The sequence below is a fragment of the Acinetobacter sp. 789_lipA genome (assembly GCF_058242845.1).
The window spans coordinates 1-57457 of sequence record NZ_JBZAYS010000001.1 but is presented as its reverse complement, the minus strand read 5'-3'; the positions used below and the strand labels follow the sequence as shown (position 1 = coordinate 57457).

The window sequence follows — 57457 nt, the reverse complement described above, 5'->3', positions numbered from 1 at the left end:
ATTTAGTCAAGCTCACCTCTCAAAGGATTAAGATGAAGCGCATTTTAATTGTTACAGGACAGTCTGGTTCGGGTAAATCCTCTGCATTACAAGTATTGGAAGACCTCGGTTATTACTGTATTGATAATTTGCCTTTGGCCTTACTCCCAGAGATTGTGGCTAAACTGGATCGGGAAAATAACCTTGAGCAATTGGCGCTTGGTGTGGATGTACGCAGTACACGTGCAGATTTGCAAGAATTCGATTTGGTGTTTGAACAATTGCAAAGGCATGGTACGGTCGATATTATTTATTTGACCACACGTGACCAAGAGCTGATTGCGCGCTTTAGTGCTTCACGTCGTCCACATCCGTTGGCGACACGCTTTCAAAGTTTGAATCAGTGCATTCAAGAAGAGAAAACCCTTTTATTGCCGATTAATTTGCGCTCAACTGTGCATATTGATACCACCGATAAAAGTGTGCATGATTTAAAGCATACCTTGCTGTCAAAATTGGGGCAGTCAGATAACCTGATTTTGATTTTGCAGTCTTTTGGCTTTAAACACGGTATTCCGTTGGATGCTGACTATGTGTTTGATGTTCGACATTTACCCAATCCCCATTGGGATTTAGAACTGAGGAAGTATTCAGGACTAGATGCTCCTGTGCAAAAATTTTTGGAACAAAGTGAGCAAACGCACGAAATGTTCCAAGATATTTATAAGTTTTTAGATAAATGGTTACCAGCTTTTGCTGAAGGGCATCGTCACTATATGACCGTGTCAATTGGTTGTACGGGTGGGCAGCATCGCTCTGTATATATTGTGGATAGACTAAAAAAAGCCCTTGAGGCAAAATGGTCTATTCAGGTCCTCCATCGAGAAATGAAGCACTGGGCATGATTGACACAACTGTTGACGTAATTAATAAACTAGGGTTACATGCGCGTGCATCTGGCAAGCTCATTGAAGTGACCACCAAATTCCGTTCTTCAATTCAAATTGGAAAAGGAGACAAATTGGTGGATGCCAAAAATATTATGTCCCTCCTGATGCTAGGCGCAGGAAAGGGCACCACTTTACGCTTGGTGCTTGAAGGCGCAGATGAAGAACAAGCTTTATCTGAGATTCAGGCACTATTTGCAGCAAAATTTTACGAGGCAGATTAATCGTGGCACGTCGACCGCATAGTTTTACTGAAGAAGACTTTGAATCTTTAGAAGGACGTGCAAGTAAAACTGAACAGAAAAAAGCCGTACAACGTATGGCATCTTTGGGTTCTCAACTTGCAGAGTTGAACACTAAACAAATTCAAAACTTACCTGTTGAAGAGCGTTTGATTGAAGCCCTTTTGGATGTGAAACTAATTACATCAAATGAAGCTCGTCGTCGCCAATTTTTACGCATTGGGAAGTTGTTGCGTAATGAAGATGAAACGGTGATTTTGTCTTATTTGACACCGCAACAAGGCGCGAAAAAAACTGCTCAATTACAGCGTTGGGTTGATCGTATGATCAAAGATGGTGATGTGGTCATTAATGAGTTTTCCAAAACTTATAATGCCGCGGAACGTCATACCATTCGTCAGCATGTATTGCGTATTCACCGTGATATCAAACAGCAGGCTGATGAAGAACAACTTAAAGCTTCACGTTTGAAGTTGTTTAACTACATCCAGCAAGTGGCTTTAATTTCAGATAATTAAGTCATTTAGACATAAAAAAAGCGACCTTAACGGTCGCTTTTTTTTGAGAATATTTGCTTGTATAGACTGCTGAATGTTTAGCTAAACTCGCCCGTTGCACGCTCTTTGGCCCAATCGCGTAGAACAAATTTCTGTAACTTGCCTGTCGACGTTTTTGGAATTTCTGTAATCACTACATCTTTCGGTACTTTAAAACGTGCCAGATGTTGCTTACAGAATTCAATGATTTCCTCAGGTGTGATTTCTTTACCTGCTTTGAGCTCAATAAATGCACAGGGCACTTCTTGCCAGCGAGGATCGGGTTTCGCGACCACCGCAGCCGTTAAAATAGCAGGATGTTGATAGAGGATTTCTTCAACTTCTAGTGATGAGATATTTTCACCTCCAGAAATAATGACATCTTTAGAGCGGTCAGTAATTTTGGCATAGCCATCGGGTTGGCAGACTGCAAGATCGCCTGTATGAAACCAACCACCTGCAAAGGCTTCTGCGGTCGCTTCAGGGTTTTTGAGATAACCTTTCATCACAATGTTGCCACGGAACATAATTTCGCCCATGGTCTGACCGTCATGCGGTACAGGTTGCATGGTATCTGGATCAAGGACTTTCATGCCATCTTGCAGTGGGTACGGTACACCTTGGCGTGAGTGCAGTTGCGCTTGTTCTTGAATCGATAAGTCTGACCAACCTGCTTGAGAGGCACAAAGCGCAGAAGGACCATAGGTTTCAGTGAGACCGTAGACATGGGTGACATTGATGCCAATATGACGCATGCCCTCAATAATTGCAGCAGGCGGTGCAGCACCTGCCACCATCACTTCAACGCGATGCTCAAAGTGAACCCGTTGCTCTTCAGGGGTATTGATCAGCATTGATAACACAATCGGCGCACCGCAGAAATAATCGACTTTGTGTTCAGCGATGAGTTTAAAAATGAGTTCAGGGTCAATTTTACGTAAACAAATGTTGGTGCCACCATTGGCTGCCATAGTCCATGCAAAGCACCAACCGTTGCAGTGAAACAGGGGGAGGGTCCACAAGTAGGTCGCACGTGGTGTCATGCCGCAAGCAATGATGTTACTGGCTGCATTGATATAAGCGCCACGGTGGTGATAAACCACGCCTTTTGGGTTGCCTGTGGTGCCAGAGGTGTAGTTAAGGCTAATGGCATCCCATTCATCTTGAGGTAAATGCCATTCAAAGTTGTCATCGCCTTCGGTTAACCAGTCTTCATACTCGATTTGCCCAATCGGGGCTGCAAAACAGTTTTCGTACTCAGCATCATCTACATCAATCACGAAAATATCGCGTCCGACCAAAGCCAAGGCTTCTTGTGCAACCGATGCAAACTCTGGATCCACCAATAAGACTTTGGTTTCTGCATGATCAAGCATAAATGCGATGGTTTTGGCATCTAAGCGCGTGTTCAATGTGTTGAGGACAGCACCTGCCATTGGGACTGCAAAATGTGCTTCGATCATTGCAGGGACATTGGGCAGCAAAACAGAGACAGTATCGTTTTTTGTGATTCCCAGTTTTTGTAATTGTGAGGCAAATTGGCAGCAGCGAAGGTAAGTTTCACGCCATGAAATATGGCGGTGCCCATGAATGATGGCATCTTGATGAGGGTAAATATAAGCAGCTCGTTCTAAATAACGCAGCGGTGACAAAGCCACAAAGTTTGCGGGGGTTCTTGGTAACTCATCATAAGCACTCACCATGTTGATCACTCCAGATTCAGTATTATTTTTCCATTGATTAAAAGATATGCATTTTTCAGCCATCTTGCATTTATGCTTTAGTCGAGTTGCTCTTTTTAGATGAATTTATTGAATTTTTTTTGTTTAGTTTATCTAAACTGAATCTATGGATTCTGTGCGATATAAACCCTTTTAGTTAGATTTTAGCCTGCTTTTTAAGCAAAATGTGTATGCTTGTGTTGCTGTATTGTTCAATAAAAAGTGACCGATAGAGTCATTATAAAATGTAGCGATAAGGATTGCGGCACATCAATTCCCTCATTTTAGTGATGCTGTGGGACTGGCAAATAAATTCAAAATGCGCTGAAACGTGAATTTTATAGGGGAAAAGGTTTAATCCTGTGGATAACACGTGTAAAATTCGACTGATTTTATTTATCCACCGTTTTTATCTTTTGAGGTTTTACCTCGATCATAATCTCGCGGTGATATGCTCCATGGTACGGGGCATCACTCCTTAAGGATTTTTTATGCCAATTATCACTTTGCCAAATGGCGATCAAAAACAATTTGATCAAGCTGTATCTGTGATGGACGTTGCACTGAGCATCGGTCCGGGTCTTGCGAAAAATACAGTTGCAGGAAAAGTCGATGGTCGTTTAGTCGATGCATCTGACTTGATTACCACGGATGCCAGCCTTCAAATTATTACGCCTAAAGACGAAGAAGGTGTCGAAATCATTCGTCACTCTTGCGCTCACTTGGTGGGACATGCGGTTAAGCAATTGTTCCCTGAAGCGAAAATGGTGATTGGTCCTGTCATTGAAGATGGCTTCTATTACGATATTTTTAGCGCAAAGCCATTTACGCCAGAAGACATGGTAGCCATTGAAGAGCGCATGAAAAAGCTCATCGATCAAGACTATGATGTCATCAAAAAAATGACACCACGTGATGAGGTGATTGCAGAATTCACAGCGCGTGGTGAAGATTATAAATTACGCTTGATTGCAGACATGCCTGAAGAAACAGAAATGGGCTTGTACTACCATCAAGATTATTTGGATATGTGCCGTGGTCCACACGTGCCAAATACTAAATTTTTAAAAGCATTCAAGTTGACTAAAATGTCAGGCGCTTACTGGCGTGGCGATGCGAAGAATGAACAGTTACAACGTATTTATGGTACAGCGTGGGCAGACAAAAAACAGCTTGCAGCGTATATCAAACGTATTGAAGAAGCTGAAAAGCGTGACCACCGTAAAATTGGTAAAGCTTTAGACCTGTTCCATATGCAAGAAGAAGCACCAGGTATGGTGTTCTGGCATCCAAACGGTTGGACCATTTATCAAGTGCTTGAACAATACATGCGCAAAGTACAACAAGATAATGGTTACCTTGAAATTCGTACCCCGCAAGTGGTTGATTTCACGCTTTGGGAAAAATCAGGCCATGCTGCAAACTATGCAGATGGTATGTTTACGACGCATTCAGAAAGCCGTAACTATGCAATTAAACCGATGAACTGTCCTTGTCATGTACAAGTGTTCAACCAAGGTTTAAAATCATACCGTGATTTGCCAATTCGTTTGGCTGAGTTCGGTTCGTGTCACCGTAACGAACCATCAGGTTCACTGCACGGCATTATGCGCGTGCGTGGCTTTACCCAAGATGATGCACACATTTTCTGTACCAAAGAACAAATTGGTCAAGAAGTGGCTGACTTCATTCAACTGACTTTAGATGTATATAAAGACTTTGGTTTCGAAGAAGTACAAATGAAGTTGTCTACACGTCCAGAAAAACGTGTGGGTGATGATGCACTTTGGGATATGGCTGAAAAATCTTTGGCAGATGCTTTGGATGCTGCAGGCTTGGAATGGGAGTTGCAACCGGGCGAAGGCGCGTTCTACGGCCCGAAAATTGAATTCTCACTGAAAGACTGCTTAGGTCGTGTGTGGCAATGTGGTACAATCCAGTGTGACTTTAATTTGCCTGAACGTTTAGAGGCATCTTATGTCACTGAAGACAATGATCGTGATCAGCCTGTAATGTTGCACCGAGCAATTCTTGGTAGCTTTGAACGATTTATTGGTATACTTATTGAGCACTATGCAGGCTTTATGCCACCATGGTTAGCGCCAGTGCAAGCTTGTGTCATGAATATTACTGACTCACAAGCTGCTGCAAGTGAACAGGTCGTCGCAAAACTTAAAGAAAACGGTCTCCGTGCGATTTCAGACTTGAGAAATGAGAAAATCGGCTTTAAGATTCGTGAACGTACATTAGAGCGTATTCCTTACTTACTGGTACTTGGGGATCGTGAGGTAGAGGAAGGTACAGTGAACGTGCGTACCCGCTCAGGAACAAATTTGGGTACTATGTCAATCGACGCTTTCGTTGACCTAGTAAAAGCAGCCGTTGCCGAACGCGGCCGGTACATTGTGGAGTAACAGCGATTAAACAGCCTGACCGTAATCAACAGGGCGGTAACAAATCAAACCGTCCTGCTTTGAATGATGAAATTCGTGCGAAAGAAGTCCGTCTTGTAGACGAAAATGGTGAGCAAAAAGGTATTGTTAGCTTGGCAGAAGCATTACGCGCTGCTGAAAGTGTTGAGCTTGATCTTGTTGAGATCGTAGCAAACGCTGAACCGCCTGTTTGTAAAATCATGGACTTCAACAAGCATTTGTTTGATCTAAAGCAAAAGCAGAAAGAAGCGAAGAAAAAACAGCATCAAGTACAGGTGAAAGAAATCAAACTCCGCCCGGGTACTGATGTTGGTGATTACAACGTAAAACTACGTGCAATTACTAAGTTCCTTGAAGAAGGCAACAAAGTAAAAATTACTCTTCGTTTCCGTGGTCGTGAAATGGCGCACCAACAGCTTGGTTTGGCTCAACTTCAAAAAGTTGAAGCAGATGTGGCTGACTTGGGCGTAGTTGAACAAGCACCGAAAATGGAAGGTCGTCAAATGGGTATGTTGCTTGGTCCTAAAAAGAAAAAGTAATGATCCATTGATCTTAAAAAAAGCACTGCCTATGCAGTGCTTTTTTTATTTTGTTGATTACTATGCCGAAGTGTTTTCAGTTGTTAATTTCTTTTGTCCGATTGGAATTCGGCATGGCGCTTTTTCTTCTGGAACAATCCGTCGTAGCTGGATGGTGAGTAAACCATTTTCATAATTGGCCTCTTGTACTTCAATGTGTTCATCTAAACGTAAAGATAATTTAAATGAGCGCTGTGTGATGCCTTTATGCAAGAACTCAGCATGATTGTCTTTGGTCTGATCAGCATGTTTACCTGAAATATTAAGTACCTGATTTTCTAAGTCAATCGCGAGCTCATCTTGGTTAAAACCAGTCGCAGCTACGACAATGCGGTAGTGATCATCACCGACTTTTTCAATATTGTACGCAGGATAATGTGGTGCTTCACTGAGCATTGCATGATCAAACAAATCGTTTAAACGGTCAAAACCGATACTACGACGGAATAATGGCATTAAGCTTAAATTACTCATTGATAAAACCTCCACTATTAGGAAAAGTGATATAAATAAGCAACCTATGCGACTCGATTAGCATGGTTGTCACAGCAATAATCGGTGTGGATGTTTGCTGTACTTTTAATATTTGGATGCTCTATGAAATTTCAAGATTAAAAAATAAGATTTTTTTTAAAATTCTCTTTGGTTGATAATTATTCTATTTATATGAAGCTAGTCTTGCATATTTTAAGATTTCAATTTCAGTTTAACCTAATGTTTCTAGGCTGGAATCATGTTATAAACAGTATCAAACCTCGACAATATGAACTAAAACGAGAAAAGTAACAGGATAACCACATGATCGATTTGTACTATTGGGGAACACCCAACGGACATAAAATTAGCATCGCATTAGAAGAGATGGGTTTGGAGTATCAAGTCTTTCCCATCAATATTTTAGAAAATGATCAGTTCCAACCCGACTTTCTACGCATTTCACCCAACAATAAAATCCCTGCGATTGTGGATCAAGATGGTCCCAAAGGTGAAGCCATTTCTGTGTTTGAGTCAGGGGCGATTTTGCAGTATTTAGGGCGTAAAACAGGGCAGTTTTATCCAAGCGATGAACAGTCTCGTGTTGAGGTTGAGCAGTGGTTAATGTGGCAAATGGGTGGCTTCGGTCCAATGCTTGGACAGAACCATCACTTTAGTAAATTTGCTCCCGAACGTATTGCGTATGCAACTGAACGCTATGTCAATGAAACTAAGCGCTTGTATGCTGTACTAGACAAGCAGCTTTTTGGTCAAAACTATGTGGCTGGTGAGTATTCGATAGCGGATATGGCAATTTTCCCATGGATTTTGCGTTATGAATGGCAACAAGTTGACATAAATGACTATCCAAATGTGAAGGCTTATATGGAGCGTATTCAAGCGCGTCCTGCAGTTCAGCGTGCGTTGGCGCTTCAAGTGAATTAGTTACAGAAGCGCTGACTTGAACTGTGTTAAGCTTAGCACCTTCAAGGTATAAGCCATTCTTTAAAGCCACCGATGGGTGGCTTTTTTGTTGAAAGGTTGTTTGGACATCAGTGTAATGAAAAAAGAGTTTTTTCTCAATTTAACCCGTATTATTGAAGCGAATCCTAAAATCTATCTCAGTATTATTGTGGGGGTTGCGGGATGTTTGGTGCTATTTGTAGCTGAAGCGGTACACATTCAAAAAATCATTGAACTGCTGAATACCAAAGATCAGGCGGTACTTCGAGCCGCAATTGAACCGATTGCTGATAAGTATTCATGGTCGCGTTGGTCTTTGTTGATTCTGGCATTGATCTGGTCAGGTTTTGCCTATAGCTCAACCAAGAAAAAGCTGGGTTTAAAATCATAAAATGATGTGGGCCTTAGGACTACTTTTCCTTTCTGCTTTTGGAGCAGCGACACTGCTGCCGTTACAGTCAGAAGCAGTCTTGGTGGGATTGTTGGCTCAGATGCAGTACCCAGTGTGGTTATTGGTAGCTGTCGCCAGTCTAGGCAATATTCTAGGTAGCTGTGTGAATTGGTGGCTCGGCTTGAAAGTTGAACAATACAAAAATAAAAAATGGTTTCCCGTCTCAGAGCAAAAGATGTTGCAGGCGCAGGGTATTTATCAAAAATATGGTTTTTGGTCTTTATTGCTCAGTTGGATTCCCATCATTGGTGATCCGATTACCCTCATTGCAGGATTACTCAAAGAAAACTTTGTTCGTTTTGTCGTGATGGTGAGTATTGCGAAAATCGGACGCTATCTTTTTGTGTATTGGATGTTTAGTCAGTTCTAATTATTTTCAGAGACCAACTAGCCACATGCTTATATGTGCTGAATGGGTTTAAAGTTTATCTAGAGAGATGACACGAGTGAGTAAAAACTCGTGTCATGCTAAATTCTTAACGACAAGCATTTAGATCGAATTCAATCGCATCTTTAAATTTAGACTTTTTATAGAGCCACAGTGTACTTGCCGTGCGTTTAACACTGACTTTGCTGTTTGCAACGGCTTGTAAAACTTGTTGATCAAGCTCGTAAATACCTGAACCTTTGATAATTTTAGGCTTCTTGATGTTGCCGTGTTTATCGGCTTTAAAGCTAAATTTAATTTGACGGTCATGACCATTCAACTGCGTTGAATCTAGCGCAAGCGTAGGTTGAGCCTGATATTGAAAAGGCACTTTTTGCTGCTGTTGTTGCGCACGCCAGTTCTTTGAGTCAAAGCTATAGTTACATGCTTCGACATCATCTGGAGTTAAGTTTAAATTAAAAACTTGATAACCAATGACAGCTAAAGCGGTGTCGTCTTCTATAAACGGTTTTACTTTGGCTTGAAGCACAGCATTCACCAATTTTTCATCCAAAGCTTTGAGCCCAGTACTTTCCTGTACGGTGGCTTTGGTTACATCACCTGTTTCATCTGCATACACACGAATAATTGCTGCACGGTTTTGTTGATTTAAATCACTATTTTTATATTGGGGTTTGGGAAAATCTACCCATTGAATACGCGTGGTCAAATGCGCCGATTGAGCTGAACTTTTTTGAATGGTGAGTTCTAATGGTGGCTGAGCTGCATGACTGAGATGAAAAGGCAGTGTCGATAATGCGAGCAAGAAGAGTGGTTTCATATGATCGATTTCTTTTATAACGCATCCAGTGCGCATGACTTAAATAATTGTTGCGAGTATTTCCTGAATTAGAAAGACTCGCAAGTTATATTGTTAAATTAAAACTATTTTTGCTCGACTTGGGTGATGTCTACACCAAATAAGTCTTTGGTTTTAGCCCAACTGAGTGCGACCACCAAGAGCGTCATGCTGCTGCCAAAAACCGTTGCAATCACAGGGCCTAAATATTTTGCTGCAAGACCTGACTCAAATGCCCCCAGTTCATTGCTACTCGACACAAACATGCCATTTACCGCTGCAACACGGCCTCGCATATTCTCAGGAGGGTAAATTTGTAAAATAGTCTGACGAATTACCACTGAAATACTGTCACATGCGCCCGTCATAGCAAGAGCAAATAAAGATAGCCAGAGATAGTTTGAGTATGCGAACAATAAGGTGAATAGGCCAAAACCTGCAACAGCAAGCAGCATATTGCGCCATGCATGTCGGGTGGGTGGAAAACGTGTCAGCGCAATCATGGTGATGAGTGCACCAATCGAAGGTGCTGCCCGTAAATAGCCCAATCCTTCAGGCCCAATTTTCAAAATATCTTCAGCAAAGATCGGGAGCAAAGCAATCACACCACCAAACAGTACCGAGACTAAGTCGAGTGAGATGGCCCAGAGGACAATTTTAGTTTTAGCAATAAAGCGAAAACCTTCACCTAAACTTTGTAGTACACGTTCCGTTTCTATTTTAGGAAAAGTGCGTTTGCTTAAAAGATTGACGAGTAAGAAACATAGGCTGAGCAGTACCGCTACACTGATTAAACTGGTTTCACGGCCTAAAAATGCCAGCATAAATCCACCGAGCATCGGGCCAATAATCACACCGCTTTGCCAACCGATGGTGGTCCATGTAGCACCATTGGCATAAATTTCCCGAGGAATTAAAAAAGGTTTGAGTGATGTTGCAGATGGGTTATAGAACCCCCGAATTGTTCCTAGGCCAAAGATCACGGCATAAACACCCCATGACAGGGTGGAGAGTTCAATTTGCTTTAAGCCATAAGCATGAAATAAACCCCATAAAACCAAGGGCAGTGGAATGGCAAAGAATAAGCAGATTTTCATGATGGTTTGCTTATTAAAGCGATCTGCAAAATAACCGCCCCATAAGGAGAGCGCAATAAAGGGGATTGCTTCTGCCAGACCAATCAAGCCTAGAGTGAGTGGGTCTTTGGTGATTTTATACAAAGAATACGCCACAATAATTTCCTGAATTAAAATGGCAAGCGTCAGGCAAAATTGATTGAGTGTAACAAGAGAAAAGTCTCGGTATCGGAGTGCGGCAAAAGCATCCTGTGTAGCGTTCATAAGGGAACCGTATGGAATGGATGAGGCATTATACGACTTGGACTAAACCACGGTTATAAATTCATCGCTTAAAGCTTATCGGGAAATAAACTAAGCTTGCTTTTATTGTTGATTATTTGCTTTTGTTTTAGACAAAGTTCGATTAGAATATTCGCTCCCTTACCTGCAGGTCGTTTTGCAATGGTGCAAACGTTCCGAACAGGTGTTCAAAAGAGGTTGTTATGCCTAAGATGAAAACTCGCCGTGGTGCAGCTAAGCGTTTTAAAGCTACTGCTAACGGTTTCAAGCGTAAACAAGCGTTCAAACGCCACATTTTGACCAAAAAATCTGCTAAGCGTATTCGTCAATTACGCGGCTGTGTAATGGTTCACGTGAGTGACGTTGCTTCAGTTCGTCGTATGTGCCCATACATCTAAGGAGATTATAAATGGCTCGTGTAAAACGTGGTGTACAGGCTCATCGCCGTCATAAAAAAATTCTTGCTCGTGCTAAAGGTTACTACGGCGCTCGTTCACGCGTATATCGCGTAGCGTTCCAAGCAGTAATCAAAGCGGGTCAATACGCTTACCGTGACCGTCGTCAGAAAAAACGTCAATTCCGTGCTCTATGGATTGCGCGTATTAATGCTGGTGCTCGTCTAAATGGTTTATCGTACAGCCGTATGATCGCTGGCTTGAAAAAAGCTCAAGTGATTATCGACCGTCGCGTACTTGCTGACATCGCTATGCATGACGCAGTCGCATTTGCTGCTTTAGCTTCTAAAGCTAAAGATGCATTAGCTGCATAAGTCTTTAAGACTTAAAGAAAGACCGCTTTTTAGCGGTCTTTTTTATGGCCGATTATTTTTTGAATCAAATTTTTTATGGGTCAAAGGTGAGACTGTGATACAACCATAATTACATATGATAAGAAAGACCGCATCAGCGTTAGGCCAGTACAATGAAAAGAATCAATGTCGTAGGAACTTCTGCTACAGGAAAATCTACATTTTCCAGAGCTTTGGCCGAAAAGTTAGATTTGCATTATATTGAGTTGGATAATTTGTTTTGGTTAGACGACTGGCAAGAATGTCCCGATGAGGTGTTCTTTGCCAAGATTGAGTCGGAAGTACAAAAGGCGACACAGGGCTATGTGATCGATGGTAACTATACCCGCGCCATTCCTGTGAAATGGGCGGAAATTGATACTGTCATTTGGTTGGACTTACCGTTTCCAGTCAATCTTTACCGTTCTGTGAAGCGTGCGGTTCAGCGGGCATGGGCGCAACAGGATTTATGGGAAAACTCGAATAATCGGGAAAGCTTGCTACGGATGTTTGGTCGGGACTCGATTATTTGGTGGATGATCAAAACACATGCTAAAAACCGACAGAAATACTTAAAAATGATGCAGATGCCTGAATATCAACATATACAGTGGATTCATTTAAAGACACCAAAACAGGTGAGTCGTTTTTTAGACCAGTTGGCTGTTGAAAAGCATAACGTTTAAATAAAAAAATATCAGTGCATACTCAGCGATCAAGATGAATTGTTAAGCTTTAGTTACATAAATCTGCTTTAATCTCAAAGGTGGTCGATGCCTAATAAATAAAAAGATTAAAAAGAAAAGGAGCAGGATATGCTTGCAGAAATTACTGGGATGGGACAGGGAAGTATTACGGTGGAATTAGAAATGATTCCCAGAAAAGGCGAGTCAGTTAAAATTATGTATGGACCTGATGCGGAGCTAGAAGGCGAGGTGGTTTCAGTTAATCATTATATTAATCAACATGCCAATCAGCATAAGGTACAAATCAAGATTCGGCCCTTCAATCTTCTAATTACTGCCTAAAGAAATTGAATCCATAAAAAAGCGCTCATTGAGAGGAGCGCTTAGATATCTCGGTAATAACTTATAAGCCAAAATAATAGCCAACTAGGCAGATCAAAATCGTAATCACGATTAAAGCAAACACCCCAGTTTTCCCCGATTTATGGTGTATTTCATGAGGCTTGCTCTCTATCGCACTTAATTTAGGTGTTGGATGATTACGTGCATCCAGTGGTGTAGTTGTGTCTTTGGGTGTGAGCTGCGCGGTTTGATAGTGATTGGCCACTTTTACGATAAATTTGGTACTTAAATCATCAATCTTTTGCTCAAAATGACGTAAGTTCAATTGCTCATCTGGCGTGAGTACTTGGCCTTCTGCATTATAAGGATGTTGAATCTTAGTCTGGATCAATGCTGATAGTGTATCTAAACGATACAGCGTTTGGTGTGCATAATCAGCAGCGTAATCTGTTGGTAAAAGAGCGAGACGGTGGACTGCATCTGTGGCATCTTGTTGCCCATAGTAAGGTAAGTTTGCCGTCTCTGGCTCTACTAAATCTTGTGCAAATGGCGCACTAAATAGTTCTTGTTCGGTAAAGTTCTCGATTTCATCCCATTTCGGCGTTTGTAAATCCGCTTCAATGCGTTTGCTGAGTTTGTGATTCAGTTCAAAACGCCATAAATTTTCGCTACGGATTGAGCTTTGTTGTGCCTTTGGAACTATAAAATCATGTTCAGCGCTGTACCACTCAGCCAGTTCTTTACCAAAAATCCAAGCAGTTTTTTGCTGTGCTTGATGGCTCACAATAATATGTGGTGTAGCGAGGAGTTCAATATTTGAGTTGGGGTTCTTTTCATCTGCTAGCAATGTTGAGCTATGCAGACTGAGCTGTTTGACCCCTTGTTTTTTTAAGGCTTCAAGCCATACCTGAAAATGCTGAGCCAGTAAATGTTGGCTATTTAGGTCACGGAACTGAAAGCAATGTCGGTCAAAAATGGCATGTTCTAACCAACGTTGGAAACTTAGGTTGTGGCGTAAATATTCATTGCCATAAGTCACTAAAGTAAGTTGTTGTTGCCAAATAGGATCAAGCGACATCGTTTGTTGTTCTCTTCTGTGATGGCCCTATCTTAACCTGATTATAAAACCATGTACTAAACAAATTTTCCTGATCGTAGAGCTTCATCAACGTGCTTAAAAACTGATAGAATATGGGGTTTTATTAATTTTATAAATTGTTGCTTTGAGAGTTACTATGTCACTGGAAGCCCTGACCACTGAAGCGCTTGCTGCGATTGCAGCAGCAGAGGACCTTGCTACACTCGATCAAGTACGAGTGCAGTTTACGGGTAAGAAAAGCCAGCTCGCTGAGCAATCAAAAGCTTTAGGTAAAATGGACCCTGAAGAGCGTAAAAATTTTGGTGCGCAAATTCATGCAGTCCGCGAAGCGATTACCGGTGCTTTAACTGAACGCCAAACACAATTACAACAAGCGGCGTTGGCGCAAAAACTTGCAAGTGAAACGGTGGATATTACTTTACCGGGTCGTGGTCAAACGATTGGTAGTATTCACCCCGTTACTCAAGTACAAGAGCGTATTTGTCAGTTCTTTACCAAAGCGGGCTTTGTGATTGAAACTGGGCCAGAAGTTGAAGATGACTACCACAATTTTGAAGCTTTAAATATTCCAGGGCATCACCCTGCGCGTGCAATGCACGATACATTCTATTTCGATGCGACACATTTGTTACGTACCCATACTTCTGGTGTGCAGATTCGTACCATGGAAACCCAGCAACCCCCGATTCGTATTGTATGTCCAGGTCGTGTATACCGCTGTGACTCTGACCAAACGCATTCGCCAATGTTTCATCAAATTGAAGGTCTGTATGTCGCTGAAAATACCAGCTTTGCAGAACTGAAAGGTTTGTTGGTTAATCTGTTAAACGAATTCTTTGAAAAGGATTTAAAAGTGCGTTTCCGTCCATCTTATTTCCCATTCACAGAGCCAAGTGCTGAAGTGGATATTATGGATGAGCGTGGTAAATGGTTAGAAGTGCTTGGTTGTGGCATGGTACATCCAAATGTCTTGCAGGCAGCAGGGATTGATCCTGAAAAATACAAAGGCTTTGCTTTCGGTCTGGGTGTGGAACGTTTTGCGATGCTTCGTTATGGCATCAATGACTTACGTATGTTCTACCAAAACGATGTGCGTTTCTTACGCCAATTTGCTTAATAGTTTAAACAGTTATTTTAGAATTATTGAAATCCCCCTAAATCCCCCTTTATAAAGGGGGACTGGTCTACCTAAAACGGTGGTGTGTTTTCCTCTCTTTAAAAGAGGGGTTAGGGGAGATTAAGGACATTGAATTTATGAAAATTAGCGAAAATTGGTTGCGTACATGGGTTAACCCAGCCGTTGATAGCAATACTTTATCTGATCAACTGACCATGTTGGGTTTAGAGGTTGATGATTTATCACCTGCGGCAAAACCGTTCACTGGCGTGGTTGTTGGTGAAGTGTTGACGGTAGAACAACATCCTGATGCAGACCGTTTACGTGTGACCACGGTGAATATTGGTTCAGGGGAACCTTTACAAATTGTTTGTGGTGCACCGAATGTTCGGGTTGGTATGAAAGCCCCTGTGGCAACCATTGGTGCTGTGCTTCCAGGCGATTTCAAAATCAAGAAAGGCAAACTTCGTGGCATTGAATCACAAGGTATGCTATGTGGTGCGTCTGAAATTGATCTAGAAGATAAAATTGATGGTCTTTTAGAGTTAGCCGTTGATGCACCCGTAGGTGCGGATATTCGTGAATATTTAAATTTAGATGATCATGTGATTGATATCAGCATCACGCCAAACCGTGGTGACTGTTTCAGTATTCGTGGTATTGCCCGTGAAATTGGGGTGATTAACCAACTGACTGTGACTGCACCTGAAATTAATGCCGTTGCTGCGAGCATTGCTGATGAGAAAAAAGTTGTGGTGAGCACTGAAGGCTGCCCACGCTATTTAGGTCGTGTAATTAAAAATGTGAATACCAAAGCAGCAACCCCAGAGTGGATGGAACGCGCTTTGGTTCGCTCAGGGATTCGTCAGCACAGTATTTTGGTTGATATTACTAACTATGTACTGATGGAGTTGGGTCAACCGCTACATGCTTTTGATGCGGCAAAAATTCAAGGTTCAGTTCAAGTTCGTCAAGCGAATATGGCGGAGAAATTGGTTTTACTGAATGAACAAGAAGTTGAGCTCAATGAAAAAGTCATGGTGATTGCGGATGATGGAAAAGCATTAGCGATTGCAGGCATCATGGGTGGCTTGTCTTCATCTGTTACCGATGAAACCCAAGACATTTTCTTAGAGTCTGCATTCTTTGCTCCATTAGCCATTGCAGGCCGTGCCCGTAGCTTTGGCTTACATACTGATGCATCACAGCGTTATGAGCGTGGCGTGGATTTTGAACTCCCAATGCTCGCGATGCACCGCGCATCACAATTGATTGCAGAATTGGCGGGTGGTGAGTTCGGTCCGATTACGACTGCGGAACAAGCGGCTGTTTTACCGAAGCGTGAAGCGATTGAGCTAGAACAAGTACAAGTGGATCAATTGCTCGGTTATCGCGTAGATGCTGCATTTATTGCGGATGCTTTAACCCGTTTAGGTTGTGCTGTGACGGTTAAAGCAGAAGGTCAGTGGTCTGTGGTGCCGCCTTCACACCGTTATGATATGGCAATCTACCAAGACCTGATTGAAGAAGTTGCGCGTATTCATGGTTATGACAATATTCAAATCAGTTTGCCAAAAATTGAAGCGCAATTGGCGCAATATCAAGACCAATTTGAAATGGCTCAGCTTCGTCAAACCCTCGTGACTTTGGGTTATCAAGAAGCGATTAGCTTTAGCTTTGCAGACTTAAAGCTTGAGAAGCAACTCAATGCGGCTGTGAATCCTTTGGCTTTGGCTAACCCAATTTCAAGCGATTTAGCGGTGATGCGTTCAACACTGCTCTCTAGTTTGATTCCTTGTGTGCAATACAACGTAAACCGCCAACAAAGTCGTGTACGTTTCTTTGAACTAGGCTTACGCTTTGACTATCAAGACGCTGAATCTATTCATGATTTGAAACAAATTCCTACCCTTGCAGTGATTGCAACAGGTGCAAAAACTTCAGAAACTTGGCATGCTAAACCTCAAGCTATGGATTTCTTTGATTTCAAAGGTGAAATTGAAGAAGTATTGGCAGCAGGTCGTGTGCAAGTAGACTATGTTCGTTCTGAGCGTAGCTGGTTGCATCCAGGACAGTCTGCTGAGGTTTTAGTCGATGGTCAATCTATTGGTTACTTTGGTCGATTACATCCATCTTTAGAAGATGCATTGGATTTGAGCACAACTTGGGTGGCTGAACTTGATCAATCGGCTGTTTTGCAAACTTATGTATCTAATTTTACAGAATTATCACGTTTTCCGTCGGTTAGACGTGATATTGCGCTTTTAATTAGTGATAAGATAAATGTAAGTGAAATTCAGCAACTTATCGAAAAAACAGGTGGTGAGCTTTTAGACTCGACTTGGTTATTCGATGTGTACACTGGGCAAGGTGTTGAAGACGGTAAGCGCTCATTGGCATTTGCACTTCTTTGGCAACATCCATCACGTACGCTCGAAGATGCTGAAATTAAATCCGGTATGGATCATATTTTACAAGTGTTGGAAAACACTTATCAGGCGACATTGAGGGCTTCATGACAGCATTAACAAAAGCGGAAATGGCTGACCATTTAAGTGAGCTCACGAGTTTAAACCGTCGTGAAGCTAAGCAAATGGTCGAGTTGTTCTTTGACGAGATTAGCCAAGCGCTAATCTCTGGTGAGCAAGTTAAACTTTCTGGTTTCGGTAACTTTGAGTTGCGTGATAAACGTCAACGTCCAGGTCGTAACCCGAAAACGGGTGAAGAAATTCCGATTTCTGCACGCCGTGTAGTGACCTTCCGCGCAGGGCAGAAATTCCGCCAGCGTGTGGGAAATGAGCAGATCGATTGATCTGCTTTTTTTTGCTTAAAATTTTGGGTGATCGTTTGGCTGATTCAATTTTTGCAAAATAATAGAATGTCGTTTTTTGATAAAATTTGAGCATAAAAAAAGAGAGCCACAGGCTCTCTTTTTGACTAATCTCTAAGAGATTAGTGAGCTTTAGCTTCAGAAGCAGCAGCAACAGTAGCTTCAGAAGCAGCAGCAGTAGCTTCAGAAGCAGCAACAGTAGCTTCAGAAGCAGCAGCAGCAGCATCTACAGCAACTTCAGATGCAGCTTCAACAGCTTCAGATGCAGCAGCAACTTCAGATGCAGCTTCAGCAGCAGGAGCTTCTTCTTTCTTAGCACAGCCAACGAAAGCTAAAGTAGTAGCAACTGCAGCAGCAATAGCGATTTTTTTGAATAACATGGCATCACTCTCTAAAATATGAGATTAAAAAAAACCGACGTTAGTCTGTTGTATGCTTTTATTGTTCCTAATTTTGCTAGGGACTAACAATGCAGGAGCAGCCTAACTGGTCTGCAAATATGCTATCACTGCGCATTTTGAATTGCTACTAGCTGGGATGAAAAAAGTGATAAAAAAGGTCTAAAAACAGGGCTTTTTTAACAGAAAATAACAATCAATGATGAGGTTTGTATTGGAGAAGTACTAAATAAACATTTAAAAAGATGAAGGTTTTTTATTTCAAATTTTTATTTATCAAAAACTTGCAAATAAGTTTACAGAGAATGAGATGAAATGTTGCTTTGTGTAAGCTAAGTCAACCAAATAAAAAGGCTGTCGTTAAGACAGCCTTTTTAGGTGAAGCAGGTCGGATCAACTGGTTGCTTTACGCTTCATTTGATCAAAGAAATCATCGTTGGTTTTAGTTTCTTTCATACGATCAAGTAAGAACTCCATTGCTGCAAGTTCATCTTGGGTATGAAGTAGTTTACGTAAAATCCAAACCTTACGTAGATTGTCTTCAGACATTAGACGCTCTTCGCGACGGGTGCCAGACTTTTTGATATTCATCGCAGGGAAGACACGTTTTTCTGCAATACGGCGATCCAGTGTAATTTCTTGGTTACCTGTACCTTTAAATTCTTCGTAGATTACTTCATCCATTTTACTGCCAGTTTCAATCAGGGCTGTAGAAATGATAGTTAGTGAGCCACCTTCTTCAATATTACGTGCCGCACCGAAGAAACGCTTAGGGCGTTCCAGCGCATGTGCATCCACACCACCAGTTAAAACCTTACCAGATGAAGGCACAACCGTGTTGTAAGCACGTGCTAAACGGGTAATGGAGTCAAGCAGAATCACAACATCTTTCTTGTGCTCAACCAAACGTTTTGCTTTTTCAATCACCATTTCAGCCACTTGAACGTGACGAGCAGGAGATTCATCAAACGTTGACGCAATGACTTCACCACGAACAGTACGTTCCATTTCGGTCACTTCTTCAGGGCGTTCATCAATGAGAAGAACGATCAGGAAGCACTCAGGGTTGTTACGCACGATCGACTGAGCGATGTTTTGTAACAACATGGTTTTCCCCGCTTTTGGTGGCGCTACGATAATTGAACGTTGGCCTTTACCGATAGGTGCAACCAAGTCAACTACACGTGCAGTTAAATCTTCTGTCGTCCCGTTACCAAGTTCCATCACCAATTGTTCGGTTGGGAAAAGTGGTGTTAAGTTTTCAAACAAGATTTTGTTACGTGAGTTTTCTGGCGTGTCGTAGTTAATTTGGTTCACTTTTAACAGTGCAAAATAACGTTCGCCTTCTTTGGGAGGGCGAATGGTTCCCGTAATGGTGTCACCAGTACGTAGATTGAAACGACGAATTTGAGATGGGCTAACATAAATGTCATCTGGGCCTGCAAGGTAAGAACCCGCTGCAGAGCGTAAGAAGCCGAAGCCATCTGACAGAATTTCCAAAACGCCATCCCCAAAGATCTCTTCGCCATTCATCGCATGGCGCTTTAAGATGGCAAAAATAATGTCTTGCTTACGGTTACGAGCCATTCCTTCGAGGCCCATAAATTCAGCAATTTTGATGAGTTCGCCAATCGGTTTTTTCTTGAGTTCGGTTAAATTCATAGGAGGTCAGATAAGAATCAAAAATTCTAAATTACAGGATGAAAAGGAAGCAACATTTAGCCGCAGACATGCAATGAAGTAACGCAATTGTATTTGAACTATAACAATTCAGAGTACTGATTCATTGTTTGAAGAGAAACGTGTCAAAACAATTTGTATTGCCGAGCGGCGATCTTATGTGTTGTGTCTTTTAAGAAAATGACAGGATTGAATAATCCTTTATCTCTTGATCATGCAATATAAGAGAGAAAGACAGACTTGTCAATTTATAGCCGAAAAAAATACGCTGTTGTTTAGGCAGCGTATTTCATTTTCAATCTAAACGGATGCTTAAATGTTTTCTTCAATGAAAGCAGTCAATTTCGATTTTGGTGCAGCGCCCACTTGTTGAGCAACAACTTCACCATTTTTGAACATAAGTAATGCAGGAATGTTGCGGATGTTATAGTTCACAGCCGTTGCTTCGCAAGAAGTTACGTCAACTTTAACAATCTTCACTTTACCTTCGTATTCGTTCGCCAATACTTCTAATACAGGTGCAATTGCTTTACATGGCGCACACCAGCCTGCCCAGAAGTCAACAAGCACAGGAACGTCTGATTGAAGTACATCAGCGTCGAAGTTTGTATCAGTTGTATTTACGATATTGCCAGACATGGATAGCTCCAGTTTCAATTTTTGGATAGTTTTATGGCTAATAGTATGTCATAGCCAGCTATCACTGAGTAGATGGATTACTAAATTTTCAACCTTTAGTTTGAATTTGTCTAATTGAAGCTCACGATGTTACTGATCGTGTAACACAATTGTCATATATGCCGAAATTTTAAAGGCTCGTCAATTTCTGACCACAAATGGCTTTTAAATTGCATGGAGGTGAATTAATCTAAGCACAATTCTGTATAGGTTTATATTAAATCATGTCTGATTTTTTGATTGATGAAGAGTTACTTGCTGCCATCGATATGGGGTCGAACAGCTTCCACTTAGCGATTGCGCGAGTGGACCATGGCGAAGTGAAAAAAGTTGCGTCAATGTCAGAAAAAGTACAGTTAGCAGCGGGTTTAGATGAAAACAAAAACTTAACAGAAGCCGCACAGCAGCGTGGTTTGGCCTGTTTATCTCGCTTTGTCGGACGCTTAGGTTCGGTTCAGCCGAATCGTTTAAGAATTGTGGCGACCAATGCGCTACGCCAAGCCAAAAATGGCCATGAATTTATTCAAAAAGCGGCAGAAATTTTGCCGAAGCACATCGAAATTATTGCAGGTCGTGAAGAGGCTCGTCTGATTTATTTAGGTGTATCTCATACCATGGTAAACAGTGGACGCCGTCTTGTGATTGATATTGGTGGGGGGTCGACAGAGCTGATTATTGGTGAAGAATTTGAGCCCATTCATACCGAATCTTTACAAATGGGCTGTGTAGCATTTACAAAAGCCTTCTTTGTCGACGGTGAAATTAACCAAAAAAGTTTTGATAAAGCTGTGGTAGCAGCGCGTAAGGAGCTGTCTGGTATTGCCAATACCTATAAAGAAGCGGGTTGGGATACGGTGGTCGGTTCGAGTGGAACCATCAAAGCGTGTCGTCAAATTACCGTGAATATGGGTTGGAGTAATGAAAAAGAAGAACTCACCCGTGACGGTTTAGATAAGCTTAAAGAAAAATTGCTCAAATACAAACATGTCGCTGAGATGGAATTTGATGGTCTAAAAGAAGACCGTCGAGCAGTTTTGCCAGCCGGAATCGCTATACTTTATGCCATTTTCGATGTACTCGAACTGGATAAACTGGTGTATTCAGATGGTGCCTTACGCGAAGGGGTGATGTATGACTTGCTGGGACGTTTTCAACATGAAGATATTCGAGATCGTTCTGTACAAGCGTTAATGGGCCGTTATAACGCCGATCCAAAACAAGCTGAACGGGTCGTGAACATGGCTCAGCATTTGTTTGATGGTGTGGCGGATTCACTAAAATTAACCACAGAAGACAGTGATTTACTGCGTCGTGCAGCTTATCTGCATGAAATTGGTTTAGCGATTAGTCATGCGGGCTACCATCGTCATGGTGCATATTTATTGCAACATTCAGACATTGCGGGCTTCTCGCAAATCGATCAAAACCATCTATCGCATTTGGTAGCACATCATCGTCGTAAGCTGCGCAGTGATGCGCGTGTCGATGTGATGAAGGTTGGCGGCAACAAATTAGTCTATCTGTGTTTGTTACTTCGCCTCGCAGTTTTACTGAATCATAGTCGTAGCGATCAGATGCTTCCTGCCATTGAATTAACAGTAGGCAATGCGCAACAATGGCAGCTGAGTGTTTCTGGTAATGCCGCGCAATGGCCTTTGCTGGTTGCAGACTTGCATGATGAGCAAGCGCAATTTAAGCATTGGGATGTTGAGCTGGATATCCAATCAGAACAATTTGTCGATGAATAAATTGGTCAATTAGGGATTTATGGTTGAGCTATGAAGAATAAAGCTGCGCAATCCAAAGCATGGACGACGGTTCAAATTGCACGTCATCCTGAGCGTCCGCAATTTTTAGATTATGTGAGTGAAATTTTTACCGAATTTGATGCTTTGCATGGTGATCGCTTATTTGGTGATGATGGTGCAATGATCGGTGGATTAGCTCGCTTTGATGGTCAGCCAGTCATGATTGTGGGTCAACACCGTGGTCGTAGTACGCGTGAAAAGTTACAACATAACTTTGGTATGAGTAACCCAGAAGGTTACCGTAAATCACAACGTTTACTCGATATGGCTGAACGTTTTAATCTACCCGTCTTTACATTTATTGACACCATGGGTGCATATCCAGGTGTTGGTGCAGAAGAACGTGGTCAGGCTGAAGCAATTGCAACATCTTTGGCACAACTTTCAAGCTTGAAAGTGCCAGTAATTGCAACCGTACTTGGTGAAGGCGGTTCAGGTGGTGCACTGGGTATTGGTGTGGCTGACCGTGTGGTGATGTTATCCCATAGTATTTATTCAGTCATTTCACCTGAAGGCTGTGCATCTATTTTATGGAAAACAGCTGAAAAAGCAGAACAAGCCAGCGAAGCTTTGGCATTGACTGCTGAAAAACTACAGAAAATTGGTATTGTTGAATATGTGGTCGATGAAGGTGAGGGCGCTCATCTCAACCCAGAACAAGTCATGCATGCTTTAAAAAACGTTTTAAAAGATGCATTGGCTGAGTTGCAACCAATGGATGCGAATGAACGATGCGAAGCACGTTACCAACGTTTAATGAAGTTTGGCAGCGACAATTTAGGGCTAGTGTCTTAACTGAGTTTCAGGATACGCCTGAACAGCCTCATTTTTTAATCGGATGTAGTGGTGGCATGGATTCCATGTTGCTACTCCATTTGATGTCTCATTTATTTCCCAAGCGCATTCGCGCCATCTATATTGATCATCAATTGCAGGATGTTAGTCCGCAGTGGGGTAGCTTTGTTCAAGAACAATGTTATGTCTTGGATGTCCCATGTGTGATTCAAGCGGTGGATGTTGATCTAGGCAATGTAGAAAGCCAAGCGCGTAGTGCACGTTATGCAGCCTTTCAGAAGCATCTTCTTGCCAATGAAATTTTAGTTCTCGCCCATCATCAACAAGATCAAGCCGAAACCGTTTTACTCCGATTACTCTCTGGTGCGGGGATTCATGGACTTGCCGCCATGCAGAGCATCGACATACGAGAGCAATTTACAATTTGGCGCCCGCTATTGGCTTTGTCCAGACAGCAAATTGAGCTGTGGGCTGCTGAGATGCAGTTGAGAAATATTCAAGACCAAACCAATTTTGATACCAGTTATGATCGGGCATGGTGCCGAGCTGAATTGTGGCCAATTTTAGAAAAACGCTTTCCGAAAATGCAGCAAGCTTTGGCACGCACCAGTTATTTGATGCAAGATGCTGAAACGATTTTAGCCGATGTGTTGGCACAAGATTGGGCCAGTTGCGGCAATGCTTCGGTTTTAAATTTAACCTCATTGCGTCAGTTGTCTGCCCCGAGACAGCGACAGTTGCTCTCTGCTTGGATGAAAGGTGAGGATTTATATCGTCCTGCTTTTGATATGGTGCAACGCTTGTTTGATGAAGTGATTGAATCCAAAGTGGATGCTCAAGCCGCATTGCATTGGAACCAATATTATTATGTACGCTATCAACAACAGCTCTTTCGTGTCAGTAAAGCCGAGTATTTGGCGGAACAATTTCAGACGATTGAGTCAATTGAGCAACGGTTTAGTTTAGATCAAGCTTATGGATTGGCTTCAGGGCAATATCGCATAGAAACACAAAAATATGGACTGTCTTCTGCATTATTAGAGCAGCCTTTACAGATAAAACCGCGCTTAGGTGGGGAAAAACTGCATTTGTATGGACGTGTTGGGGCTTGGCCGTTGAAAAAAGCCATTCAGAGTGCACAAATTTTTCCGTGGCAACGTCATACAATACAAATATTAAGCATAGATAATGTTATGCTTGGTGTTTTTACGCCTAAAGGATTTTGGTTGGTCGAGTCGGCTTATTGTGAAGCGGGTGGATGGCAACCAAATTTAATCGCTTAGTTAAAAAATTCAGGATAGAGAAATAATCATGAGCGCAGTGTTGAATCGTAATATTTGTTTTATCGGCGGTGGTAACATGGCTCAAGCCCTCATTGGTGGCTTGATTTCACGTGGTTTACCTTCAACTCGCATTACGGTTTCTGATCCTGTTGAACAAGTTCGTCATTTATTGGCTGAAAAAGACTTGGTGGTGACTGAGGACAACGCATCTGCTATTCGTGAAGCTGATGTCGTGGTCTTAGCGGTTAAACCTCAAGTTTTAGCCAATGTTTTAAAGCCATTAAGTGGTTTGTTTGACGGTAAGTTGATTATTTCGATTGTTGCGGGTGCTGAAATTGCAACGATTGCTGCATTAGCTGGCAGTAATCGTATTGTTCGTGTGATGCCAAATACACCTGCTTTAGTACAAACAGGTGCGCATGGTTTATATGCCACTGATGCTGTAGATAAAGAAGACCGTGATTTGGCGAGCCAAGTACTTGCTGCGACAGGTTTGACTTTATGGGTAGGCGAGGAAGCGCAAATTGATGCTGTGACTGCGGTGTCTGGTTCAGGTCCTGCGTATTTTTTCTATATGATGGAAAGCATGATCCGTGCAGGTAAAAACCTCGGTCTAGATGAAAAAGTAGCAACGGCGTTGACGTTGCAAACTGCATTGGGTGCGGCACAAATGGCAATCACGAGCTCAAATACACCAGCTGAATTGCGTAAAAATGTCACTTCACCGAATGGTACAACCCAAGCGGCACTTGAAGTGTTTGATCGTGCACAAATTTCACAAAATATCCAAGCTGCATTGGCTGCTGCTCAAAAGCGCAGTCAGGAACTTGCTCAAGAGCTGAGTGAAAGTAGCAAATAATCGTTTTATTTAGGAAAGTTCAAGTATGGGTGCAAACTCTGCGCTAATTTTTGGCATCATTATTAACGTTGCAATTTTACTGGTGTTCTTCCGCTTTCTCATGCAGTTGGCAGCGGTTAACTTTTATAACCCAGTGGTGATGTCGACCGTAAAAGCCACAAAAATTGTGGATATGTTTGGTCGTATTTTTCCAAATGTAGCGAAAGGCCGCGTTAACTTAGCGGCTTTAGTGCTTTTGGTTTTATTGTACTTACTGAAAATTTTTGGCGTCATGTATCTCTCTGGAGCGATGCCGAATAGTCCTGTGCATTTGGTCATTTTAACTTTTGTGACCATGATTCAGGACTTGATTCGTTTCTGTCGTTACCTGATTTTTGCAACGATTATTTTAAGTTGGGTGGTGATGTTTACGCAGTCACGCTCACCTTATATCGAAGTGATTCAAGAGCTTGCCGAACCATTATTGGCCCCGTTTCGCCGTTTATTGCCCAATATGGGCATGATTGATCTTTCTCCAATCGTAGCGTTCTTGGCGTTGTATATTGCTGAAATGATTATGAATGAAGTGGCGATTGTCCTGCTCACTGGTTTATAAGATTGTAGCGAATAAAAAAAGGACTCGATTGCGAGTCCTTTTTTGTGGTTGAAATTTTTAGGTGAAGACGTTGATATTTCTTCTAGGAGGCAAATGGCCTCCATACCAGCCTTCCTCCTAGGAGGGGGACGGTGCAAATGTTTTAGTGGGCTTCATCCCAGTTTCGACCTTTGCCGACTTCAACCAACAATGGCACAGAAATTTGCAAGACGGATTGCATCACGTCTGCCAGTTTCGAAGCTAGTTCATCTGCAATACTTTCATCGACTTCAAAAACCAATTCATCGTGTACTTGTAGTAGCATTTTGGCTTGATCTTTAGGCAGCATTTGATCAACAGCAATCATCGCCATTTTAATAATGTCCGCAGCAGAACCTTGCAGCGGTGCATTAATTGCGGCACGTTCAGCCGCTTGTTTGATCATTTTATTGCTTGCCATAATATCGGGCGTATACAAGCGACGGCCTAAAATGGTTTCGACAAAACCTTGTTCACGTGCAATTTGACGGGTACGTTCCATATAGTCGAGCACGCCCGGATAACGTTGGAAGTATTTCGCAATATAGCCACGCGATTCTTCACGGCTAAAACCGAGTTGACGGGTTAAGCCAAACTCAGACATACCGTAGAGTAAACCGAAGTTGACTGCTTTGGCCTGGCGACGTTGGTCTGAAGTAACATCTTCAAGTGCGACACCTAAGACTTCAGCCGCTGTACGACGGTGTACATCTTGTCCATGCTTAAAAGCATCGACCAAGGCTTCATCTTGGGAGAAATGCGCCATTAAACGCAGTTCAATTTGTGAATAATCGGCTGCCAAGAGCACGCGACCTTGTGGTGCAATAAAGGCTTTACGAATTTGACGTCCAATTTCCTCACGCACAGGAATGTTCTGTAAGTTTGGGTCGGTCGAAGACAGGCGGCCTGTTGCAGTCAGTGCTTGGTGGTAACTAGTATGCACACGATGGGTATCACTGTTGGCTTGTTTTAATAAGCCATCGGTATAGGTGCTTTTTAGTTTGGATAACCCACGATAGTCCAAAATTAGCTCGGTAATTGGGTGGTCAATCTTTTCTAAAACACTTTCAGAGGTACTGTACTGACCCGTTGCGGTTTTTTTGCCGCCCTTAAGTCCGAGTTTATCAAACAGAATTTCACCGACTTGCTTCGGCGAGCTGACATTGAAACTTTGTCCTGCCAGTTCGGTAATCTGACTTTCAAGATTGGCCATGGTATTGGCAAACTCAATACCGAGTTGATCAAGGAAACCTAAGTCGAGCTCAATGCCATTTTCTTCCATGATGGTCAGGACACGGGCAACTGGCATTTCGACATTGTGCAAAATATTGACCAGTTCGGGATGCTTTTGTAGTTTGGCATCGAGCACTTCAAACAGGCGATAGGTCACATGTGCATCTTCAGCTGCATAGTGCGCGGCGGTTTCGATCTCAATTTGGTTAAAGGTTTTCTGTTTTGCACCTTTACCTGCCACTTGCTCAAAGGTCGTGGTTAAGTGGCTGAGGTAGAGGCGTGAAACATCATCCATCCCGTGACGAGTTGCCACAGCATTGAGTACATAAGATGCCAACATGGTATCGAAATACCAACCTTTTAGCTCAATGCCATGATTTTCTAAGACATGGGCATCGTATTTCAAATGATGACCAATTTTCTGAACCGACTCATCTTCTAAAATAGGTTTAATTTGCGCCAAAATCTGTTCACGATCTAACTGCGCAGGTGCATTTTCATAATCATGCGCAAGTGGAACGTAATATGCATCTTGCGCATCGAACGCGACCGAGAAACCAACAATTTGTGCTACGCGATAGTCTAAACTGGTGGTTTCGGTATCAAAGGCAAAACGTTTTTCTGTACTTAAACGTTTGAATAATTGAGTCCACTGTTCTGCACTGAGCACAGTATGGTAATTCGCTTGCCCCAGTTGGTCATCGACGCTGCTTTGAACGGCCTGATCTTCTGTATTGATGACGGTTTCAGATTGTGCTGATTTGGCAATGTGTTGCGTCGCTTGTTTGTAGGTTGCACTATTGGGATTGTTTGGATGATCGAGCGATTGTAACTGCTGGCGGAATTCCAGTTCGGTATACAGTGAACGTAAGGCTTCAGTATTTGGATCTTGGAGTTTAAGATCGTCAAAGGTCAGTCCTGTCTCTAAGTCACAGACAATACTTGCCAGTTGATGATCAAGCGCAATGCCATCAGCATGTTCTTTGATGTTTTGACCGACTTTGCCTTTAATTTTATCGACATTTTCTAAGATGCCACCAATCGAGCCATATTCTGTTAACAGTTTTGCTGCGGTTTTAGCCCCGACACCCGGAACGCCCATAATGCCGTCAGAGGCATCGCCCATTAAGGTCAGATAATCAATAATTTGGTTTGGCCACACCCCAAACTTTTCAAACACGCCATTCACATCCATCGGCTTGTCTTTAAAGCTGTCTTCTAAGGTGACTTTATCGGTCACCAACTGTGCCATGTCTTTATCGCCTGTGGAAATCAGCACTTGCTGTCCCGCGGCTTCCGCACGTTTGGCTAAAGTCCCGATGATGTCATCTGCTTCGGCACCTGGGAGCATGTATAAGGGGATACCCAAAGCACGAATTAAGGCATGCAAGTATGGAATTTGTTCTGATAACTCCTCAGGCATACTTGGGCGGTCACCTTTATAAATTGGTGATAGCACATGACGAAAAGTTGGTTCTGGCGTATCAAAAATGACCGCCATATGTGTTGGCTGGGTACGACGCATCAGTTTTTGGATGGCAGAAATTGCCCCACGAATTGCATTGGTATGTAAGCCAGTTGACGTGGTGAGCGGTGGCAAAGCATGAAAAGCACGAAATAAAAAGTATGAGCCATCGACCAAGACAAATGGTGGCATTGCAAGATTCCTTATCCAAATAACCCGTTTATTGTACGTGATTTTGACGCAGAACAAAGTGTATTGATGTACCGATTGGCATAGATGGTTACGGTTATGCGCTTAAAGATGCACTACAAGCTGATGTATTATTTGAAGATGAGAAAAAGAGATCGAGAACGGATGCAAACTGGACAGCGTGAAATTCGCATGATGTGGTTAATGGGGCTCACGATTGTTGCTATTGCAGCATGGTTTCTGGCTGTACCGCTGTTGAGTGCATTGTGTGGAATTGCTTTGATCATGAGTGTTATGCACTATGTTGATAGTATTGAACACCCCAGTACGACCTTGGCGGAACAACGGGACATTACTTTCCAGCCAACGTCAAAAGTGCCGCTTTACCTTGCTGCTTTCGTCATTTTAGTCGGCATGGTGGGGCAATGGGGTGGGCTCATTGGATTGGGGATCAGTGGTTGGTTGTTCTTTTTCTTTCGATGGTTGCGTCGTTTAGAATATCTATTGTTATCCGTGCAAGCACAGCCACATCAGGTGATATCTGACCGATTCCCAGAATCTGAAAACGCTCCCTCTTTACCCACTACTCTAAACAATACAGATGATTTAAGTCTCAGTGAGCAAGTGAAACGCTGGCTTTGGCAGGGCAATCCTGTCTTAAAAGTTGCGATTGTGATATTGCTGATTGGGCTTATTTTATTATTACGCTTTGCCACCGAACATTGGCAGTTGAGTCTCGCTGTTAAGCTGAGCCTCGTTGCTGCGGTAAGTGTGGGCGTTGTGATCTTTGGTTATGTGCTTCGGCACAAAAACCGCAGTTTTGCTTTGGCTTTGGAAGCGCTTGGACTGTCAGGCTTATTTTTGACTTTGTTTTTTGCTTACTACAACGGTGTGATTGCAAGTTTAGCGATTGCGAGCCTGTGCTTTGTGGTGGTGATGGCGGTTACACTCTGGCTCAGTTTAAAACAGCAGTCGATTGAGCTGGCGTTGATGGCGCTGATCATTGCTTATTTAGCACCTTTTACTTTGCCTGTACGAAATGCCACTGCGATAGAGCTAGTGGCCTATTATTTGGTTATCAATATTGCGGTCGCGGTTTTAAGCACGTTCAGGCCGTGGAAAGTCCTCAATCAAATTGCTTTTTTAATGACGGTGGTCGTAGGCGGCGCTTATGCCTTTTATCAGGGTAAAGCGCCTGAGCGAGGCATGCTGGCCTTGTTGGTTTTGGCACATAGTACGGTCTTTATTTGGTTGAGTTTTCGTTATAGCCAACTTTTGGCGCGTGAGGATTTAACTCAGTTTAAGTTGAAACCGATCTTGGATGTGGCTTTGATTTTTGCTGCACCCATTGTTGCTTTTGCTTTTTTGTATGTGATGTATTTTGAAGAAACGACTTGGCAGGCAGGCTTTAGTCTGGGCTTTGCAGCGCTCTATGCCGTGCTTTATCAACTGCTAAAAAGATCCCACAGTGTTGAGTTGATTGCACAAAGTTATCTCAGTTTGACCTTGGTTTTCTTGGCGCTGATTCCCCCTATTTTGCTGCCTGATCAGTGGGGTGTGGTGGGGTGGAGTGTTGAGGGTGCACTAATTTTTATGTATGCCTTATATCGAAATTCTGCACTGAGTCGTTATTTGGCGATGGGCTTACTGGCCGTGGCAGGGCTCTCAAGTCTGTACTATGTGGTGGAGCTCAATCGTTTTCCAACGGAAGTCTATTGGGCGCTGTGTCTGAGTTATTTTGCTGTGGTTGCCGTTGCCAACAGTGTAGAGCGCTTTAGACAACAGTTGTCTTTTGCCACCATTGCCTTTTTTTGCTTACAACTGCTTTCAGCAACCAGCATGTTGTTTATTTTACTTTTGGATGAAATCCACAGTAAAAGTCAGGTGACGATGGCGCTGCTGATCATCGTACTTTTATATACAGTGCTGAATGAATGGTTGCTCTACCGTAAAGCCAGTTGGTCATGGCTATTACCCAAATGGATTGGCCTGATTCCGTTGTATGCAGTTGCCTTTATTTTCTTGGTGGGCTTGAGCCATGATGGCATCATTATGTGGTCGACTGGTTTAGATCGCCTATTGTTTGCTTTAACGAGTGGATTACTCACGTTGCTGTGGCTTCGCCCGTTACAGGGCGTAGAGGATGAGCAGGAGTGGGTGAGTTTGGGTGCTTTACTGAGTTTAGCGCTGACCAGCTTAACCCTCATTCCAAGTATGCCGTATTTAAGCATGGTCATTTTGCCGCTGGCCTTTGCTGCATGGTGCTACACACAATCGACTCAAACGCGATGGAGACAGTTTTGGCAAGCACGCAATACCTTAGTGCTCATGTTGTTTTGGATCGTGTGTTCTCAGATCTTTAGCCAACAAGCTTTTGCAGGGTACTGGCTACCCATTTTCAACCCATTTGACTTGGTCAGTATTGCGATGCTGATCGGTTTCATTTGGATGCTGAATTTACAAATGAAAGCGGGTTTGGAAAAAAGTCTGGGTGCCATTTTGATGATGTCGAGTCTACTTTGGCTCAGTAGTTATGTGGTGCTACGTGCGCTGCATGTCTATTTTGCAACACCCTATAATGACTGGAAAATGTGGGAAAACGCCTTGGTGCAACTGAGCTTTACTTTGCTTTGGGTCAGTTTGGCTTTCATTTGCATGCTGACGGCGACCAAACGGAACTTGCGTTCATTGTGGATTTTTGGTGGGTGTATTTTAGTTCTTGTGACGCTGAAATTGGTCTTGTTTGACTTATCTCACATTGGGACACTCACCCGCGTGATTTCATTTTTAGGTGCAGGTTTGGTGATGTTGGTGATTGCGTATATTGCACCGATGCCTGAACTTGAGGAAAAGACCAATTAAACAAATTCAGCTCCTTATGTCTGCAGGGATCATAAGGAGCTGAGGCTATTTATTTGATATTCGGTTCTCGTTTCAAGGCTTGCGCATTGGCATATTGATCAATTTCTTCATTGGATAATGGACGCGAAAGCGGATGATCGACAAAACCCATTTTCGGCACAGGAATTTCGATTTGGTTATCTAAGAAACCATTACGAATACGTTCCTGCATTTCATCACGCACTTGCAAAAAGTGTTCTTGCTGACACCACACGGCAAACAGTAACTCAATCGAAGACTCACGAAAGGCGGTGACGGTGACGGCAGGTTTAGGGTCTGCAAGCACCAAAGGATATTTATTAGCCACATCAATCAGCACTTCACGTACTTTAATGATGTTCTCATGAAAGTTAATCGCTAGGGTGATGGGAATACGCCGTATTGGAAACTTAGAGAGGTTGTGAACAGGCGCTCGAATCAGTTGTTCATTCGGCAGTCGTACATAAATGTTGTCCTGAGTGAGTAGCTTAACCGAGAGGAGGTCAATTGAAATGACTTCACCTTCAATGGTATTGCCACGAATAAGGGTGATTGAAATGGTGTCACCAATTTCAAAAGAACCTTCACCAATCAGGAACAACCCACTGATTAAGTTGGATGCTGAGGTTTGTGAGGCAAAACCCAAAGCAACCGTCAAAATACCTGCGGCGCCTAAGAACACACTGAGTTTAAAACCAGCTTCTTTGAGGCTGGCCATCACAAAAATTAGAAAAATAAAGTAAAAAATACCACGACGCCAGACCAGTCGTTGGTGGGCGTTAAACTTGGTGCCAATGGTTCGGATAAAGGTATTTGAAACCAGACGTGCCAAGAGAAACCCAACAAAACACAGCACTAAGGCAATTAAGATTTCCGTTAGTCGTTCTGTATTGATGTTGGTAAAAATGCCTTTTAGGCTACTGGTAATTTCTTGGGGAATATTTGAGTTTGGCATCTGTCCCCCTTAGAAGAATGAATCAAACATATTAAATAATGCGCTCGCCGAAGAGCGCGGTGGATGCACATAAATCACTTTGCCTGCATGCGGAGGCGTACGGTTCTCGATACGGATTCGCGGTGGCCGATCGGCGCCTTCATGTAAGACTTTAATTTGCGATGTCCAAAGTCGTCCCGTACTTTCACTATAAAATAAAGGCAGGGCTGAAACAGGTACGTTCATGCGGTCAAAACGCAGTTGTAAATGGCTGGTGTTGTGGAACTCAATGGGCGTCACTGCACGAAATGCACGTGGTTTGAGTTGATGCAATTCAGTTCGACCATCGACAGCCGTAGCGTAGGCAATTTCACCTGTACGGTGGTTTGGCCCAAACCAAGTTTCTTTGGGTAAAATCACAGGAATATCAAATAGGGGATCGCGCTGACCTTCAATAAAACCCGAAATCCATAACGGAGTGCTGATATACAACGTCCCGCGCTGACCTGCTGGAATATAAATCGGATCGACAGGTTTAATCACCACTGAACGATCGGCCAAACGTGGCATCAGTTGGATCGTATGGTGAGTGTTTTTAAACATGTAGCGTTTAATTTCAACGGGTTGTGGAAAGGCGAAATGTGGGTCCTCTATCGCATGCCATTTTTGCTCATAGTCATACTGAACTTGAGGACGATGGAACTCTAAACGCCATTCTTGTAGACCGCGGGTGAGGCGAAAAAGTAATGAGCCGAACTGCCACGCACGAGCTTGATTCAACTCAAAGTTGTATTCCCCCCACCATTTTAAATTGGGGCTATCCGATTCAAACAGTTCATTCATATTAGGCAACAGCACATTTCCTTATATTGCAAATCAGTGAAAAACAGACTTCACGCTGTCATATGCTTAGAGTACACTCAAAATAATATTTTTCATCATTATTATAATTTTAAGATGCAAGTGCTTAAACAATTACAAATTCCCTATAGTTTTGCGAAGCGTCATGGCGTGCTGTTGCGTTACGAAGGCGATCAAGCCTTTATTGTGCGCCGTGAAAGTACGCCGTTGTTGGCTTTGCAAGAGGCACGTCGTTTTTTAGGTGTGGCAGCACAACATCAACTGTGTAGTGATGAAGAATTTCACCAGCTTTTAAGCAGTAGCTATGCAGGGGACAGTGGTGAATCACAACAAGTGGCCGCAGGTTTAGAAGATCATCCCGATTTACTTAGTTTAGCCGACCAAGTGCCTGAAGCTGAAGATCTGATGGATCAAGAAGATGATGCTCCAATTGTTCGTTTGATTAATGCGTTATTGTCTGAAGCCATTCGTGTTGGCGCATCTGATATTCATATTGAAGCCTTTGAAAAGAAACTATCGGTGCGTTTACGTGTCGATGGGCAATTACGTGAAATTGTGCAACCACGCCGTGAACTAGCACCGCTGTTGGTGTCTCGTATTAAAGTCATGGCAAAACTGGATATTGCGGAAAAACGGATTCCGCAAGATGGGCGTATTTCACTGCGTTTAGCTGGGCGTGAAGTCGATGTGCGTGTTTCGACTTTACCCTCATCACATGGCGAACGTGTGGTGATGCGTTTATTAGATAAACAAGCCGGTCGTTTGAACATGACTCATTTGGGCTTATTGAAACCTGACTATGAACGCTTGACTCAATTGGTGCATCGTCCACACGGGATTATTTTGGTCACAGGGCCGACAGGTTCGGGTAAAACTACAACGCTTTATGCGGCACTTTCGGACCTCAATGATGGTTCGAAAAATATTTTGACCGCAGAAGACCCGATTGAATATCAATTGGAAGGGATTGGACAGACGCAAGTCAACACCAAAGTCGATATGACTTTTGCGAGAGCCTTAAAAGCCATGCTGCGTCAAGACCCAGATGTAGTCATGGTGGGTGAAATCCGTGACTTGGAAACGGCTGAAATTGCGGTACAAGCATCGCTCACAGGGCATTTGGTTTTATCTACACTGCATACCAATACGGCCATTGGTGCGGTGACCCGCTTAAAAGATATGGGCATTGAGCCATTTTTGCTGTCGAGTTCTTTGATTGGTGTCATTGCACAGCGTTTAGTGCGAACCTTATGTAGTCACTGTGTGACATGGCATGAAGCCGATACTTTTGAAACACAACTGTTTCAGCATTTGAATCCAAAAGCAGAACTTCAGTTACCTCAACCGAATGGCTGTGAACGTTGTTCACATACGGGTTTTATGGGGCGGACGGCGATTTATGAAATTGTCGCTGTGGACGATCAGATGCGCCGTTTAGTTCATGGCAATGCCGCTGAATATGACTTAGAAAGTTATGCACGACAAAACTCTGGCTCTATTCGTGATGATGGTTTACGTAAAGTGTTGGCAGGGAAAACCACACTGGAAGAAGTATTGCGTGTGACCAATGAAGCGGCAGAGTAATGAATATCGACTAGTAGATACGGGTTATGCGTGTAGTTGTATTATCCTGAAATTACCTGATGTGTTTGTATGGCAGCGTCCGTTTTACTTTTAGAATGAAAATAAAGAACTTTATAATGATGAATAAATCCTTAGCCTTGTTTGGTGTGTTGAGTGGTATGGTATTTTTTACTCCTCTCAGTTTTGCAAAAGATAAAACTTTTAATGTTTATAAAAAATGCCATGATGAAATGGAGTGGTCATGTGATGTCATTAGAAATACCAATGGCAAGAAGGAAAAAGTTTATGGCGGTATGAAATCACCAAACATTGAGCGTTTAAATCAAAGTTATTATCATGTTCAAATGTCATGTGGTAGCCCATGTCAGGCTCATAGTTTTCTATCGAGAAATAAACAAGAAGATGATGCGACTCAAGAATTTATCGCTATTGATACGAAGAGTAATTGTTTAATTGAAACTGATTCTAAACACAATAAAATCACAGCTCGCCAATTAAATTCGAAAAAAAGACATACTTTGATCAGTACTCAGCACCCTATTTTTCAAAATGTCCCTATTTTTGATATTGCCCAATACACTGTGTTCCAAGGCACTTCTTATTTTGATCAAAAAGGAAATTTGATTTTGCTGGCAGATGAAATCGATGATCAAAAGAAATTTAAAAAGATATTTCCAAATCCTTGTAAGTTATGAAATCTCTATCCCAAAGCTATGACTTTAGGATAGAAGAGATGACTTAAACAATTACATTCAACGTCACATCAATATTGCCACGCGTTGCATTTGAATAAGGGCAAACAATATGTGCTGCATCCACTAATTTTTGCGCTTCTGCTTGCTCTAAACCTTCTAAATGAATGTTCAAGGTGACTTGAATACCAAAACCTGTTGGAATAGGGCCAATACCTACATCACCTTCGATATAAACATCCGGTGTAATTTTTAATTGGTCACGGTTAGCAACAAACTTCATTGCACCTAGAAAACATGCAGAATAACCTGCGGCAAAAAGCTGTTCAGGGTTCGTTCCACCACCTGCGCCGCCCATTTCTTTAGGAACGGTGAGTTTTACATCTAAAATTCCATCAGAAGAGGTTGCGCGACCATCACGGCCACCTGTCGCTTTAGCATGTGCTGTATAAACTACTTTTTCTAAAGACATTGTGATTCCCTGAATATTGTATTTGAGTTCTTATCCTGTCCTAAATTGCAGAAAGAATAAGCAGTGTTTTTGTAAATTTATACAGAGTATGCTTGCGTTTAAATTGAGGGTTTAGTTAATTAAAAATCAATGGTATAGAATCCTATTATTGTTTTTTAACATTCGCAATCGGGGCTTATCGATGTGAATGAAAACAGAGAGTGATTCGAGCTATAGTCAAACCGCTTAATTACCCATACACTCGTTAAAGAAACGACTAAAAAGCTTATCTATTGAGTTAACCAACCATTTTTTCCTTTTTGCTTTCACCCATGCCCACATTTTTTCAATAGGATTAAGGTCAGGACTATAAGGTGGTAACCAAAGTATTTGATGCCCATGTTGGCTTAATAGATCTTGTATATCTGGTCGTTTATGGAAGGCTGCATTGTCCATGACAATTACACTATTCGAGGGTAGTTCTGGTAATAAAAACTGATCTACCCAAAAATAAAATACATCCGAATTTACTTTGCTATCAAATAAACCCACTGCAAATAACTTACCCTCATGGATTGCTCCTATTGCATTGGTTTGATTTTTTAATTGCCAATTATATGTTCCATAACAAGGAGTTCCCTGTTTTGAATAACCATGAGGTCTATGTTCATGAGATTTAAATCCACTTTCATCAAGATAGATGATCGGGTGTTGATACCTTAATCGGTTTAAATCTTTTAAATACTGCTCTCTGAGTTCTGTTTTTGCTTTCGGGTGCCGTAAGGTCTTTTTTTAACTGTAATATTTAGACGCTTGAGCGCATCTCCAATTGTAGAAGTAGCACAACCAAAACGAGCAGCGCGTTCATATTGATAATCATCAGGATATTGCTCAACATCTGCACGTAAGGCATCATCATCAACTTTAGATGGTTTTCTTGGTCGAGTTCTTTTTATTTCGATTCGCTTTTTCCATTCGACAATTGTATTTTTATTAATTTCGAAGTGCTGAGCAACCGCTCGGATAGATTGACCTTCTTCAAGCTTGGCTAATATTTTTTTTCTAAAATGTATTGGATAACTCATATCAGTATTGTATTGGTTTTTTGACGTGTTGACTATACTATTAATTTTAAAGATAAATAGAGTCATGTATTTTATGAGAGCTAGAGCTACTCCATGAAAGAGCAGTAGTGAATCAATATGAAGTTTTTGTGCGAAGAATAACCTTGTCTTAAACGATCGCAGCGTGATTAAAATTGCACTAATTTTCGGTGTTGCATTAACGGCATGCTTTCACGGATTTGAGCTTGTTCTGCCAAGTCAAAAGGTACAGTAATCAACTGTGCACCCGGGTTAAGAATTAAATCCAAAACTTGACCACGGCTATTGGTTGCTGCTGCATGTCCCCAAGTTTGTCTCTTTTCACCATGCCAACCTTGTTGCGCTGCGCCTAACACGATGCTTTGGCTATCCATCGCACGGGCTTGTAATAATAACTGCCAGTGCATTTGCCCCGTAGTGTAGGTAAATGCAGCAGGAGCAGTCAAAATATTTGCACCACGCGCGCGTAAAGTTAAAGCCAGTTCAGGAAAGCGTAAGTCATAGCAAACCATCAAGCCAATATTACCAAAAGGCGTTTTTGCCACAACGACATCTGTACCAGGTTCAAAAAACTTCGATTCTTGGTAGCCACCCACAGCATCGCCAACTTGTACGTCAAACAAATGAATTTTGTCATAACGTGCTTCAGTACGTTCAGGGCTAATGCAAAGACTGACTGTACGAACACGACCATCCTCAATAACAGAACCATCTGGACGGAACGGGCATGGGAGAGTACCCGCGACGATCCAGATCTGATATTGATGAGCAAGATTTTCTAAACGCTTTTGAATGTCTTCAAACTGTGCTGCGATCTCACGTTGTTTGCCTGCGGCAAAACAAACGAAGTTTTCGGGGAACACAATAAGTTCAGCACCATTTGCTTTACTTTGTTGAATGAGAGACTCAATGACAAGGAAGTTTGCTTGGATGTCATTTTGAGAGTTCATCTGTACAACAGAAAGTAAAGTCATAAATGGGCCTACAAAATTTGTTGTTATGCGTTTTGTTGCTGTGACACTTGATCGAGGTTGTCTTGTTCTTTTTGCAACTGTTTGACCAAAGGTTCAAACATATTTTGATTATTTTGATTCAGTTCCATCAAAGTTTTATGTGCATCTAGTACGGTGTTTAGCATATTACGATGTGTAATGTGCTCTTCCATCAGTTCGAGGGTACAAACATTTGGATCGCCACAGTAGTTTAAAATCACAAAAACCTGCCCTAGCCCCATACTGTTGGCTAAGGTAGTGATATCAGAGTTGGTGGACAACATGACAGCTTGGATATTATGGATCTGTTTAAGCTTTAAGCCTAACTTTGCCAAAATGCCTAACACAGTGCTGTCGATGAATGTAGTTTGGGTTAAATCTACGATTGCACCAACAACATTTGACTGTTGTTCAATACGGTTTAAAAGTTTGTCTAGACTGATACAAGATTGGGCACGCACTTCGCCAATAAGCTTAAAAATATGCGTTCCATTCAAGCTTGCATATTCAACATGACCTGTTGACATATAAATGCCATTTGCAGAGAAGGATAGGAAATTATCCCATAGGGCAAATACTTACTCAAGTATCTAACAGTCTTAGAAGATAGGATATTGTAATAAGTTATTGATAATTTGATTAATTCATTCGACGTAAACTTAATATAGCAATATCGTCTGCAACATGTTCTGGTGCTTCAAAGGATTGATTTTGCAAATGATACATCAATTGTGTGAACTGATCATTCAGTCCCCCATTGAAGGGTTCGAGTGCACCATCTGAACAAATAATGAAGCGGGCATGACGGTTGAGTACACATTCATGCTCTTCAACTTCCAGCTCTTCAGTAAGGCCTAAAGGAAAACTACTGGTATGTAATATTTTAGGAGCTTGATTTGGCTCAAAGATAATTGCGGGGGGGTAATGTCCTGCACTCGACCAGCGAAGTTGATGGGTTTCGAGGTTTAAAATCCCTGCAATCATGGTGATGTGCTTTTCAATATTCTCTTGAACCAACATGCCATTGAGTTTCTTAATTAACCCACGCGGAGTTTTGGCACGACCATGAAAAGCCGCCATCCAAGAGGTTAATAAGCTACTGGTGACCCCATGACCAGATACATCAGCCAAATAGAACATCACTTCTTTATCGCTAATTTTCCAATAATCAAACCAGTCCCCAGACAAATAAGCAGAAGGCTGAAAAAACGTTTCGACGGTGTAGTTTTGGAGTTCTATCGGGTTTGGTAAAAGTCGCTTTTGTAACTCTGCTGCGGAAGGCAGATCGCGACTGTCTTGATTACGCTTATATTGCGCATCAATTTTGAGTAAGGATTGCTGTGGGTTACTGGGCAGCTTATTCCACATCCAACCTGCTAAAGCACCGAGTTCCCAAGCTTGGGCTAAAGCACTACCTTCATTTTCAAAGGCAAGAACAATGGTAGGCAGTGTCCATTTATAATCTAAATAATCTTGGATATCGGCAATAGCAATAATAGTCGGGTCATAAAGATCAATGTCTTCTATGCGAATCATTTGCACACTTGGTAGTGTGTCTAGCACCTGTTCTAAATATGGAATATGGCGAGAAGGTTGAATGAAATACATAAAAAAAATGGCTTATCCTTAGCATTAAGCTATTGCTTTACTATAACAAGCAAATTACAGCTAGAGAAAAAAAATTCAACTCTAGCTGCAATACATTGTTATTCCGTATCTAACATTTGATGCGATTCATTGGTTGATGGAGAGCTAGAAGAATCATCATCACCGACATCATCAATAAACATCCCTTCCGCTTCTTGGCCTTTTTTCTCAGCAATAATGAAGTTTTTACGTTGTAAATAAATATCACGAATTGAGGAATATTTGTCGCCTTGAATCGCACCCTCAATATCAATCAGTTGCGATCGCACATCAATACCACGTAGAGTCTGTTCAGCCCAATATAGGCCTTCTTCATCTTCTAGAATGTATCTTTGTGGGCGTGCATAGCCATCGACCACTAAGCCAAAACCATCACGGAAAGTACTGGGTCCAAAAATAGGAAGCACGAGATATGGGCCAGATGGAACACCCCAATAGCCGAGAGTCGTACCAAAGTTTTCATCTTCAGTTTCTAAACCCAAGCGCGAAGCAGGATCTGCAAAACCTAAAGTAGTTACCGTATTAATGGTAAATCGACCTAAAGTTTTTGCGGCACGGCCGGGACGACCTTGTATAAGTTGGTTCACCGCATTCCAAGGTTCACCGAGGTTTTTACGGAAGCCACTATAAGAGTCACGAATCGGAGACGGAATCTTTTCTTTATATTCCACCGCAATTGGGCGAACGATCGCACGGTCTAAAGCATCATTGACGGCAAAAATTTGTCTATTTAAAGGCTGAAGTGGATCTTTTACATTATCAGGTTGTGCTGCATTGGCATCTACTTTTAAATCTTTTGCTTTAATATTCTTTAATTCTTTAAGCGAAGAAGATTGAGCTGTTTGCGGATCAGCACTGGTATCTATTTCGCTGGCAGCCGCAGGCGCTACATCTTCAGCAAATGCAAATGTTGTAAAGCCTACAAAGAGTAGACCAGCACATAAGTGGCGAATGTGTTGCATATAAAAGAGTTCCGGAACTTTATAATCAGCAGGTGAATTAAAAAAATAATGTTTTAACTATCTTAACAGCTCTTTATTGCTCATTGTTAAATCAAATTTTAAGAAATGTTAGTAAAAAAACGCCATTTTGCTGAATAAATAAACAAGTGGAAGTTTTTTTATAAAAAATTGAATAAAGGGGGTTGTGTTGGTTTGGAAATACTGTAGAATGCACATCCATCGGCGGTGATGTTGATTAAAACTTGTTGAGAAACAAGGATTTAGCCCAAGCGGTAGAATCTGGAAGTCTTGAATAAGTTTAAAAATAATTAACAAAACCAGTTGACTTCTTCTTGAAAGAGAGTAGTATAGCCGACCTAGCTTGCTGATGACGAATCAGCAAGAAGATCATTAAGAGATTATGAAGAACAACTTGTGTGGATTTTTACTGATTGATCGATCGAAAATATTTCATTGATTGATGGTAAGAATTACTCGAAGTTTATTTGAGAAATATTTGTCAGAAAATTGATGAGCCAAGATTTGTAGCCATAAGCTACTAATGATTTTTAACTGAAGAGTTTGATCATGGCTCAGATTGAACGCTGGCGGCAGGCTTAACACATGCAAGTCGAGCGGGGAAGTATAGCTTGCTATACGACCTAGCGGCGGACGGGTGAGTAATGCTTAGGAATCTGCCTATTAGTGGGGGACAACATTCCGAAAGGAATGCTAATACCGCATACGCCCTACGGGGGAAAGCAGGGGATCTTCGGACCTTGCGCTAATAGATGAGCCTAAGTCAGATTAGCTAGTTGGTGGGGTAAAGGCCTACCAAGGCGACGATCTGTAGCGGGTCTGAGAGGATGATCCGCCACACTGGGACTGAGACACGGCCCAGACTCCTACGGGAGGCAGCAGTGGGGAATATTGGACAATGGGCGAAAGCCTGATCCAGCCATGCCGCGTGTGTGAAGAAGGCCTTTTGGTTGTAAAGCACTTTAAGCGAGGAGGAGGCTACTTGGATTAATACTCTAGGATAGTGGACGTTACTCGCAGAATAAGCACCGGCTAACTCTGTGCCAGCAGCCGCGGTAATACAGAGGGTGCGAGCGTTAATCGGATTTACTGGGCGTAAAGCGTGCGTAGGCGGCTTTTTAAGTCGGATGTGAAATCCCTGAGCTTAACTTAGGAATTGCATTCGATACTGGGAAGCTAGAGTATGGGAGAGGATGGTAGAATTCCAGGTGTAGCGGTGAAATGCGTAGAGATCTGGAGGAATACCGATGGCGAAGGCAGCCATCTGGCCTAATACTGACGCTGAGGTACGAAAGCATGGGGAGCAAACAGGATTAGATACCCTGGTAGTCCATGCCGTAAACGATGTCTACTAGCCGTTGGGGCCTTTGAGGCTTTAGTGGCGCAGCTAACGCGATAAGTAGACCGCCTGGGGAGTACGGTCGCAAGACTAAAACTCAAATGAATTGACGGGGGCCCGCACAAGCGGTGGAGCATGTGGTTTAATTCGATGCAACGCGAAGAACCTTACCTGGTCTTGACATAGTAAGAACTTTCCAGAGATGGATTGGTGCCTTCGGGAACTTACATACAGGTGCTGCATGGCTGTCGTCAGCTCGTGTCGTGAGATGTTGGGTTAAGTCCCGCAACGAGCGCAACCCTTTTCCTTATTTGCCAGCGGGTTAAGCCGGGAACTTTAAGGATACTGCCAGTGACAAACTGGAGGAAGGCGGGGACGACGTCAAGTCATCATGGCCCTTACGACCAGGGCTACACACGTGCTACAATGGTCGGTACAAAGGGTTGCTACCTAGCGATAGGATGCTAATCTCAAAAAGCCGATCGTAGTCCGGATTGGAGTCTGCAACTCGACTCCATGAAGTCGGAATCGCTAGTAATCGCGGATCAGAATGCCGCGGTGAATACGTTCCCGGGCCTTGTACACACCGCCCGTCACACCATGGGAATTTGTTGCACCAGAAGTAGGTAGTCTAACCGCAAGGAGGACGCTTACCACGGTGTGGCCGATGACTGGGGTGAAGTCGTAACAAGGTAGCCGTAGGGGAACCTGCGGCTGGATCACCTCCTTAACGAAAGATTGACGATTGGTAAGAATCCACAACAAGTTGTTCTTCATGACGATGTATCTGAGGGTCTGTAGCTCAGTTGGTTAGAGCACACGCTTGATAAGCGTGGGGTCACAAGTTCAAGTCTTGTCAGACCCACCAAATCTGACTAACAAGCATTGTTAAATGCTGAATACAGAAAAACAGAGACATTGACTTATTGATAAGCTGGGGACTTAGCTTAGTTGGTAGAGCGCCTGCTTTGCACGCAGGAGGTCAGGAGTTCGACTCTCCTAGTCTCCACCAAATTTCAAGACAAGAAAAGCATGCTTTTCCTTGAAATTTAAGCAAGAAGCTATGCTTCGCGCAGATAGGTTGGATTACAGAAATTAGTAAGTAGATAACTTATTAACTTCTGTGATTTATCACAGTTTCCTGACCTGACGAAGGCTGGAAAAATCATTAACAGAATATATTTGAGTTGAAATAATTTGTTCATACTCGTTTTTAAGATCGACATTAACAGTGATTTATTACTGATTGATGAAGGTTGAAGAAATGAGTTACTAGCGAAATTAACTGAATCAAGCGTTTTGGTATGTGAATTGAATTGAAGCTGTACAGTGTTTAAGTGCACAGAACAACAAACTGTAAGGAAGTGATGAGAAATCATCATAGACTGTCTTAATCCTACTTGTAGGGATTAACGACTGTTTGGGGTTGTATAGTCAAGTAATTAAGTGCATGTGGTGGATGCCTTGGCAGTCAGAGGCGATGAAAGACGTAATAGCCTGCGATAAGCTCCGGGGAGGCGGCAAATATCCTGTGATCCGGAGATTTCTGAATGGGGAAACCCACCTGTCATAAGGCAGGTATCGTATGATGAATACATAGTCATACGAGGCGAACGAGGGGAAGTGAAACATCTCAGTACCCTTAGGAAAAGAAATCAATTGAGATTCCCTCAGTAGCGGCGAGCGAACGGGGAAAAGCCCATTAAGTCATATCAGTTTTAGTGGAATGCTCTGGGAAGTGCAACCATAGTGGGTGATAGTCCTGTACACGAAAGGGCTGATATGATGATGTCGAGTAGGGCGGGGCACGTGAAACCTTGTCTGAATATGGGGGGACCATCCTCCAAGGCTAAATACTCCTGACTGACCGATAGTGAACCAGTACCGTGAGGGAAAGGCGAAAAGAACCCCTGTGAGGGGAGTGAAATAGATCCTGAAACCGCATGCATACAAGCAGTGGGAGCCGACATGTTCGGTGACTGCGTACCTTTTGTATAATGGGTCAGCGACTTACATTCAGTAGCAAGGTTAACCGCATAGGGGAGCCGTAGAGAAATCGAGTCTTAATAGGGCGTTTAGTTGCTGGGTGTAGACCCGAAACCGGGTGATCTATCCATGAGCAGGTTGAAGGTTGGGTAACACTAACTGGAGGACCGAACCCACTGTCGTTGAAAAGCCAGGGGATGACTTGTGGATAGGGGTGAAAGGCTAATCAAACTCGGTGATAGCTGGTTCTCCCCGAAAGCTATTTAGGTAGCGCCTCGGACGAATACCATTGGGGGTAGAGCACTGTTTCGGCTAGGGGGTCATCCCGACTTACCAAACCGATGCAAACTCCGAATACCAATGAGTACTATCCGGGAGACAGACTGCGGGTGCTAACGTCCGTAGTCAAGAGGAAAACAATCCAGACCGCCAGCTAAGGCCCCAAAATTATAGTTAAGTGGGAAACGATGTGGGAAGGCATAGACAGCTAGGAGGTTGGCTTAGAAGCAGCCACCCTTTAAAGAAAGCGTAATAGCTCACTAGTCGAGTCGGCCTGCGCGGAAGATGTAACGGGGCTAAAACTATATGCCGAAGCTGCGGATTTGCAATTTATTGCAAGTGGTAGGGGAGCGTTCTGTAAGCCGATGAAGGTGTATTGAGAAGTATGCTGGAGGTATCAGAAGTGCGAATGCTGACGTGAGTAACGACAATGCGAGTGAAAAACTCGCACGCTGAAAGACCAAGGGTTCCAGTCCAACGTTAATCGGGGCTGGGTGAGTCGACCCCTAAGGCGAGGCCGAGAGGCGTAGTCGATGGGAAATTGGTTAATATTCCAATACTTCTATGTAATGCGATGAGAGGACGGAGAAGGTTAAGTCAGCCTGGCGTTGGTTGTCCAGGTGGAAGGTTGTAGGCATGTATCTTAGGCAAATCCGGGGTACTGTATGCTGAGAACTGATAGCAAGCTGTACTTGTACAGTGAAGTGGCTGATACCATGCTTCCAGGAAAAGTCTCTAAGCTTCAGTTACATAGGAATCGTACCCGAAACCGACACAGGTGGTCAGGTCGAGTAGACCAAAGCGCTTGAGAGAACTCTGCTGAAGGAACTAGGCAAAATGGTACCGTAACTTCGGGAGAAGGTACGCTGCCGACGGTGATAGGATTTACTCCTTGAGCTATTGGCAGCCACAGAAACCAGGCCCCTGCAACTGTTTATTAAAAACATAGCACTCTGCAAACACGAAAGTGGACGTATAGGGTGTGATGCCTGCCCGGTGCTGGAAGGTTAATTGATGGGGTTAGCGTAAGCGAAGCTCTTGATCGAAGCCCCAGTAAACGGCGGCCGTAACTATAACGGTCCTAAGGTAGCGAAATTCCTTGTCGGGTAAGTTCCGACCTGCACGAATGGCATAATGATGGGGGCGCTGTCTCCAGCAGAGACTCAGTGAAATCGAATTCGCCGTGAAGATGCGGTGTACCCGCGGCTAGACGGAAAGACCCCGTGAACCTTTACTGCAGCTTGACATTGAACTTTGATCTTACTTGTGTAGGATAGGTGGGAGGCTTTGAAACCGAGACGCTAGTTTCGGTGGAGCCAATCTTGAAATACCACCCTGGTAATATTGAGGTTCTAACTCTGTCCCGTTATCCGGGACGAGGACCATGTCTGGTGGGTAGTTTGACTGGGGCGGTCTCCTCCTAAAGAGTAACGGAGGAGTACGAAGGTGCGCTCAGCGTGGTCGGAAATCACGCGTAGAGTATAAAGGCAAAAGCGCGCTTAACTGCGAGACCCACAAGTCGAGCAGGTACGAAAGTAGGTCTTAGTGATCCGGTGGTTCTGTATGGAAGGGCCATCGCTCAACGGATAAAAGGTACTCTGGGGATAACAGGCTGATACCGCCCAAGAGTTCATATCGACGGCGGTGTTTGGCACCTCGATGTCGGCTCATCTCATCCTGGGGCTGAAGCAGGTCCCAAGGGTATGGCTGTTCGCCATTTAAAGAGGTACGCGAGCTGGGTTTAGAACGTCGTGAGACAGTTCGGTCCCTATCTACCGTGGGCGTTGGAAATTTGAGAGGATCTGCTCCTAGTACGAGAGGACCAGAGTGGACGAACCTCTGGTGTACCGGTTGTGACGCCAGTCGCATCGCCGGGTAGCTATGTTCGGAAGGGATAACCGCTGAAAGCATCTAAGCGGGAAGCCTACCTCAAGATAAGATTTCCCTAGGACTTTATGTCCTCTAAAGAGCCGTTGAAGACTACGACGTTGATAGGTTGGATGTGGAAGCATAGTGATATGTGAAGCTGACCAATACTAATTGCTCGTGAGGCTTGACTATACAACACCCAAACAGTTGGTGTTGTGGTTCAAATCACTGCAAACAACTTGATTTAGTTATAAAGCTAGATAAAATATCCAACTCAAATATACCTGTTAATAACTCATTTGATGAAAGTTAGGCGTACACAATGTGTAAATAAGACCCAACGAATAGTCATAAACAGTTGTGCTGGCGACAATAGCAAGAGTGAACCACCTGATCCCTTCCCGAACTCAGAAGTGAAACCTCTTAGCGCTGATGGTAGTGTGGAGTTATCCATGTGAGAGTAAGTCATCGCCAGCTCATTAATTCTAAATCCCCCTAACTCAAATGAGATAGGGGGATTTTTTTATGCGGAAAATATTAAATAATAAATGAATCAATCGTCTAATTGAGATTTATCGTAATTAAATAAAACATCCTAAATAGTCATAATTATTATTTAAATGAACCTTTCTATACTTATTTTTCTTTTTTACTATCAGTTAATTTTTACTATCAACTAAATACTATATTTTTATCTAATTTAAATTAGGCCTTTATTGGTAATTATTATTTTATTTCATATCAGAAAGACAAGTGTTAATGGTTGGTTTTATTTATTTTTAATGCGAATTAAATCATTTATTTAGACTAATGTTGAATTTTTATATCACTATAAATTGTGTGAATATAACACCAAATTACTTTGGTGAATGACTTCTGTTTGGGCTGGATTAGCACATTATAAAAACTGAAGGGCGCTAGTTAAAGTGCAATGCAACAATAGCTCATAGGGGCTTTGTTGCACAAAGATTTGAAATGCAAAGCGCCCCTAATTGAGCTAAATTTAAGGCGTAACTTGGGTAAGTGGTCGACCTAATTCCGTAAATCTGTTAAGGACTGCTACACGTGCATGGATTTCATTCACTTGGCTATCAAAACTCCTTGCGCTGAGTTTATCTCCTAATAATTTGATGCAATGCATCTTAGTTTCAACCAAACTTCGCCGATGATAGCCTGACCATTTTTTCCATAGTGTCCTGCCTAAACGTTTAATTGTTCGAAGTAATTCATTTCGCTCTAGCGAGCTACTCTTTGTATCTTTCCATGGTTTCGCATTTTTTCTAGGTGGAATCACCGCATGCCCTTGCCGATCTGCAATGACCTGACGGCATTGCTTGGTGTCATAAGCTCCATCGGTATAAACAGAGTCAATCCGCTCATCTTGTGGAATCTGATTAAGTAAATCACCAAGCACCTGTGAATCACTGACATTATTGGTTGTAAGCTGAACTGCTCGTATTTGCAGGGTTTTAGCATCTATACCAATATGAAGTTTACGCCATTGGCGACGATATTCAGGTCCATGTTTCTTGCGCTTCCATTCGCCCTCACCTAGAAACTTCATGCCTGTAGAGTCCATGAGTAGATGCAGCCCATCGCTACTTTTTTGGTAGCTGATTACAATATCAATATGCTTTTGTCTTCTACAAAGCGTGGTGTAATCTGGAGCTATCCAATTTAATCCGCAAAGTTTAATCAGACTTTGCACAAAGCCAGTGACCATACGTAAAGACAGACGGAATAAGGATTTAATCATTAAGCAGCATTGGATGGCTGCGTCGGAGTAGGTTTGATTTCGCCCTTGTTTGCCTTTTGATGGCGCATACCATTGCGTAGCAGGATCAAACCAAATGGCAATATTTCCGCGACTCATGAGTGCTCGGTTATATGCGGGCCAATTGGTTGTGCGGTAGATTTTGTGTGTAGGCTTCTTCATTTGAAAATTATATCGCTGAAAAACCCTTTACAGATAGGTTTGTGCAACAAAGCTCGGCAGAGTAAAACTTGAAGTGCGACATAAACCACCTAATTAATTTAAAGAGTTTATGGAGTATATAAAATTGTCATACCATCATCTTAACTTTGAAGATCGTACTGCATTAATGCTTGAGTCAAGAAAAGAAGGCTTTTCAGCCAGAAAATTTGCTGAACTTATTAAAAGACATCCTAGTACGATCTATCGTGAGCTTAAAAGAAATAGCATCAATGACGTTTATCAAGCTCAATATGCTTCTGATAACACTTTTGCTAGACGTAGACGTGGTCACAGAAAACTCAAAATCGATTCAATCCTCTGGAAATTTATTGTTGAAGCGATCCGTTGTTTATGGTCTCCTCAGCAAATAGCAAAGCGTTTAAAGACATTTCCTGATTTGGATCAAACAATGAATGTAAGCCATACAACGATTTATTCAACGATACGAGCATTACCAAAGGGTGAGTTGAAAAAAGACTTATTATCCTGTCTGCGTCATGAAAATAAAAAGCGAAAAGCTAACGGTGAACCTAAAAAAGATTCTATATTACAGGATATTAAAACTATTCATGAGCGCCCAGCCGAAGTTCAAGAAAGAAAAATACCGGGTCATTGGGAAGCTGATTTAATTAAAGGTAAAGACAATAAAAGTTCGATAGCAACACTTATTGAACGAAATACACGGCTCTGTATCTTGGCAACATTACCTGATGCAAAGGCAGAATCAGTGCGCAAGGCTTTAACTGAAGCTCTGAAATATTTACCCGCAGAACTGCGTAAAACATTGACCTATGACCGTGGACGTGAGATGTCAGAACATAAAATCCTCGAAGAAGATTTAGGCATAGATGTATATTTCTGTGACCCACATTCGCCATGGCAGAAAGGCACATGCGAAAATATGAATGGTTTAATTAGGCAATATTTACCTAAAGGGATTGATTTAAACCAGGCAGATCAGCATTATTTAAATCAAGTTGCCATGTCACTGAATACTCGCCCTAGAAAAGCGTTAGATTGGCTTACACCATTAGAGAAATTTGCTCAGCTTGTTGATTATCATAAGGCTTTTGAAACTGTCGCACCTCATGTTTGAATTCGCCCTCTTTCATATATGAGATCAGTCTTAAAAAATCAAAAACTGGAAATGATGATTTCCCAAAATTAGTTGAAAATGGTAAAGAGAAAAAATATTTAATGTCCATTCAATTAGAACTTTATTTGAAAATTTTTTAATTATTTTAGAAAATAACCGTGATTCTATATATAGTAGAACAGGATGTAAATGGTTTGACATTCCTGAAGAAATACCTATATTAATTAACCCGAATCCTGTTTAAGCTAATGATTCCATAATTTGAATTTTTGGCTTATTTCGTTGGGTTAATTGATATGCGCATAACGATGCGTAAATCCCACTTAGAAATCCATGAATACTCCGTGCTTTACTCGTCACTAAATTGTATTGACCTTTCAATAAGCTGAATAACGTTTCTATTTTATTGCGCTGTTTTAAGTGATATTCATCTGATGTACAGAGTTGAACAGACTGCATATTCTTTCGATGATAGGTAATCAAATCAATACCTTGACTTTTTAATCTGCTTTTTAACTCTTGGCTGATATAGCCACGATCCGCATAAAGCCTTGCTTCTAAACCATCAACATCAACTAAATGCTAAACCATTTTTATGTCAGACACATGTCCATTAGATAAAGCAGAACAAGTGATTTCCCCCAATTGATTCATCGCGATATGTAATTTACAGCCATAAAACCAGCCCATCGAGCTTTTACCACGTGATGCAATTTTGGCTAATGATTTATGGCGTTGAATCCGTTGATTTTTACAGACAGGTAAAGTAGTTGAATCAATCCATAAATATTAGCTGTGTTGGCCTTTCATTAAGGCGGCATGTAAAGCATGTAGTGCCAATTGATGCATATTGATGAGATGAATCATCCGTTGGTAGCAGGGTAAATTTTTAAATAAATGATTTTTATCCTGTTTCAACCATGAAAAGAATGCTTTGAAATTGTTGATATGAGAACACTTATACCAAATGGCGATAAAATTGATTTCTGAGATACTCAATTGGGCTGGTCGAATTTTTACAGAATGACGACATTGTTTGAGAAATTTCCAATAAGTTGCTTCAAATTTAAGAAAGAAATCATCGATTACGCAGAATAATTCGGTACTATTGAACATCAGGACTAGAGCTTTAAGTTTAGTGTGGTAACTCAACTGATGGCTCTAGTTCCTTTATTTTTCAAGTCAATTTCTTATCCGCGATTCGGGTTAATTAGGGTGTGTTGACACTTTTAGCTTAAAAAATAGCGAAGTAGTAAAATCAAATCGCCAAACCCAATTTTACTATTCGCTATGCCTCGTACCATGCTGACAGATCAACACTGGCAAAAGTTGAAAGTTATTCTGCGTAATTTATCCATTCACCACAACTCAAATTTACGCAATTTTATTGAAGCTATTCTCTATAGAATTAGAACAGGCTGTCCGTGGCGAGATATTCCTTGTTGTTTTGGTCATTCAAACTCTATTTTCAAACGTTTTAATCGTTGGTCAAGCAGCGGTAAGTTACTTAGATTATTCAAATTACTAGCCTCATGCCCCGATATGGAGTGGATTTTTATTGATGGCTCTCATGTACGTGCTCATCAACATTCTGCCGGCATAGCGAATCAATCTATTTCTAAAAGTGTAGGAGGAAACTCCTCAAAAATACATTTGATTGTTGATGCACATGGCAATCCTATTGATTTCATGATTACCGATGGAACCACACATGATGTTAAAGTTGCACCTGATTTAATATCAACATTAGATTTAAAAGAGACAAAAGTGGTATGTGCAGATAAAGGCTATGATTCAGAACCACTGCGTGAACAGATCAGGAAAACAGGGACTAAAGCGAATATACCAAAGAAAACAAATAGCCAATCAACAATGACCATATGGACTGGTATTTATATAAAATCAGGCATTTAGTTGAAAATATGTTTTGTAGATTAAAGCAATTTAGAGAAATAGCTACTCGATATGACAAGCTCAAAAGAAATTATCAAAGTTCTGTTGCTTTAGCCTGTATATTTTTATGGCTACCTTTATAGGGTTAATTATGAACAGTAAATGTCAACAGACCCTAATAAACTAGAAGAATATGATAGTAATTCAACTATGTTTAGATATCCTATTAGTATGGATAAAAATTTAGATTATCAAAAATCTACTTTTAAAAAATGTAATCTTGTTAAAGGAAAAACTCCAAAAGAGTTGAAAAGTGAATCAAAATCTAAGATTTTCTTACTTGTTCATAATGGGAACGATGAAATCATCGAATCATACGTAAGCGATAATGAAGTGTTAAGTGAGATTCATGAAGTTCTAAAAGAGTTATCTGAACAGTTATCAGGATTACACTTTGGTCTGAAATTCGATTTAATTAGGTAACTTATTATGAAACTCAACTCATTCTCCCCAATTCCTGAAAACGAAGATGAACTGCATTTACCTGAACTGGTGTATTGGGCATCTTTAGGTGAACTCGCTGAAGTAGAAAAAAGTCTCGCCAATGGTGTAGATGTGAACTCGACAGATGATGAAGGCTATAGCGCACTTCAAGCGGCGACTGAAAATGGCTATCTAGATGTAGTGAAACTACTGGTTGAAAAAGGTGCGAATGTCGACTACAAAGGTGAATACACAGCGCTTCAACTGGCTGAAATGGCAGAACAAGTAGAAATTATTGAATATTTAAAAAGTCTGTAACTTTTAAAAATGAATAAAAGAGCCTGCTCAATATCAGGCTCTTTTTGTTTTATGGAGTCTTAAACGGACGAATTGGATTCAAGTTCTTTCAATATTGCTTTATTAAAAGCGGGAAGGTCTTCTGGATTGCGTGAACTGATGAGTGTCCAGCCACTTGCATAACATGTGTGAACGGCCTCATCGACCCACATAGCACCTGCATTTTCCAGATCGAGTCTTATATTCTTATGCGAAGTCAGATGCTTAGTTTTAATCTGTTCAGCTTTAATCAAAACTAAAGGTGCATGACAAATCACAGCTATCGGTTTGGCTTGGTTGCTAAAACTTTGGATAATTTCGAGCGCTTTGGGATGTTGGCGTAATAAATCAGTATTAACTGTACCGCCGGGGATAATCAGCAAGTCGTAGTCGTCATAATGAACATGATCCAAATCGAAGTCTGGAGGATAGCTTGCTGCCGATTCTGAGTCCATTTTAACAGTTCGAACTTCGCTAGCTTCAATCGCGGCATGAATGCATTCTATGCCTTTGGACTGTAGAAAATGGAGAGGCTGAATTAGCTCATCATGTTCTACGCCTACATTTGAGGTTATGAACAATACTTTTTGAGTCATATAAACCCCCTAAAAAATGTCTATGCTTTAGCCTAACAAAGCAGAATGATTCAGATGTTTTGATTTAACGGACTCTTGTAAGTAAGTGAAAGCAGCCGATGTAGTGTTTCGTGTAACTTTAGTCTGTGTGAAGGTATTAATGATCCTTTTCAATAATTGATATGCACTAAGAACATCCATAAAGTCTAAAACTATGTAGGAAATGAAAAAACAATCTGCTCAAAAAATGTAGGTTTTTTGAATTTTCTATGCTATAAAAAATAAACGGCACAAAAATTGCTTATAAAGCGTGCTTTAAAAATAGTTGTATTGACGAGTAGGGTTTTATGAAGTTATCGGTTGGATTGAAAGTTTCGAACTCTTTGTCGCTAACCCCCCAATTACAACAAGCTATTCGATTGCTTCAATTATCGAGCCTTGAACTTGAACAGGAAATTCAGATTCAACTCGACAGCAACCCGCTCTTAGAAAAAGTAGAAGAACAGTCATCTATCGAAAGCTTATCCAGTGTGCAAGAACAAGAACAGGATAAGAAAGATTTGACCAACGAACTCAACGCCGACCATTTACCCGATGATTTACCAGTCGATACCGACTGGGATGATGTCTATACGCATCAACCGACCAGTTTGGGCGCAGCAGAATTTGAAGAACGAGAAGATAATCGCCAAGGTCATTTGGGCTTAAAAGAGCATATGTTGGAGCAAATTAATCTGTTGCATTTTTCGCAAGTAGATATGTTGATTGCTTATTGCATTATTGACTCTTTGGACGATAAAGGTTTTTTAGACAGTGATATTTCAGAAATAACGACTTCAGTTCAACATCTTTTAACAAGCATGGACTATGACGACGAAGTCGAAGATGACGAAGTGGTTGTGGTGCTCAAGCATATTCAGCGTTTAGACCCACTTGGCGTTGGGGCGCGGAATCTTGCAGAGTGCTTAATGGTACAGTTGGAAGCCTTGCCGATGCAGACCGCGTGTCGAAATGATGCTATGAATCTGCTGAAAAACTATGAACTATTGATCAGCAATGAACTAGCGAAACTGATTAAACAAACGGGTTTAAATCAAGAGCAGCTCAAGTGCGCGGTTGATTTATTGAAAACGCTAAAAGCGCATCCAGGGCTTGAGTTTGAAGATAAAGACTCAGATTATCAAATTCCTGATGTCGTAGTAATGAAGAAAAACGAACAATGGCAAGTGGCTTTAAATCCTGATGTGATGCCAAAACTTCGTGTGAACTCGTTTTATGCCAATATGATTAAGCGTGCTGATCAAAGTGAAGATAATCAGTACTTACGTAATCAAATGTTGGATGCGAAGAACTTTATTAAAAGTGTCGATGAACGCCATAAAACTTTACTGAAAGTGGCGACGTGTATCATTGAACATCAGCGTGCATTTTTAGAAATTGGTGCTGAAGGGATGAAGCCTTTGGTACTTCGGGATATTGCAGAAGAAGTTGAATTGCATGAGTCGACCGTTTCTCGGGTGACCACCAACAAATATATGCTGACGCCACGCGGCTTGTTCGAGTTGAAATATTTCTTTTCAAGCCATGTGGGGACTACGTCAGGCGGTGAAGCATCTTCAACTGCAATTCGCGCCAAGATTAAAAAATTGATTGCTGAAGAGAATGCACGTAAGCCTTTGTCTGATAACGCAATTGCCAATCTGTTAAAGGACGATGGAATTGATGTAGCGCGTCGGACAGTGGCAAAGTATCGTGAATCGTTACATATTCCGTCATCTTCTGAACGAAAAGTCTTGATCTAAAATTTAAAATCTGACTATTCTAGAGGTTCATTATGACAACATAATGAACCTCTTTTTTCTTTAAGGAATAGCGAAAATGATTTGATGTTTCTATGCGCGCTGGTTATTTTGCAGTCATTAAATCGTCTTAGCTTTTCCTCATTAATCCTAATGAAGGTGAGGGATAGATATATGCAAATAACAATTCGTGGACATCATTTGAGCATTACCCCAGCTATTGAAGATACCATTCGCTGCAAATTTGCAGAAATGACCAAGCATATTGATCAGGTGAACAGTATGCAGGTGAAATTAACCAAGGATCATCAGGTCGATAAACATACTAAAAAAGGCAGTAGCAATCATATTGCAGAAGCAATTATCCGTTTGCCGGGCATTGAATTTTTTGCTCAGGCTTCAGCAGATGATATGTATACGTCGATTAAAAAATTATCAGAAAAACTAAAAAGACAGCTCGATAAGCACCGTAAAATGCAGCAAGTTTACCAACCGATCGCCATTTAGTTTGATTTTTATGCAAAAAGAGGTTTTTTAAAACCTCTTTTTTTATATATAAAGTGTGCGGGTTTATGATTTATTTTTCAGATTTATAGTAAAATGGCAGGTTTTTACACCGTTGGTCCTATAAGAGGTCTTTGTGATGAATAGTGAACAGCTCACTGAAATTTTAAAAGCTGCTTTTCCTGAAGCTGAAGTTGCAGTTAGTGGGCAAGGCGGAAAGTTTGACTTACGTATTGTCGACGACCAATTCGAAGGCAAACGTCCTGTTGCACGTCAGCAAGCTGTTTATGCACCATTAAATTCTTATATCGCAAGTGGCGAAGTGCATGCGGTGACTATTCGTGCAATGACTAAAGAAGAATGGCGTAAAGCAAGCTTATTCGGAGCTTAAAATTAGATGGATAAATTTTTAATTCAAGGTGGCACTAAGCTCGAAGGCGAAGTTCGTATTTCGGGTGCTAAAAATGCTGCCTTGCCGTTGCTTGCAGCAATGATTTTGCCTGAAACCCCAACCAAGCTCACCAACGTGCCGCATTTAAAAGATGTAAATACCTTGGTGCAGTTGATTGGTGGTCTAGGCATTACCATGACCTACGAAGGCGACACGGTTACTGCGGATACTTCAACACTAGATAATCAGTTTGCACCGTATGAGCTGGTGAAAACCATGCGTGCATCTATTTTAGTGCTGGGTCCATTGGTGGCGCGCTATGGTAGTGCAAAAGTATCTTTGCCGGGTGGATGTGCGATTGGCTCGCGCCCAGTCGATCAACATTTAAAAGCTTTAGAAGCTTTAGGTGCAGAGATTGAAGTTGAAGCGGGTTATGTACACGCTAAAGTTGATGGCCGTCTGAAAGGTGGCGAAGTTATTTTTGATATGGTGACCGTGGGTGGCACCGAAAATATCTTAATGGCTGCGGCATTGGCCGAAGGCGTGACTACGATTCGTAATGCGGCACGTGAACCTGAAATTACGGACCTTGCGAAAATGTTGATCGCGATGGGTGCAAAAATTGAAGGATTAGACACAGATACCTTAGTGGTAACAGGTGTTGAAAAACTACATGGCTGTGAATACGCTGTGGTTGCTGACCGTATTGAAACAGGTTCGTATTTGGCTGCTGCGGCCATTACTGGTGGTCGTGTAAAAACCACACATACTGATCCAACTTTGATGGAATCGGTCTTAGAAAAGTTTGAAGAAATGGGCGCGGAAGTGACCCGTGGTGATGATTGGATTGAACTGGATATGATGGGTAAACGCCCGAAAGCAGTGAGTTTCCAAACGCTTCCACATCCTGATTTCCCAACTGATATGCAAGCACAGATTATGGCGGTCAATGCCATTGGTCGTGGTTTTGCCACCATTTCTGAAACGATTTTTGAAAATCGTTTTATGCATGTACCTGAATTGTCACGTATGGGTGCCAATATTCAGGTCGAAGGTAATGATGCTGTCGTGACGGGTGTAGAGAAACTTTCTGCAGCACCTGTGATGGCAACAGATTTACGTGCTTCTTTCTCTCTAGTGTTAGCTGCACTTGCTGCTGATGGTGAGACGCTGATTGATCGTATCTATCATATTGACCGCGGTTATGAAGATGTCGAAGCGAAATTACAAGGTATAGGCGCCCAAATTAAGCGAGTAAGTTCATGAGCGATATGAGAAACGATGATCCAAATTTTGATGTAATGGGCAATTTTGATCATGGTTTAACATTGGCATTGAGTAAAGGTCGTATTTTAAAAGAAACCCTGCCTTTACTTGAAACGGCTGGAATTAACTTACTGGAAGATCCTGATAAGTCACGTAAGTTAATTTTCCCAACCACCCATAAACAAGTCCGTATTTTAATTTTACGTGCTTCTGACGTACCCACCTATGTGGAAAATGGTGCGGCTGATATTGGTGTTGCGGGCAAAGACGTGCTTATGGAACATGGAGCACAAAACGTTTATGAACCACTCGATCTAAAAATCGCAGTATGTAAACTGATGACTGCAGGCAAAGTTGGCATGGAGCGTCCCAAAGGGCGTTTAAAAATTGCCACTAAATACGTAAACTTAACCCGTCAGTACTATGCAAGCTTAGGTGAGCAAGTCGATGTAATTAAGTTGTACGGTTCAATGGAACTTGCACCGTTGGTGGGTTTGGGCGATTACATTGTTGACGTGGTCGATACTGGGAATACTTTACGTGCCAATGGTTTAGAACCTTTGGAAGAAATTTGTAAAGTGTCTTCACGTCTGATCGTGAACAAGGCAAGTTTCAAACGTAAGCAAGCATTGTTAAACCCAATTCTTGCACAGTTAGAAACAGCAGTCGCTGAACGTGAAGCGTTAAAAAACAAATAAGTTGATCTTTTTTGTTTAAAGAAACCGCTATCGATGATGGCGGTTTTTTTGTACCTGCTCATTTTTTAATATTTT

At 42.0% G+C, this 57457-nt stretch carries 51 protein-coding genes, 2 tRNA genes, 3 rRNA genes and 3 pseudogenes (1 of these 59 cut by a window edge); 38 read left to right on the top strand and 21 right to left on the bottom strand.

The features are described from left to right. The 4 genes in view from panC to yjgA are tightly spaced (at most 26 nt apart) and all read left to right on the top strand, a layout consistent with a single transcriptional unit that may run on beyond the window. Positions 1–6: the 3' portion of a pantoate--beta-alanine ligase gene (gene panC, locus AC4CUZ_RS00295; RefSeq protein WP_004979164.1), read on the top strand. 837 nt of this gene lie to the left of the window's left edge; only the last 6 of its 843 coding nucleotides appear in the window; the start codon falls outside the window, past its left edge; it ends in the stop codon at positions 4–6. 26 nt (positions 7–32) lie between these two features. Further along, complete coding sequence (gene rapZ / locus AC4CUZ_RS00290; protein WP_004692298.1) at positions 33–884, top strand: RNase adapter RapZ; 852 nt, start codon at positions 33–35, stop codon at positions 882–884. Next, the gene (locus tag AC4CUZ_RS00285; RefSeq protein WP_010325935.1) at positions 881–1150 is read left to right on the top strand and encodes an HPr family phosphocarrier protein; all 270 of its coding nucleotides are present in this window, start codon (positions 881–883) and stop codon (positions 1148–1150) included. The genes rapZ and AC4CUZ_RS00285 overlap by 4 nt, the downstream gene beginning before the upstream one ends. Before the next feature lie 2 nt (positions 1151–1152). Further along, positions 1153–1686, top strand: a complete 534-nt coding sequence (yjgA, locus tag AC4CUZ_RS00280) for a ribosome biogenesis factor YjgA (protein ID WP_004979168.1) — start codon at positions 1153–1155, stop codon at positions 1684–1686. A 77-nt stretch (positions 1687–1763) separates the two neighbouring features. On the opposite strand, the gene AC4CUZ_RS00275 is transcribed toward yjgA, so the two are convergent. Next, positions 1764–3407, bottom strand: coding sequence for an acyl-CoA synthetase (locus tag AC4CUZ_RS00275; protein WP_419380896.1), 1644 nt, complete (start codon positions 3405–3407; stop codon positions 1764–1766). 509 nt (positions 3408–3916) lie between these two features. On the opposite strand from AC4CUZ_RS00275, the gene thrS reads away from it, so the two are divergent. Continuing rightward, a complete protein-coding gene (thrS, locus tag AC4CUZ_RS00270) occupies positions 3917–5839 on the top strand; it encodes a threonine--tRNA ligase (RefSeq protein ID WP_419282563.1) in 1923 nt (640 codons plus the stop codon). A gap of 5 nt (positions 5840–5844) precedes the next feature. Continuing rightward, positions 5845–6396, top strand: a complete 552-nt coding sequence (infC, locus tag AC4CUZ_RS00265; RefSeq protein WP_078425166.1) for a translation initiation factor IF-3 — start codon at positions 5845–5847, stop codon at positions 6394–6396. 60 nt (positions 6397–6456) lie between these two features. On the opposite strand, the gene AC4CUZ_RS00260 is transcribed toward infC, so the two are convergent. Further along, positions 6457–6909 carry an Hsp20 family protein gene (locus AC4CUZ_RS00260; RefSeq protein ID WP_490747126.1) on the bottom strand — a complete coding sequence of 151 codons (453 nt, stop codon included), beginning with the start codon at positions 6907–6909 and terminating at the stop codon, positions 6457–6459. A 324-nt stretch (positions 6910–7233) separates the two neighbouring features. On the opposite strand from AC4CUZ_RS00260, the gene AC4CUZ_RS00255 reads away from it, so the two are divergent. The 3 genes from AC4CUZ_RS00255 (at position 7234) to AC4CUZ_RS00245 (ending at position 8693) form a co-directional block, all read left to right on the top strand. Beyond that, positions 7234–7854: a glutathione binding-like protein gene (locus AC4CUZ_RS00255; RefSeq protein WP_419380889.1), complete on the top strand. Its 621-nt coding sequence runs from the start codon at positions 7234–7236 to the stop codon at positions 7852–7854. A gap of 115 nt (positions 7855–7969) precedes the next feature. Next, complete coding sequence (locus AC4CUZ_RS00250) at positions 7970–8263, top strand: hypothetical protein (protein WP_419380888.1); 294 nt, start codon at positions 7970–7972, stop codon at positions 8261–8263. 1 nt (position 8264) lies between these two features. Next, positions 8265–8693, top strand: coding sequence for a YqaA family protein (locus tag AC4CUZ_RS00245; protein WP_114836797.1), 429 nt, complete (start codon positions 8265–8267; stop codon positions 8691–8693). Positions 8694–8799: 106 nt separating this feature from the next. On the opposite strand, the gene AC4CUZ_RS00240 is transcribed toward AC4CUZ_RS00245, so the two are convergent. Together AC4CUZ_RS00240 and AC4CUZ_RS00235 are read right to left on the bottom strand one after the other, a co-directional pair. Then, entirely contained in the window at positions 8800–9531 is a 732-nt protein-coding gene (locus AC4CUZ_RS00240) for an energy transducer TonB (protein WP_114836798.1), read from the bottom strand. Positions 9532–9635: 104 nt separating this feature from the next. Beyond that, the gene (locus AC4CUZ_RS00235; protein ID WP_114836799.1) at positions 9636–10889 is read right to left on the bottom strand and encodes an MFS transporter; all 1254 of its coding nucleotides are present in this window, start codon (positions 10887–10889) and stop codon (positions 9636–9638) included. Positions 10890–11110: 221 nt separating this feature from the next. Between AC4CUZ_RS00235 and rpmI the strand changes: the two genes are divergently transcribed. The 4 genes from rpmI to AC4CUZ_RS00215 all read left to right on the top strand — a co-directional run bounded on the left by rpmI (position 11111) and on the right by AC4CUZ_RS00215 (position 12722). After that, positions 11111–11305, top strand: coding sequence for a 50S ribosomal protein L35 (gene rpmI / locus AC4CUZ_RS00230; RefSeq protein ID WP_004278281.1), 195 nt, complete (start codon positions 11111–11113; stop codon positions 11303–11305). Between the two features lie 11 nt (positions 11306–11316). After that, positions 11317–11676 (top strand): 50S ribosomal protein L20, encoded by a 360-nt coding sequence (gene rplT, locus AC4CUZ_RS00225; protein ID WP_004692276.1) that lies wholly within the window; start codon positions 11317–11319, stop codon positions 11674–11676. Positions 11677–11828: 152 nt separating this feature from the next. Further along, positions 11829–12380 (top strand): P-loop NTPase family protein, encoded by a 552-nt coding sequence (locus tag AC4CUZ_RS00220; protein WP_114836800.1) that lies wholly within the window; start codon positions 11829–11831, stop codon positions 12378–12380. Positions 12381–12509: 129 nt separating this feature from the next. Continuing rightward, positions 12510–12722, top strand: a complete 213-nt coding sequence (locus AC4CUZ_RS00215; protein ID WP_078388714.1) for a KOW domain-containing RNA-binding protein — start codon at positions 12510–12512, stop codon at positions 12720–12722. A 61-nt stretch (positions 12723–12783) separates the two neighbouring features. Here AC4CUZ_RS00215 and AC4CUZ_RS00210 read toward each other — a convergent pair whose 3' ends face one another. Continuing rightward, positions 12784–13800, bottom strand: a complete 1017-nt coding sequence (locus AC4CUZ_RS00210) for a hypothetical protein (protein ID WP_078388713.1) — start codon at positions 13798–13800, stop codon at positions 12784–12786. 157 nt (positions 13801–13957) lie between these two features. Between AC4CUZ_RS00210 and pheS the strand changes: the two genes are divergently transcribed. The 3 genes from pheS (at position 13958) to AC4CUZ_RS00195 (ending at position 17750) form a co-directional block, all read left to right on the top strand. Beyond that, positions 13958–14938 carry a phenylalanine--tRNA ligase subunit alpha gene (gene pheS, locus AC4CUZ_RS00205; RefSeq protein ID WP_004979194.1) on the top strand — a complete coding sequence of 327 codons (981 nt, stop codon included), beginning with the start codon at positions 13958–13960 and terminating at the stop codon, positions 14936–14938. A 137-nt stretch (positions 14939–15075) separates the two neighbouring features. Next, positions 15076–17457 (top strand): phenylalanine--tRNA ligase subunit beta, encoded by a 2382-nt coding sequence (gene pheT / locus AC4CUZ_RS00200; protein WP_419380886.1) that lies wholly within the window; start codon positions 15076–15078, stop codon positions 17455–17457. Further along, entirely contained in the window at positions 17454–17750 is a 297-nt protein-coding gene (locus AC4CUZ_RS00195) for an integration host factor subunit alpha (RefSeq protein ID WP_004649746.1), read from the top strand. The genes pheT and AC4CUZ_RS00195 overlap by 4 nt, the downstream gene beginning before the upstream one ends. 140 nt (positions 17751–17890) lie before the next feature. Here AC4CUZ_RS00195 and AC4CUZ_RS00190 read toward each other — a convergent pair whose 3' ends face one another. From AC4CUZ_RS00190 to trxA, 3 genes are all read right to left on the bottom strand, one after another. After that, positions 17891–18148, bottom strand: coding sequence for a hypothetical protein (locus AC4CUZ_RS00190; RefSeq protein ID WP_005400740.1), 258 nt, complete (start codon positions 18146–18148; stop codon positions 17891–17893). Between the two features lie 411 nt (positions 18149–18559). Beyond that, positions 18560–19828, bottom strand: coding sequence for a transcription termination factor Rho (rho, locus tag AC4CUZ_RS00185; RefSeq protein WP_004692266.1), 1269 nt, complete (start codon positions 19826–19828; stop codon positions 18560–18562). A 330-nt stretch (positions 19829–20158) separates the two neighbouring features. After that, on the bottom strand, positions 20159–20485 hold the full coding sequence (trxA, locus tag AC4CUZ_RS00180; protein ID WP_004692264.1) for a thioredoxin: 327 nt from the start codon (positions 20483–20485) through the stop codon (positions 20159–20161). 263 nt (positions 20486–20748) lie between these two features. Here trxA and ppx point away from each other — a divergent pair, with 263 nt between their 5' ends. Genes ppx through AC4CUZ_RS00155 form a run of 5 tightly spaced genes read left to right on the top strand, consistent with a single transcriptional unit; the run spans position 20749 to position 25864 of the window. Beyond that, positions 20749–22272, top strand: coding sequence for an exopolyphosphatase (ppx, locus tag AC4CUZ_RS00175; protein WP_004692262.1), 1524 nt, complete (start codon positions 20749–20751; stop codon positions 22270–22272). A 30-nt stretch (positions 22273–22302) separates the two neighbouring features. Then, positions 22303–23127 (top strand): acetyl-CoA carboxylase carboxyltransferase subunit alpha, encoded by an 825-nt coding sequence (locus tag AC4CUZ_RS00170; protein ID WP_087011556.1) that lies wholly within the window; start codon positions 22303–22305, stop codon positions 23125–23127. After that, complete coding sequence (tilS, locus tag AC4CUZ_RS00165; RefSeq protein WP_419380885.1) at positions 23064–24410, top strand: tRNA lysidine(34) synthetase TilS; 1347 nt, start codon at positions 23064–23066, stop codon at positions 24408–24410. Before AC4CUZ_RS00170 ends, tilS begins: the two co-directional genes overlap by 64 nt. 28 nt (positions 24411–24438) lie before the next feature. Beyond that, positions 24439–25269, top strand: a complete 831-nt coding sequence (gene proC / locus AC4CUZ_RS00160; RefSeq protein ID WP_114836804.1) for a pyrroline-5-carboxylate reductase — start codon at positions 24439–24441, stop codon at positions 25267–25269. Between the two features lie 25 nt (positions 25270–25294). After that, positions 25295–25864 carry a YggT family protein gene (locus AC4CUZ_RS00155; protein ID WP_004979206.1) on the top strand — a complete coding sequence of 190 codons (570 nt, stop codon included), beginning with the start codon at positions 25295–25297 and terminating at the stop codon, positions 25862–25864. A 142-nt stretch (positions 25865–26006) separates the two neighbouring features. Here the strand turns inward: AC4CUZ_RS00155 and polA are convergent, their stop codons facing one another. Then, positions 26007–28772 (bottom strand): DNA polymerase I, encoded by a 2766-nt coding sequence (polA, locus tag AC4CUZ_RS00150; RefSeq protein ID WP_419380884.1) that lies wholly within the window; start codon positions 28770–28772, stop codon positions 26007–26009. 162 nt (positions 28773–28934) lie between these two features. Here polA and AC4CUZ_RS00145 point away from each other — a divergent pair, with 162 nt between their 5' ends. Next, complete coding sequence (locus tag AC4CUZ_RS00145; protein WP_039890189.1) at positions 28935–31631, top strand: DUF2339 domain-containing protein; 2697 nt, start codon at positions 28935–28937, stop codon at positions 31629–31631. 49 nt (positions 31632–31680) lie between these two features. Here AC4CUZ_RS00145 and AC4CUZ_RS00140 read toward each other — a convergent pair whose 3' ends face one another. Together AC4CUZ_RS00140 and AC4CUZ_RS00135 are read right to left on the bottom strand one after the other, a co-directional pair. Next, a complete protein-coding gene (locus AC4CUZ_RS00140) occupies positions 31681–32604 on the bottom strand; it encodes a mechanosensitive ion channel family protein (protein ID WP_004692251.1) in 924 nt (307 codons plus the stop codon). 9 nt (positions 32605–32613) lie between these two features. Further along, the gene (locus tag AC4CUZ_RS00135; protein ID WP_039890186.1) at positions 32614–33426 is read right to left on the bottom strand and encodes a DUF432 domain-containing protein; all 813 of its coding nucleotides are present in this window, start codon (positions 33424–33426) and stop codon (positions 32614–32616) included. A 114-nt stretch (positions 33427–33540) separates the two neighbouring features. Between AC4CUZ_RS00135 and gspE the strand changes: the two genes are divergently transcribed. Both gspE and AC4CUZ_RS00125 read left to right on the top strand, forming a co-directional pair. After that, the gene (gene gspE, locus AC4CUZ_RS00130; protein ID WP_005400733.1) at positions 33541–35028 is read left to right on the top strand and encodes a type II secretion system ATPase GspE; all 1488 of its coding nucleotides are present in this window, start codon (positions 33541–33543) and stop codon (positions 35026–35028) included. A 116-nt stretch (positions 35029–35144) separates the two neighbouring features. After that, positions 35145–35723, top strand: a complete 579-nt coding sequence (locus AC4CUZ_RS00125) for a hypothetical protein (RefSeq protein WP_005400732.1) — start codon at positions 35145–35147, stop codon at positions 35721–35723. Between the two features lie 43 nt (positions 35724–35766). On the opposite strand, the gene AC4CUZ_RS00120 is transcribed toward AC4CUZ_RS00125, so the two are convergent. The 7 genes and pseudogenes from AC4CUZ_RS00120 to AC4CUZ_RS00090 form a co-directional block, all read right to left on the bottom strand. After that, the gene (locus AC4CUZ_RS00120) at positions 35767–36192 is read right to left on the bottom strand and encodes an organic hydroperoxide resistance protein (protein ID WP_005400731.1); all 426 of its coding nucleotides are present in this window, start codon (positions 36190–36192) and stop codon (positions 35767–35769) included. Between the two features lie 225 nt (positions 36193–36417). Next, positions 36418–36891, bottom strand: a pseudogene (locus AC4CUZ_RS00115) (IS630 family transposase); the annotation flags it as partial. 17 nt (positions 36892–36908) lie between these two features. Beyond that, positions 36909–37256 carry an IS630 transposase-related protein gene (locus AC4CUZ_RS00110; protein ID WP_039890557.1) on the bottom strand — a complete coding sequence of 116 codons (348 nt, stop codon included), beginning with the start codon at positions 37254–37256 and terminating at the stop codon, positions 36909–36911. A 167-nt stretch (positions 37257–37423) separates the two neighbouring features. Next, a complete protein-coding gene (locus AC4CUZ_RS00105) occupies positions 37424–38248 on the bottom strand; it encodes a carbon-nitrogen hydrolase family protein (RefSeq protein WP_005400730.1) in 825 nt (274 codons plus the stop codon). A gap of 23 nt (positions 38249–38271) precedes the next feature. Then, entirely contained in the window at positions 38272–38793 is a 522-nt protein-coding gene (gene gigB, locus AC4CUZ_RS00100) for an anti-anti-sigma factor GigB (RefSeq protein ID WP_005400729.1), read from the bottom strand. 112 nt (positions 38794–38905) lie between these two features. Continuing rightward, positions 38906–39874, bottom strand: a complete 969-nt coding sequence (gigA, locus tag AC4CUZ_RS00095) for an RsbU family protein phosphatase GigA (protein ID WP_005400728.1) — start codon at positions 39872–39874, stop codon at positions 38906–38908. Positions 39875–39972: 98 nt separating this feature from the next. Beyond that, positions 39973–40875, bottom strand: coding sequence for an MlaA family lipoprotein (locus AC4CUZ_RS00090; RefSeq protein WP_005400727.1), 903 nt, complete (start codon positions 40873–40875; stop codon positions 39973–39975). A gap of 549 nt (positions 40876–41424) precedes the next feature. On the opposite strand from AC4CUZ_RS00090, the gene AC4CUZ_RS00085 reads away from it, so the two are divergent. The 5 genes from AC4CUZ_RS00085 (at position 41425) to rrf (ending at position 46843) form a co-directional block, all read left to right on the top strand. Further along, positions 41425–42962, top strand: a 16S ribosomal RNA gene (locus AC4CUZ_RS00085). A gap of 61 nt (positions 42963–43023) precedes the next feature. Further along, positions 43024–43100, top strand: a tRNA-Ile gene (locus tag AC4CUZ_RS00080). Between the two features lie 68 nt (positions 43101–43168). Continuing rightward, positions 43169–43244: transfer RNA gene (locus tag AC4CUZ_RS00075), tRNA-Ala, on the top strand. A 420-nt stretch (positions 43245–43664) separates the two neighbouring features. Beyond that, a 23S ribosomal RNA gene (locus AC4CUZ_RS00070) occupies positions 43665–46558 on the top strand. Between the two features lie 170 nt (positions 46559–46728). Next, positions 46729–46843 (top strand): 5S ribosomal RNA (rrf, locus tag AC4CUZ_RS00065). The 16S, 23S and 5S rRNA genes sit together here with 2 tRNA genes alongside, the layout of an rRNA operon. A gap of 526 nt (positions 46844–47369) precedes the next feature. On the opposite strand, the gene AC4CUZ_RS00060 is transcribed toward rrf, so the two are convergent. Further along, positions 47370–48302: an IS5 family transposase gene (locus AC4CUZ_RS00060; protein ID WP_081405714.1), complete on the bottom strand. Its 933-nt coding sequence runs from the start codon at positions 48300–48302 to the stop codon at positions 47370–47372. Between the two features lie 109 nt (positions 48303–48411). Between AC4CUZ_RS00060 and AC4CUZ_RS00055 the strand changes: the two genes are divergently transcribed. Beyond that, entirely contained in the window at positions 48412–49437 is a 1026-nt protein-coding gene (locus tag AC4CUZ_RS00055) for an IS30-like element ISAba125 family transposase (protein ID WP_081400882.1), read from the top strand. A gap of 240 nt (positions 49438–49677) precedes the next feature. Here the strand turns inward: AC4CUZ_RS00055 and AC4CUZ_RS00050 are convergent. After that, a pseudogene (locus tag AC4CUZ_RS00050) lies at positions 49678–50553 on the bottom strand (IS982 family transposase). A 174-nt stretch (positions 50554–50727) separates the two neighbouring features. Between AC4CUZ_RS00050 and AC4CUZ_RS00045 the strand changes: the two are divergent. The 3 genes and pseudogenes from AC4CUZ_RS00045 (at position 50728) to AC4CUZ_RS00035 (ending at position 52131) form a co-directional block, all read left to right on the top strand. Then, a pseudogene (locus AC4CUZ_RS00045) lies at positions 50728–51492 on the top strand (IS5-like element ISAba31 family transposase). Beyond that, positions 51493–51813, top strand: coding sequence for a hypothetical protein (locus AC4CUZ_RS00040; RefSeq protein WP_279045224.1), 321 nt, complete (start codon positions 51493–51495; stop codon positions 51811–51813). Between the two features lie 6 nt (positions 51814–51819). Continuing rightward, entirely contained in the window at positions 51820–52131 is a 312-nt protein-coding gene (locus tag AC4CUZ_RS00035) for an ankyrin repeat domain-containing protein (RefSeq protein WP_490747125.1), read from the top strand. A 59-nt stretch (positions 52132–52190) separates the two neighbouring features. Here the strand turns inward: AC4CUZ_RS00035 and AC4CUZ_RS00030 are convergent, their stop codons facing one another. Next, entirely contained in the window at positions 52191–52745 is a 555-nt protein-coding gene (locus AC4CUZ_RS00030; RefSeq protein ID WP_490747124.1) for a DJ-1/PfpI family protein, read from the bottom strand. Between the two features lie 326 nt (positions 52746–53071). Here AC4CUZ_RS00030 and AC4CUZ_RS00025 point away from each other — a divergent pair, with 326 nt between their 5' ends. The 5 genes from AC4CUZ_RS00025 to hisG all read left to right on the top strand — a co-directional run bounded on the left by AC4CUZ_RS00025 (position 53072) and on the right by hisG (position 57382). Then, a complete protein-coding gene (locus tag AC4CUZ_RS00025) occupies positions 53072–54526 on the top strand; it encodes an RNA polymerase factor sigma-54 (protein WP_005400217.1) in 1455 nt (484 codons plus the stop codon). Between the two features lie 171 nt (positions 54527–54697). Next, positions 54698–55030 carry a ribosome hibernation-promoting factor, HPF/YfiA family gene (gene hpf / locus AC4CUZ_RS00020; RefSeq protein WP_004695021.1) on the top strand — a complete coding sequence of 111 codons (333 nt, stop codon included), beginning with the start codon at positions 54698–54700 and terminating at the stop codon, positions 55028–55030. Between the two features lie 136 nt (positions 55031–55166). Then, positions 55167–55418 (top strand): BolA family iron metabolism protein IbaG, encoded by a 252-nt coding sequence (ibaG, locus tag AC4CUZ_RS00015; RefSeq protein WP_004695019.1) that lies wholly within the window; start codon positions 55167–55169, stop codon positions 55416–55418. A 6-nt stretch (positions 55419–55424) separates the two neighbouring features. Then, a complete protein-coding gene (murA, locus tag AC4CUZ_RS00010) occupies positions 55425–56684 on the top strand; it encodes a UDP-N-acetylglucosamine 1-carboxyvinyltransferase (protein ID WP_005400214.1) in 1260 nt (419 codons plus the stop codon). Then, a complete protein-coding gene (hisG, locus tag AC4CUZ_RS00005; protein WP_004984172.1) occupies positions 56681–57382 on the top strand; it encodes an ATP phosphoribosyltransferase in 702 nt (233 codons plus the stop codon). Before murA ends, hisG begins: the two co-directional genes overlap by 4 nt. The last annotated feature ends 75 nt before the right edge of the window (positions 57383–57457 follow it).

Coding starts and splice junctions, on each gene's coding strand:
- gigA (WP_005400728.1), bottom strand. CDS start 39,874: ATGTATTTCATTCAACCTTCTCGCCATATTCCATATTTAGAACAGGTG.
- AC4CUZ_RS00170 (WP_087011556.1), top strand. CDS start 22,303: ATGAAGAATAAAGCTGCGCAATCCAAAGCATGGACGACGGTTCAAATT.
- trxA (WP_004692264.1), bottom strand. CDS start 20,485: ATGTCTGGCAATATCGTAAATACAACTGATACAAACTTCGACGCTGAT.
- pheS (WP_004979194.1), top strand. CDS start 13,958: ATGTCACTGGAAGCCCTGACCACTGAAGCGCTTGCTGCGATTGCAGCA.
- hpf (WP_004695021.1), top strand. CDS start 54,698: ATGCAAATAACAATTCGTGGACATCATTTGAGCATTACCCCAGCTATT.
- AC4CUZ_RS00255 (WP_419380889.1), top strand. CDS start 7,234: ATGATCGATTTGTACTATTGGGGAACACCCAACGGACATAAAATTAGC.
- gigB (WP_005400729.1), bottom strand. CDS start 38,793: ATGTCAACAGGTCATGTTGAATATGCAAGCTTGAATGGAACGCATATT.
- AC4CUZ_RS00110 (WP_039890557.1), bottom strand. CDS start 37,256: ATGAGTTATCCAATACATTTTAGAAAAAAAATATTAGCCAAGCTTGAA.
- AC4CUZ_RS00155 (WP_004979206.1), top strand. CDS start 25,295: ATGGGTGCAAACTCTGCGCTAATTTTTGGCATCATTATTAACGTTGCA.
- ppx (WP_004692262.1), top strand. CDS start 20,749: ATGTCTGATTTTTTGATTGATGAAGAGTTACTTGCTGCCATCGATATG.
- AC4CUZ_RS00060 (WP_081405714.1), bottom strand. CDS start 48,302: ATGAAGAAGCCTACACACAAAATCTACCGCACAACCAATTGGCCCGCA.
- gspE (WP_005400733.1), top strand. CDS start 33,541: ATGCAAGTGCTTAAACAATTACAAATTCCCTATAGTTTTGCGAAGCGT.
- AC4CUZ_RS00245 (WP_114836797.1), top strand. CDS start 8,265: ATGATGTGGGCCTTAGGACTACTTTTCCTTTCTGCTTTTGGAGCAGCG.
- proC (WP_114836804.1), top strand. CDS start 24,439: ATGAGCGCAGTGTTGAATCGTAATATTTGTTTTATCGGCGGTGGTAAC.
- AC4CUZ_RS00105 (WP_005400730.1), bottom strand. CDS start 38,248: ATGACTTTACTTTCTGTTGTACAGATGAACTCTCAAAATGACATCCAA.
- AC4CUZ_RS00055 (WP_081400882.1), top strand. CDS start 48,412: ATGGAGTATATAAAATTGTCATACCATCATCTTAACTTTGAAGATCGT.
- tilS (WP_419380885.1), top strand. CDS start 23,064: ATGCGAAGCACGTTACCAACGTTTAATGAAGTTTGGCAGCGACAATTT.
- AC4CUZ_RS00275 (WP_419380896.1), bottom strand. CDS start 3,407: ATGGTGAGTGCTTATGATGAGTTACCAAGAACCCCCGCAAACTTTGTG.
- AC4CUZ_RS00090 (WP_005400727.1), bottom strand. CDS start 40,875: ATGCAACACATTCGCCACTTATGTGCTGGTCTACTCTTTGTAGGCTTT.
- rho (WP_004692266.1), bottom strand. CDS start 19,828: ATGAATTTAACCGAACTCAAGAAAAAACCGATTGGCGAACTCATCAAA.
- rapZ (WP_004692298.1), top strand. CDS start 33: ATGAAGCGCATTTTAATTGTTACAGGACAGTCTGGTTCGGGTAAATCC.
- rplT (WP_004692276.1), top strand. CDS start 11,317: ATGGCTCGTGTAAAACGTGGTGTACAGGCTCATCGCCGTCATAAAAAA.
- rpmI (WP_004278281.1), top strand. CDS start 11,111: ATGCCTAAGATGAAAACTCGCCGTGGTGCAGCTAAGCGTTTTAAAGCT.
- AC4CUZ_RS00135 (WP_039890186.1), bottom strand. CDS start 33,426: ATGAATGAACTGTTTGAATCGGATAGCCCCAATTTAAAATGGTGGGGG.
- AC4CUZ_RS00120 (WP_005400731.1), bottom strand. CDS start 36,192: ATGTCTTTAGAAAAAGTAGTTTATACAGCACATGCTAAAGCGACAGGT.
- AC4CUZ_RS00210 (WP_078388713.1), bottom strand. CDS start 13,800: ATGTCGCTTGATCCTATTTGGCAACAACAACTTACTTTAGTGACTTAT.
- AC4CUZ_RS00285 (WP_010325935.1), top strand. CDS start 881: ATGATTGACACAACTGTTGACGTAATTAATAAACTAGGGTTACATGCG.
- AC4CUZ_RS00215 (WP_078388714.1), top strand. CDS start 12,510: ATGCTTGCAGAAATTACTGGGATGGGACAGGGAAGTATTACGGTGGAA.
- AC4CUZ_RS00125 (WP_005400732.1), top strand. CDS start 35,145: ATGATGAATAAATCCTTAGCCTTGTTTGGTGTGTTGAGTGGTATGGTA.
- AC4CUZ_RS00140 (WP_004692251.1), bottom strand. CDS start 32,604: ATGCCAAACTCAAATATTCCCCAAGAAATTACCAGTAGCCTAAAAGGC.
- AC4CUZ_RS00195 (WP_004649746.1), top strand. CDS start 17,454: ATGACAGCATTAACAAAAGCGGAAATGGCTGACCATTTAAGTGAGCTC.
- hisG (WP_004984172.1), top strand. CDS start 56,681: ATGAGCGATATGAGAAACGATGATCCAAATTTTGATGTAATGGGCAAT.
- AC4CUZ_RS00145 (WP_039890189.1), top strand. CDS start 28,935: ATGCAAACTGGACAGCGTGAAATTCGCATGATGTGGTTAATGGGGCTC.
- murA (WP_005400214.1), top strand. CDS start 55,425: ATGGATAAATTTTTAATTCAAGGTGGCACTAAGCTCGAAGGCGAAGTT.
- AC4CUZ_RS00240 (WP_114836798.1), bottom strand. CDS start 9,531: ATGAAACCACTCTTCTTGCTCGCATTATCGACACTGCCTTTTCATCTC.
- thrS (WP_419282563.1), top strand. CDS start 3,917: ATGCCAATTATCACTTTGCCAAATGGCGATCAAAAACAATTTGATCAA.
- AC4CUZ_RS00190 (WP_005400740.1), bottom strand. CDS start 18,148: ATGTTATTCAAAAAAATCGCTATTGCTGCTGCAGTTGCTACTACTTTA.
- pheT (WP_419380886.1), top strand. CDS start 15,076: ATGAAAATTAGCGAAAATTGGTTGCGTACATGGGTTAACCCAGCCGTT.
- AC4CUZ_RS00040 (WP_279045224.1), top strand. CDS start 51,493: ATGTCAACAGACCCTAATAAACTAGAAGAATATGATAGTAATTCAACT.
- AC4CUZ_RS00260 (WP_490747126.1), bottom strand. CDS start 6,909: ATGAGTAATTTAAGCTTAATGCCATTATTCCGTCGTAGTATCGGTTTT.
- ibaG (WP_004695019.1), top strand. CDS start 55,167: ATGAATAGTGAACAGCTCACTGAAATTTTAAAAGCTGCTTTTCCTGAA.
- AC4CUZ_RS00025 (WP_005400217.1), top strand. CDS start 53,072: ATGAAGTTATCGGTTGGATTGAAAGTTTCGAACTCTTTGTCGCTAACC.
- AC4CUZ_RS00250 (WP_419380888.1), top strand. CDS start 7,970: ATGAAAAAAGAGTTTTTTCTCAATTTAACCCGTATTATTGAAGCGAAT.
- AC4CUZ_RS00235 (WP_114836799.1), bottom strand. CDS start 10,889: ATGAACGCTACACAGGATGCTTTTGCCGCACTCCGATACCGAGACTTT.
- AC4CUZ_RS00030 (WP_490747124.1), bottom strand. CDS start 52,745: ATGACTCAAAAAGTATTGTTCATAACCTCAAATGTAGGCGTAGAACAT.
- AC4CUZ_RS00035 (WP_490747125.1), top strand. CDS start 51,820: ATGAAACTCAACTCATTCTCCCCAATTCCTGAAAACGAAGATGAACTG.
- AC4CUZ_RS00220 (WP_114836800.1), top strand. CDS start 11,829: ATGAAAAGAATCAATGTCGTAGGAACTTCTGCTACAGGAAAATCTACA.
- polA (WP_419380884.1), bottom strand. CDS start 28,772: ATGCCACCATTTGTCTTGGTCGATGGCTCATACTTTTTATTTCGTGCT.